The sequence below is a fragment of the Akkermansia sp. UNK.MGS-1 genome, from assembly GCF_000980515.1.
Lineage (GTDB): Bacteria > Verrucomicrobiota > Verrucomicrobiia > Verrucomicrobiales > Akkermansiaceae > Akkermansia > Akkermansia muciniphila.
This window is the reverse complement of record NZ_LBCB01000010.1, coordinates 76259-133929: the sequence shown is the minus strand read 5'-3', so window position 1 is coordinate 133929 and position 57671 is coordinate 76259. Positions and strand designations below refer to the sequence as shown.

42 protein-coding genes and 2 tRNA genes (1 of these 44 cut by a window edge) are annotated in these 57671 nt (G+C 57.1%); 17 read left to right on the top strand and 27 right to left on the bottom strand.

The features are described from left to right. Positions 1-601 carry the 3' portion of a pyrroline-5-carboxylate reductase gene (proC, locus tag WW58_RS06620; RefSeq protein WP_046436332.1) on the top strand. Its footprint begins 206 nt before the window's first position, so only the last 601 of its 807 coding nucleotides appear in the window; its start codon lies off the left edge, out of view; the stop codon is at positions 599-601. A gap of 65 nt (positions 602-666) precedes the next feature. Here proC and WW58_RS06615 read toward each other — a convergent pair whose 3' ends face one another. The 5 genes from WW58_RS06615 to WW58_RS06595 are packed head-to-tail and all read right to left on the bottom strand — an operon-like array spanning position 667 to position 7873. Continuing rightward, entirely contained in the window at positions 667-2094 is a 1428-nt protein-coding gene (locus WW58_RS06615) for a hypothetical protein (RefSeq protein WP_046436330.1), read from the bottom strand. A gap of 11 nt (positions 2095-2105) precedes the next feature. Beyond that, positions 2106-3548: a hypothetical protein gene (locus tag WW58_RS06610; protein WP_215833471.1), complete on the bottom strand. Its 1443-nt coding sequence runs from the start codon at positions 3546-3548 to the stop codon at positions 2106-2108. Next, on the bottom strand, positions 3538-4596 hold the full coding sequence (locus WW58_RS06605; protein WP_257227967.1) for a prenyltransferase/squalene oxidase repeat-containing protein: 1059 nt from the start codon (positions 4594-4596) through the stop codon (positions 3538-3540). The genes WW58_RS06610 and WW58_RS06605 overlap by 11 nt, the downstream gene beginning before the upstream one ends. After that, positions 4593-5246: a hypothetical protein gene (locus WW58_RS06600; protein ID WP_022197397.1), complete on the bottom strand. Its 654-nt coding sequence runs from the start codon at positions 5244-5246 to the stop codon at positions 4593-4595. The genes WW58_RS06605 and WW58_RS06600 overlap by 4 nt, the downstream gene beginning before the upstream one ends. Then, the gene (locus WW58_RS06595) at positions 5243-7873 is read right to left on the bottom strand and encodes a hypothetical protein (RefSeq protein ID WP_046436326.1); all 2631 of its coding nucleotides are present in this window, start codon (positions 7871-7873) and stop codon (positions 5243-5245) included. Before WW58_RS06595 ends, WW58_RS06600 begins: the two co-directional genes overlap by 4 nt. Positions 7874-8078: 205 nt before the next feature. Here WW58_RS06595 and WW58_RS06590 point away from each other — a divergent pair, with 205 nt between their 5' ends. From WW58_RS06590 to ppdK, 7 genes are all read left to right on the top strand, one after another. Beyond that, on the top strand, positions 8079-10133 hold the full coding sequence (locus WW58_RS06590; RefSeq protein ID WP_046436324.1) for a methylmalonyl-CoA mutase family protein: 2055 nt from the start codon (positions 8079-8081) through the stop codon (positions 10131-10133). Positions 10134-10156: 23 nt separating this feature from the next. Further along, entirely contained in the window at positions 10157-12301 is a 2145-nt protein-coding gene (scpA, locus tag WW58_RS06585; RefSeq protein ID WP_046436322.1) for a methylmalonyl-CoA mutase, read from the top strand. Between the two features lie 363 nt (positions 12302-12664). Further along, positions 12665-13363: a PEP-CTERM sorting domain-containing protein gene (locus WW58_RS13185; RefSeq protein WP_205572112.1), complete on the top strand. Its 699-nt coding sequence runs from the start codon at positions 12665-12667 to the stop codon at positions 13361-13363. A 201-nt stretch (positions 13364-13564) separates the two neighbouring features. After that, positions 13565-14452: a class I SAM-dependent rRNA methyltransferase gene (locus WW58_RS06575; protein ID WP_046436382.1), complete on the top strand. Its 888-nt coding sequence runs from the start codon at positions 13565-13567 to the stop codon at positions 14450-14452. A 102-nt stretch (positions 14453-14554) separates the two neighbouring features. Further along, positions 14555-15643, top strand: coding sequence for a tetratricopeptide repeat protein (locus tag WW58_RS06570; protein WP_022197391.1), 1089 nt, complete (start codon positions 14555-14557; stop codon positions 15641-15643). A 15-nt stretch (positions 15644-15658) separates the two neighbouring features. Further along, positions 15659-17206: a glucose-6-phosphate isomerase gene (locus WW58_RS06565; protein ID WP_046436317.1), complete on the top strand. Its 1548-nt coding sequence runs from the start codon at positions 15659-15661 to the stop codon at positions 17204-17206. A gap of 371 nt (positions 17207-17577) precedes the next feature. Then, positions 17578-20322 (top strand): pyruvate, phosphate dikinase, encoded by a 2745-nt coding sequence (ppdK, locus tag WW58_RS06555; protein WP_046436313.1) that lies wholly within the window; start codon positions 17578-17580, stop codon positions 20320-20322. Between the two features lie 454 nt (positions 20323-20776). Here the strand turns inward: ppdK and aat are convergent, their stop codons facing one another. The 4 genes from aat to WW58_RS06535 all read right to left on the bottom strand — a co-directional run bounded on the left by aat (position 20777) and on the right by WW58_RS06535 (position 27114). Beyond that, positions 20777-21358 (bottom strand): leucyl/phenylalanyl-tRNA--protein transferase, encoded by a 582-nt coding sequence (gene aat, locus WW58_RS06550; RefSeq protein ID WP_046436311.1) that lies wholly within the window; start codon positions 21356-21358, stop codon positions 20777-20779. After that, positions 21355-22248, bottom strand: coding sequence for an A/G-specific adenine glycosylase (locus WW58_RS06545; RefSeq protein ID WP_288143424.1), 894 nt, complete (start codon positions 22246-22248; stop codon positions 21355-21357). The genes aat and WW58_RS06545 overlap by 4 nt, the downstream gene beginning before the upstream one ends. 125 nt (positions 22249-22373) lie before the next feature. Next, positions 22374-23306 carry a shikimate dehydrogenase family protein gene (locus WW58_RS06540; protein WP_046436309.1) on the bottom strand — a complete coding sequence of 311 codons (933 nt, stop codon included), beginning with the start codon at positions 23304-23306 and terminating at the stop codon, positions 22374-22376. A 265-nt stretch (positions 23307-23571) separates the two neighbouring features. After that, entirely contained in the window at positions 23572-27114 is a 3543-nt protein-coding gene (locus WW58_RS06535) for an adenosylcobalamin-dependent ribonucleoside-diphosphate reductase (RefSeq protein ID WP_046436307.1), read from the bottom strand. A 694-nt stretch (positions 27115-27808) separates the two neighbouring features. Here WW58_RS06535 and WW58_RS06525 point away from each other — a divergent pair. Next, positions 27809-29182 (top strand): NADase-type glycan-binding domain-containing protein, encoded by a 1374-nt coding sequence (locus WW58_RS06525; RefSeq protein ID WP_102748578.1) that lies wholly within the window; start codon positions 27809-27811, stop codon positions 29180-29182. 92 nt (positions 29183-29274) lie between these two features. Here the strand turns inward: WW58_RS06525 and WW58_RS06520 are convergent, their stop codons facing one another. Next, positions 29275-29994: a YwaF family protein gene (locus WW58_RS06520; protein WP_012420995.1), complete on the bottom strand. Its 720-nt coding sequence runs from the start codon at positions 29992-29994 to the stop codon at positions 29275-29277. A gap of 113 nt (positions 29995-30107) precedes the next feature. Between WW58_RS06520 and WW58_RS06515 the strand changes: the two genes are divergently transcribed. Further along, positions 30108-30605, top strand: a complete 498-nt coding sequence (locus tag WW58_RS06515) for a thioredoxin family protein (protein WP_157738285.1) — start codon at positions 30108-30110, stop codon at positions 30603-30605. Between the two features lie 423 nt (positions 30606-31028). Here WW58_RS06515 and WW58_RS06505 read toward each other — a convergent pair whose 3' ends face one another. The 8 genes from WW58_RS06505 to WW58_RS06460 all read right to left on the bottom strand — a co-directional run bounded on the left by WW58_RS06505 (position 31029) and on the right by WW58_RS06460 (position 41010). After that, a complete protein-coding gene (locus WW58_RS06505) occupies positions 31029-32246 on the bottom strand; it encodes an aspartate kinase (RefSeq protein WP_012420992.1) in 1218 nt (405 codons plus the stop codon). 20 nt (positions 32247-32266) lie between these two features. Next, positions 32267-33676, bottom strand: coding sequence for a homoserine dehydrogenase (locus WW58_RS06500; protein ID WP_253822207.1), 1410 nt, complete (start codon positions 33674-33676; stop codon positions 32267-32269). 178 nt (positions 33677-33854) lie between these two features. Further along, positions 33855-33929: transfer RNA gene (locus tag WW58_RS06490), tRNA-Gln, on the bottom strand. A 94-nt stretch (positions 33930-34023) separates the two neighbouring features. Further along, positions 34024-34527 (bottom strand): threonine/serine exporter family protein, encoded by a 504-nt coding sequence (locus WW58_RS06485; protein WP_012420990.1) that lies wholly within the window; start codon positions 34525-34527, stop codon positions 34024-34026. Next, a complete protein-coding gene (locus WW58_RS06480; RefSeq protein ID WP_046436302.1) occupies positions 34524-35300 on the bottom strand; it encodes a threonine/serine ThrE exporter family protein in 777 nt (258 codons plus the stop codon). The genes WW58_RS06485 and WW58_RS06480 overlap by 4 nt, the downstream gene beginning before the upstream one ends. A 17-nt stretch (positions 35301-35317) precedes the next feature. Beyond that, positions 35318-39079 carry a methionine synthase gene (metH, locus tag WW58_RS06475; protein WP_046436300.1) on the bottom strand — a complete coding sequence of 1254 codons (3762 nt, stop codon included), beginning with the start codon at positions 39077-39079 and terminating at the stop codon, positions 35318-35320. A 992-nt stretch (positions 39080-40071) separates the two neighbouring features. Then, complete coding sequence (locus tag WW58_RS06465; RefSeq protein WP_012420987.1) at positions 40072-40686, bottom strand: PA14 domain-containing protein; 615 nt, start codon at positions 40684-40686, stop codon at positions 40072-40074. 63 nt (positions 40687-40749) lie between these two features. Further along, complete coding sequence (locus WW58_RS06460) at positions 40750-41010, bottom strand: hypothetical protein (protein ID WP_288143423.1); 261 nt, start codon at positions 41008-41010, stop codon at positions 40750-40752. A 216-nt stretch (positions 41011-41226) separates the two neighbouring features. Here WW58_RS06460 and WW58_RS06455 point away from each other — a divergent pair. Then, a tRNA-Ala gene (locus tag WW58_RS06455) sits at positions 41227-41302 on the top strand. A 150-nt stretch (positions 41303-41452) separates the two neighbouring features. Beyond that, entirely contained in the window at positions 41453-42457 is a 1005-nt protein-coding gene (locus WW58_RS06450) for a hypothetical protein (protein ID WP_046436294.1), read from the top strand. Here the strand turns inward: WW58_RS06450 and WW58_RS06445 are convergent. Together WW58_RS06445 and WW58_RS06440 are read right to left on the bottom strand one after the other, a co-directional pair. After that, positions 42454-42897: a pyrimidine dimer DNA glycosylase/endonuclease V gene (locus tag WW58_RS06445; protein WP_046436292.1), complete on the bottom strand. Its 444-nt coding sequence runs from the start codon at positions 42895-42897 to the stop codon at positions 42454-42456. The two genes, WW58_RS06450 and WW58_RS06445, sit on opposite strands and share 4 nt — an antisense overlap. A gap of 294 nt (positions 42898-43191) precedes the next feature. Beyond that, positions 43192-44613, bottom strand: a complete 1422-nt coding sequence (locus WW58_RS06440) for a cytidylate kinase family protein (protein WP_046436290.1) — start codon at positions 44611-44613, stop codon at positions 43192-43194. 267 nt (positions 44614-44880) lie between these two features. On the opposite strand from WW58_RS06440, the gene ybaK reads away from it, so the two are divergent. The 3 genes from ybaK to WW58_RS06425 all read left to right on the top strand — a co-directional run bounded on the left by ybaK (position 44881) and on the right by WW58_RS06425 (position 46879). Continuing rightward, positions 44881-45375: a Cys-tRNA(Pro) deacylase gene (gene ybaK / locus WW58_RS06435; protein ID WP_046436375.1), complete on the top strand. Its 495-nt coding sequence runs from the start codon at positions 44881-44883 to the stop codon at positions 45373-45375. Positions 45376-45683: 308 nt separating this feature from the next. Further along, a complete protein-coding gene (locus WW58_RS06430; RefSeq protein ID WP_046436288.1) occupies positions 45684-46175 on the top strand; it encodes a pyridoxamine 5'-phosphate oxidase family protein in 492 nt (163 codons plus the stop codon). Continuing rightward, positions 46175-46879, top strand: a complete 705-nt coding sequence (locus tag WW58_RS06425; protein ID WP_046436286.1) for a YwaF family protein — start codon at positions 46175-46177, stop codon at positions 46877-46879. The genes WW58_RS06430 and WW58_RS06425 overlap by 1 nt, the downstream gene beginning before the upstream one ends. Positions 46880-46938: 59 nt before the next feature. On the opposite strand, the gene WW58_RS06420 is transcribed toward WW58_RS06425, so the two are convergent. Together WW58_RS06420 and WW58_RS06415 are read right to left on the bottom strand one after the other, a co-directional pair. Next, complete coding sequence (locus WW58_RS06420) at positions 46939-48075, bottom strand: NADH:flavin oxidoreductase (RefSeq protein ID WP_042449258.1); 1137 nt, start codon at positions 48073-48075, stop codon at positions 46939-46941. Between the two features lie 115 nt (positions 48076-48190). Next, complete coding sequence (locus tag WW58_RS06415) at positions 48191-48808, bottom strand: anthranilate synthase component II (RefSeq protein WP_046436284.1); 618 nt, start codon at positions 48806-48808, stop codon at positions 48191-48193. A 30-nt stretch (positions 48809-48838) separates the two neighbouring features. On the opposite strand from WW58_RS06415, the gene WW58_RS06410 reads away from it, so the two are divergent. Beyond that, a complete protein-coding gene (locus tag WW58_RS06410) occupies positions 48839-49855 on the top strand; it encodes an aminodeoxychorismate synthase component I (RefSeq protein ID WP_012420976.1) in 1017 nt (338 codons plus the stop codon). After that, positions 49836-50450, top strand: a complete 615-nt coding sequence (locus WW58_RS06405; protein ID WP_012420975.1) for an aminotransferase class IV — start codon at positions 49836-49838, stop codon at positions 50448-50450. Before WW58_RS06410 ends, WW58_RS06405 begins: the two co-directional genes overlap by 20 nt. Before the next feature lie 107 nt (positions 50451-50557). Here the strand turns inward: WW58_RS06405 and WW58_RS06400 are convergent, their stop codons facing one another. The 5 genes from WW58_RS06400 to WW58_RS06380 all read right to left on the bottom strand — a co-directional run. Further along, positions 50558-51739: an AGE family epimerase/isomerase gene (locus WW58_RS06400; RefSeq protein ID WP_012420974.1), complete on the bottom strand. Its 1182-nt coding sequence runs from the start codon at positions 51737-51739 to the stop codon at positions 50558-50560. Positions 51740-51758: 19 nt separating this feature from the next. After that, on the bottom strand, positions 51759-52676 hold the full coding sequence (locus WW58_RS06395) for a dihydrodipicolinate synthase family protein (RefSeq protein WP_046436282.1): 918 nt from the start codon (positions 52674-52676) through the stop codon (positions 51759-51761). 404 nt (positions 52677-53080) lie between these two features. Then, the gene (locus tag WW58_RS06390; protein WP_012420972.1) at positions 53081-54637 is read right to left on the bottom strand and encodes a hypothetical protein; all 1557 of its coding nucleotides are present in this window, start codon (positions 54635-54637) and stop codon (positions 53081-53083) included. A gap of 12 nt (positions 54638-54649) precedes the next feature. Then, positions 54650-55483, bottom strand: coding sequence for an NAD(P)-dependent oxidoreductase (locus WW58_RS06385; protein WP_180975773.1), 834 nt, complete (start codon positions 55481-55483; stop codon positions 54650-54652). 32 nt (positions 55484-55515) lie between these two features. Then, the coding region (locus WW58_RS06380) for a tetratricopeptide repeat protein (RefSeq protein ID WP_046436278.1) at positions 55516-57671 on the bottom strand (2156 nt) is incomplete at its 5' end.

Genomic DNA, 57671 nt, shown 5'->3' with positions numbered 1-57671 from the left:
CGTGAAGCCGCATGGCATCCTTCCGCTCATTTCCTCTCTTTCTGAACGGGGGGCGGAGCTTCCCCTTCTGATTTCTATCGCTGCCGCCGTTTCCCTGGATGATATGGAAGCCTGCGCCAGCGACGGAACGCGCATTATACGCGCCATGCCCAACACCCCGTGCATGGTTTTGGCCGGCGTCATCGCCTACAGTACGGGAAACGGCGTAAAAGATGAAGATGAAGAGGCGGCCCGGATGCTGCTTTCCGGCTGCGGCTCCGTTTACAAGGTGGCGGAATCCGGGATGAATGCCGTTTCCGCCATTTCCGGTTGCGGCCCCGCCTACATGTTTACGGCTCTGGATGCGCTTGCAGACGCAGGGGTAGCCATGGGATTGTCCAGGAAAACCGCTTTGGGACTGGCTGCGGAAACCATGCGGGGGGCTTCCCTGATGCTGGAACGGACCGGGAAGCATCCCATGGCGCTCCGGGATGAGGTCACTTCCCCCGGAGGAACCACGATTGCCGCCCTGAATGCGCTGGATGAATGCGGCTTCCGCAATGCCTGGATTCAGGCGGTGAAAAGCGCCGTACGGCGCGCGGAGGAAATGGAGGAGCGGTAACGGATGCTTCTTCTGGCTTTCCCGGAGCCGGCTTTCTCCGGAAAGGACGGCCTGGTGGAGAGCCTTTATTTGTACCGGAACGGCGTTTCCCTCTGCTTCCTCAGCTCCGGGTTTTGCAGGTTGAACTGGACCTTTCTGACGGATTGGAGCGGAATCCGGACCTTGCCGACTGCGGAGGAGCGCCCTTCCATGAACCCGTTCCGGATAGTTTCCAGGACCAGGGAAAGGACGCTCTGGTCCGTCAGGAAAACGCGGGTGTCTGAGCTGTCTTCCGGAAGGTCTTTCTCTTCATGGCCTTTTTGGTTCAGTGCGCGTACCCTGACGGTGGGAACGGTGACGTCATAATGGTCGGACTTGATGCGGATGGAGCCTTCCTCCTGAAGGGAAATGGCTCCTCTGAGCACGTCTCCGTTTACCAGCAGAGCCTTGTCTCTGGGGGCGGCCGGGTCGTAACGGGAAATGATGTCCAGCTCCTCCTCCAGATGGGGAATGGCTCCATTCCAGTCAAATACATTCAAATGGAACACGGCCATGTTCAAGCTGTCATAACCTCCCAGGGCAAGAGTGTTTCCCGGTTTGAATTCGTGTTTCCCGGCGCTTTCTCCATCTTCCCCTTCATCGTCTCCGCTCTCGTTTTCAAAGATAGTGTCCATCTCTTTGACTTCCTCCCACCAGGCTACCTGTTCACCGTTGACGTACAGGTAATAATTGCCCTTTTCCGGATCGGCGTAAAAATGAACGTCGGAACGCTTGACGCTCTTGTCGGCATACCAGTTCCGCTCCGTGTTCCTTTTCACCCTGCCAAGCGTTCGGTACTGGCCGGAACTGTTCTTGGAAAGTTCCGCTTTTTCCAGGGAGAGATCCAGGTTGATGCTGTTTCCGGATTCGGAATCCTGCCAGAGGGCAAGATTAATCCGGAACGTATTGGTATGGTAAAGGGAGAACTGCACATGGAGGCGGGGTGGCATGGGGAAGGAAGTTTGCAGCTCCGTATTATTGGAGCCGCGCATGAGCCAGTATCCGTTGCGGCATTCGGGCAGCGTGCTTTTGGCGGAAGACTCCCAGCCCTGGAGGGATTCCGTAGCGTTGCGCAGGTAGGCTTTCTGTGAGTCGAACCCGATGTGGCGCACATATTTGCGGTCCACCTGAAGCAGGCCGCCCCAAGCGGTTTGGAGTTGAAGATTTTCCGCATCCAGCGCCTTCAGGGTGCCGTAAACCTCGTCCCCATTGGCCAGCCTGATGATGGAAAACTGTTCCGGTATTTCCAGCGGACGGGAAGAGGCCAGCTCGTCAAGCTCTCCCATATGGACATCCACGGGTTTGGAAAGAATGCTGGAACGGACCTTTAGGTAAGGGCGGTTCATCGTATCCATGCTGCCCGGCAGTTTTTCCCCGGATTTAAGCGTAATGACCCCTTCCGAACGAGCATGAGGCAGAAGGAGGGCGGTCGGCAGGGCGCAGGCGCACAGGAAAAGCGTAATTGCCTGTTTCATGGCGGGATCAATCAGGGAGTGGAACGGGATGGCTGGGCGGGATTCAGGAATTCCACGCGGGTGATGTTTTTCAGCGGCAGGGAAATCTGTCCGAGCTGCGGATGCCGCAGGATGATATTCAGGGAATCCATGCTCAGAATATCTCCGTGCAGGCGGGAACCGTCCTTCATCTGGAGGCTGTGGCGGGCTGGGGGGCGGGAGTCGTCTTTCCTGTTCTGTTCCGCAAAAAAGACGGTATCCAGGTACTTGGACGGGATGGAAAAATCACGGGGAATGCCCGGATAATCCTTGTCCGTGGAAAGCGTCAGCGTTCCGGTTTTGCTGTCGTAACCGCTGACGGAACCCGGAATGGCGTCTTCTTCCTTTGTCAGGACAAGGTCTGTCTCTGCATTCCCGTTTTTGGCCACGGATTTGGCGCTCAGGGTGATGGAGGAAAGGGTCAGTTTGCTGATGGTCAGGGACACGTGCCCTTCCATCTGGAGGCCGAAGGCGTCTCCCTGTAATGGCTGTTCCGGCGGGCTGGGGTCTGTTATCAGTCTGGGCGGCAGATCTCCTATCAACAGCTCGTAAACCTGCTTGTTTCCACCCTGGCGGGAGGCTGTCAATTGAATATCCACGCCCTCCGTCAGAATGGGGGCCGGAATGGCCGTTTCCCCCAGCACGAGGATGCCGGACTTCTGTTCCCGGAGCAGGGTGCATTTTCCGGGCGAGATGCTGAGCATGAGCCTGTTCAGGTTGCTGCCGGAATTGGACCGGAAAGGAATATTTTCATTCCCCCCGAAACAGAAGACAATGCCGGAGCGGTCATTATTGCCGTTCATGGTGATGGTGGTGCGAAAGGTAAAGGAGGAAGGATCCAGGCCGATATTCTTGTACAGGGGTATCCAGGTGGGGTAATCATTGTTGCCCAGCCGGTACTGGTACTTGTCTCCCTGGATTTTCGGCTTCAGGGCATTCATCAGTTTTCTCCCCGCCTGGGTGCGGTAGTCTTCCTCCCGGTTGCCGGAATAAACCCAGCTGTTGTCAAAAATCAGCGGTTCCTGCCAGAAGCCCTTTTCCTGCAGCGTATTCAGCCGGAACCCGGCCACCTGGCTGCGGGGAACGGAACGTTCATGGCCCAGTATGTCCCGGTACTGCACTTTGTCCTGTGTGATGGAAATGATATTGCACGGGATGATGTCCCTGTGCCCCGCAGCCATGAAAATTTTGTCCCGGGCGCGAAGATCCGGAGAGGCGGTTCCCGTAAAGTAGAGAGCGCGGATTCCCGACGGGAGAATGACGGCGTTCTGGCGCATGGCCGGGTGCTTGATGACGATGCCCTGTTTTCCGTAAGAAATGATTTCCCCGCGGAGGCGGTAATTGTTATCCGTAACCACGTCGATGACGGAATTGGCCCAGGCGGTCAGCAGGCAGGCCGGGGCCAGCATCAGGGAAAGGCGGATTCTATTGTTCATAGATGGGTAGAAATCTGTAATTAAGCGCGAGGGAGAGCAGGGCGGCGGAAGTGGAATATGCCGCGGAATGATCGGAAAGCCAGGACCCGTTGGGCGCCTGGGAGGCTCCCAGATAGCGCATATTTTTGTAATTCCATTCCTTCCACACTTCCTGGTCCGCATGGAACAGGGCCTGTGACATGTAATATTCAAAATAAAACGGATAAGTGGAATCCCGGTAGTTCAGGTGCTTTTTCAGGTAGGCCAGGGAATCCTTGAAGGTCGGGTCCGTTTTAAGGCGCGCCAGGGACAGCGTCAGGGAACCGATGGCCGTGAGGGTGACGCGGGGACCCGCCGGCCCGGTGTAGCCGTAGGCGCCTTTCTTGTCGCGGCAGGAAGCCATATACTTGAGGCCGCGTTCAAAGGCCTCATCCGGCACGGGAATGCCCGCATTGCGCGCCGCGAACAGGGAGACGATCTGGCAGCCGGTCACCGTGCTGTCCGCGTCCGTGGATTCCGGGGAATAGCGCCAGCCTCCCGTTTTGTTTTTTTTCTGGGCGGTCAGTGTCAGGGCCACGGCCTTGCGGAGAGCGGGGCCTATGCGATCGTCCCGCACCATGCCGTAGGCTTCCGCCAGGGCGAGAGTGGCGAAGCCGTGGTTGTACATGGAATCCCCAATGTAGCCGGATACCTTGTTCTGCCTGGACAGGATGTAATCTACGCAGCGGCGCACCATGGTGGCGTACGGCCCCGCGTTCGGATCGTCTCCGTGAGCCAGCACGGACATAAGGCAAAAACCGATGATGCCAGGCTCCCTCCCGTAAGTTCCATCATAGGTTCCATCCGTTTTCTGGGCATTCTGAAGATAGCGTAGCCCCTTCACATACATCAGTTCCACCTGGGGCGGCACGGAAGAAGACGTTCTCATGGGGGATTGGGCCGCTGCGTTTTGCGGTGCGGCCGTCATGCAGCAGGTCAAGAAAGCGGTAAGCAGGAGGCGGGGATTTTTCATGGAAACGGGAAGTTGCTGTTCATGCGTGAAAAGGCTGTCCGGAGAGATGCGTCTCACTTCTGCAAAGTCTTGTTGTAGGCGTCCAGCGCCTTGCGGAATTCGGAAGGCATGTCGTCTGCGGACATGCCGGTGGATTTGGGAACGGAACGCGTTTCCGCAGCCGTGTCCGGATTGGAAACGCCTTTATCCTGGGAGGAGGCCATATTGGATTTTCCATTCGCTCCGCGTCCGGGATTGTTGCCGCTGCCTCTCTGGGAACCTTCCTGCCCTTTCCCATTCCCTTCCTGCTGTTCCGCGGACTGGGAGTCGCTATCCATGCCGAGCAGCTGGCGCAGCATGTCCATAAGAGCTCTTCCTCCCGGCTTGGGCCGGCCGTCGGCCCCGGTCATCTTGGCCTTGGCTGCCTGGTAAATCAATTCAATCACATCCGACTGCGCGGCCAGCGTCTGGCCTCCGGTATTGTAAACTTCCAGCAGGTCCACGGCGTCATTCATGGCATGGCGGCATTTTTTCAGCAGGTCCACTACCTCCTCATTGGTTTCTCCCAGGATAAGGTCGGAAGTGTCCGCCTGGAGCTCGTCCTGTTGTACTGCCAGTTTGGATGCCGTTTCCCTGTGCTTGGCGGAATATTCCGGAGCGGGAGCCGGAGCGGCGGCGCAGGGCAGGGAAAGCGCCAGAATCATGGCTGGAAAATTGGCGGTATTCATGGGGCAGGGGGGGGAAGTTTTTTTCGGTGTTCCTGTTCGGCGGCGCGGGTGCGCATGCGGATATCCTGTTCCTGTTGGATCATGCGGATGAGTTTCAGCATGAATTCAAACTCGGCGTCGGAAATGGAGGACTGGCTGCCTCCCCCGCCGCCTCCTCCTCCCCCGCCGCCGCGGCGGCTCTTCTTATAGTCGTCTATCAATTTGGCCCAATGGCGCAGAGTGGAGGCATACAGGCGGGACTCGTCAATGGAGCGGGCTGTGATTGCGTTCAGGATATTGCCGTGCACCAGGTCCAGCTTCTCCCGGAGGGAGAAAGCGTTCATCTGGTTGTACAGGTCGCTGTAAATGCGCTCCCCGGTGCGTGACTTGTAATAGCTGAGGTCTTCCAGAATCCAGCCTATGTCCTGCGTGGAGGCATTTTGAAGGGTGGCGATGGTTTCCATTTCACGCCTGGTGGAAGGGTCAAGCTCCTCCATGGTCATGCCCGCAATGGTGTTGATCTGACCGGCCAGCGCATGGGCGATGGAATCCTCCTTGGATGCGGCCTGTCTGAGCCGTGCCACGAATGTGCTGGCCTCCATGTCCTGCGCGGACTTGGAGAGCTGGTTCATGGTGTCTTTCAGCGCCTGTGTGGCTTCGGAATGGGAATTCTCCCCGTCGTCCAGGTCCTTCCTGCTTTCCTGCTCGGAGCGGCTCTCGGAGGCGGAATCCCGGAAGAGCTTCTGGGCCATCTTCATGGACCCGTCGGGAATGGGTTTGAGCATGGAAATTCCTTTCATGAATTCCTTCATGCCGGCCGGGTCTATCTGGGAATTGCGGGAGGCTTCCTTAAACAGGCTTTCCGAGCGGTTGAGCAAGTCTCCCAACTCGCGCCTGTTGGCCTGCTCTTCATCGGCCAGGGCGTGCAGGCGTTCCTGGGACTCCGCATCTTTCAATTTGCCGTTTTCCATTCCTTTCAGCCGTTTTGCTTCGTCCGCCATGGCGTCCATGCGGCGGATCATGCCTTCCAGATCGCTGGTGATGCGTTCCAGTTCATTGCGAATCATCTGGGCGTGCTCGGACTTGGAAAGGACGAAAATAATCATGGGTTCCGAATAAACGCGTTTGCCTCCCGGTTTGTAATCCTGCGTAAACCCGCGGATGACGACGCGCTGGGGAGATAGCTTCAGCGCCCTGGCCTGGAACAGGAATGTTCCTTTCAGCCCGGTCTGCGTGGGCTGTCCGTCCGCCAGCACTTTCTCCCCGCGGAGGCCGGGCGCCGGTTTGTCCGCACCGGCCGGTTTTGGAGCTGAGGCTCCGTTTTCATCCTCATTGCCGTCGTAAAAGGATTTTTCACCCTGCCATTCCACCCCCATTTCCCGGAGGCCGAAATCGTCCGCCGCTTCTACCTCCAGCTCAATGCTGGTATCCTCCAGTACGTAGCGGTCGTTTTCGCCGCCTCTCAGGTAAATGGAAGGCTGTTTGTCTTCAATGGGTTCCAGTTGTATCTTCACGGGCCGGGAAGCAGCCAGCCCGTCGCTGTCCATCCAGTCAAGCTCTATTTCCCTGGGCTCTTTTTCCAAAAGGATGTTCGGAATGATGACGTTGCTTCCTTCCACCCGGAGCGGATGGCCCTGCGCGTCCTCCGCAGACTGCAGATGCTGGGAGGCGGACACCTTCAACGTCAGCGTAGAGCCTTCCGGGGCGGAAATAATTCCTGCTCTCATGGCTTCCCTGCCGTTGGCGCGCGCCATATAGGCAGGATAGGCTACGCCGGCTTCGGCTCCCAGCAGGGAAGGGCGCCCCTTCGGGATGATGTTCAGCCGTCGCACGGCATCCCCTGCAAAGAACTCCAGGCTGTCCGCCTGTTGCATGGGGGGGATGTGGATCTTGTATGCGCCGTCCGCAAGAGGCGCTTGCTGGCTCACCCTGTTGCGGAAAAAATACTCTGCCGTCTGCGGGCGGGTTTTGGTTCCCTCCGCCAGCCGGATTTCATACAGGCAGCTCTCTCCCATGGGAATGACCAGGGAATCCGGGGTGGGGGCCAGCTGGGTGAATGTATAGCGTTCCGGAGGATTGAACGGGCGGACCCAGCGTTTCAGGGCATTCCCTGCCGCTTCCGGGCTTACCGCACATACGGCCGCCGTGCATGCGGCGAGAACCGCCAGCAGGACGAACAGCTTCCTGTGGCTGGGCCGGGGGATGTTCACTGTCAGATCCCGGGCGGACACTTCGCGGGCCACCTGCTCCATGGCCGCCTCTTTCAGCTTTTCGGAACCGTATTGGCGGCCGTGCTTTTCTGAATCCAGTTCGATGACGCCCAGAAGACGATCCCCCAGGGCCGTGTCCGTCCGGGAAATCAGCCGCGCCAGCTGGGCTTCCGTGCGCCTCTGCCACACCCACCGGAAACTCCACCAGGGAATAAACACCGCCAGGCCGGACACGGCGATGAAAAACAGGAGCCAGCCGACGGCGGGAGGCGTCTCCCACAATCTGTCGGAAAGGTACAGGAGCGCGTAGGAAAGAATGACGGCAATGCCTGCAAGGCATACGGCTTCCAGCATCTTCACCGTTCTGAGGCGGCGCCGGAAAGTTCGGAGCTGCCTGACCAGCTGGGGAGGGAGTTTGACGGTAGTGGAAGGGGGCATGCTTATTCCCGTATTTACGCCATGGACATCGTTTTTGCAAGTTTGCCTCGCGTGATGAAGCAAATTCGCATTTGCAGGCGGACGGAAGGATTTTTCTCGCTGGACTTTACACTTTGATTTCCTAAAATAATGTTGCGCTTTAAACTTGGCCTGGTTTGCGCATAGTTAAAAACCAACATATTAGGCCTTACCCATTGACTTCGCCATGCAACAGGGAAATAAAACAACGGCTCCGGAAATTGATTTCGGAGAATTCGCACCAGCCACATACGCCGAATGGCGCGAGGCAGCAGTCGCTGCCCTGAAAGGGGCTGATTTTGACAAGAAGCTTTTTACCAAGCTTGTGGAGGGAATTACCCTGCATCCCATCTATAACAAATGGGATGAACATTCCCCGGTAATGCCTGCCGGGCAATTTCCGTACCGCCGCGGAACGCGCGCCTTGGGCTATATGGAAAAGCCCTGCGAAATCGCCCAGAGCATTCCCGCTTCCTCTCCTGAGGATTTCAACGCCAAGCTTCTGCATGACCTGGAACGCGGCCTGACCGCCGTAAACATCCAGCTCAACTGCAAATGCGGCCTGAAACTGCGCAAGCAGGCTGACTGGGATACGGCTCTCAAGGGCGTCCGGCTGGACGGGCTTCCCGTATATGTCACTCCCGGTTCCTGCGGCCTGGGAACCCTCTCCATGTTCCTGAACACCTGCAAGGCCGCCGGCGTCAAGACGGCGGATCTCAGGGGCGGCGTTCTGTATGACCCGGTGGGGAAAGCTGTGATGAAGGGTTCCCTTTGCGGGGGAAAAGGCATCTGCGCCTACTATGACCAGATGGCCGTAATGACCAAATGGGCCGTCGCCAACGCTCCCGGCTTCCAGACCATCGGCGTCAGCGGGCTGCCTTACGCGGATTCCGGCGCTTCCGCTTTTGAAGAAGTGGGCGCCATGCTGTCCACTGCCGTGGCCTATCTGCGCGCCATGGAGGAACGCGGCCTCTCCGTGGATGAAACTGCGGCGCACATGCGCTTTACGGTCTCCATCGGCGCCAACCTGTTCCTGGAAATCGCCAAAATCCGCGCCTTGCGCGAACTCTGGGCCATCATCGTCAAAGAATGCGGAGGAAGCGAGGAAGCTGCCAAAATCAGGCTCCATGCCCGCACCTCCTTCTGGACCCTCTCCAAGGTGGATCCCTGGGTCAACCTGCTGCGCGGCTCCGCCCAGGCATTCTCCGCCATCATGGGCGGCGTGGACAGTATTGACGTTCTGCCCTTTGACGCTGCCGTGCGCATGCCGGACGAATTCTCCCGCCGCATTGCCCGCAACTGCCCGCTGATTCTGCTGGGCGAATGCAATCTGGACAAGGTCGTTGACCCCGCCGGCGGTTCCTGGTACCTGGAAAACCTGACGGATGAAGCCTCCCGGAAGATATGGGAATTCTTCCAGGGCATCGAAAAGGAAGGCGGCATCGTCAAGGCTCTCAAAGCCGGCAGCATCCAGAAGAAGGTGAACGCCACCGCCGCCAAACGTTACGAACTGGCGGACCAGCGCCGGCAGTCCATCGTGGGCGTCAACCAGTATGTCAACCTGGCAGAGAAGAAACTGGAGGCGACGGAAGGCTCCTGCTGCTCCGCCCACAAGGGGCACGGCTGCTGCAAGAATGCGGATATCCAGCTCCCGGAAGTGGAAATGAGCGTGGACTCCGCCTGCAAGGCCGCCGGAGAAGGCTTTTCCACCTGTCTCATCAACAAGGCCCTGGTGGCCGGGGTTGACTGCAAGTGCGGCGAACCTCTGGAAATGGAAGCCCTGCCGAAGCGCCGCCTGGCGGAACGTTTTGAATCCCTGCTCGCCAAGGCTGACGCCTGGGTGGAGGAAAAGGGTTCCCGGCCGATGGTCTTCTTCGCCAACATGGGGCCGCTTCGCCAGCACAAGGCCCGCGCGGACTTCTCCCGCGACTTCCTGCGCGCCGGCGGTCTGGATGTGGTTTATCCGTCCGGCTTCCAAACTCCGGAAGACGCGGCCAGGGCGGCTGCGGAAAGCGGCTGCGCCGTATGCGTCATCTGCTCCACGGATGACACTTATCCGGAAATCGTCCCCGCCTTCTGCAAGGCTCTCAGGGAGACCAGACCGGACATGATGGTGGCCCTTGCCGGTTATCCGGCCGACTATGTGGAAGCATTCAAGGAAGCCGGCGTGGACATCTTCATCCACGTCAAGGCCAACTGCTACAACACCGTTGAAGCTATTCAAAACAAAATCGGCCTCTAACAACCACCAACCTATTCCACCCAATGAGCAATATTCCTGATTTTGCATCCGCCTCCTATCCTGAAATCAAGGCTGGTGCCCCGTCCCCGGCTTCCGAAACGGAAACCTGGATGACCAATGAACAAATTCCCGTGCCGCCCACCTACTCGGAAAGCGTGTACGACGACTGCCTGCACCTGGACTTTACAGCCGGTGTGGCTCCCAACCTCCGCGGACCGTATGCCACCATGTATGTGGCGCGCCCCTGGACGGTGCGCCAGTACGCCGGCTTTTCCACGGCTGAGGAATCCAATGCCTTCTACCGCCGCAACCTGGCGGCGGGCCAGAAGGGCCTTTCCATTGCCTTTGACCTGGCGACGCACCGCGGCTATGACTCCGACCACCCCCGCGTGGTGGGTGACGTGGGCAAGGCCGGCGTGGCCGTGGACTCCATCCTGGACATGGAAATCCTCTTCAAGGGCATTCCCTTGGACAAAATGTCCGTTTCCATGACCATGAACGGCGCCGTGCTGCCCGTGCTGGCCTTCTACATCGTCGCCGCCCAGGAACAGGGCTGCACGCTGGACCAGCTCTCCGGCACGATCCAGAATGACATTCTCAAGGAATACATGGTGCGCAACACCTACATTTACCCGCCTGATCCCTCCATGAGGATTATTGCGGACATCTTTGAGTTCACCTCCAAGTACATGCCCAAGTTTAACTCCATTTCCATCTCCGGCTACCACATGCAGGAGGCCGGCGCTACGGCGGACCTGGAAATGGCCTACACCCTTGCGGACGGCTTGGAATATGTCCGCACCGGGATCAAGGCGGGCATTGACATTGACGCCTTCGCGCCGCGTCTTTCCTTCTTCTGGGCCCAGGGCAAGAATTACTTCATGGAAGTGGCCAAAATGCGCGCCGCCCGCGTGCTGTGGGCCAAACTCATCAAGCAGTTCAACCCCAAGAACCCGAAGTCCCTGGCCTTGCGCACGCACTCCCAGACTTCCGGCTGGTCCCTCACGGAACAGGACCCGTTCAACAACGTCACCCGCACCTGCATTGAGGCCCTGGCCGCCGCCTGCGGCCATACGCAGTCCCTGCACACGAACTCTCTGGACGAAGCGATTGCCCTGCCGACGGACTTCTCCGCCCGCATCGCCCGCAACACCCAGCTTCATCTTCAGGATGAAACCACCATCTGCAAGGTAATCGACCCGTGGGGCGGTTCCTACTATGTGGAATACCTGACCAATGAGCTCATCCGCAAGGGCTGGGCCCACCTTCAGGAAGTGGAAAAACTCGGAGGCATGGCCAAGGCCATTGAAACCGGGCTGCCCAAGATGCGCATTGAAGAAGCCGCAGCGCGCCGCCAGGCCGCCATTGACTCCGGAAAGGAACCCATCATCGGCGTTAACAAATACCGCTTGGAACAGGAAGCCCAAATCGATATTCTGGAAGTGGACAACACCACCGTCCGGGAAGCCCAGATCGCCCGCCTGCAGAAACTGCGCGCGGAACGGGACTCCGCCGCGTGCGAAGCCGCGCTGGAAGCCCTGTCCGAATGCGCCCGCACGGGGGAAGGCAATCTCCTTGACCTTGCCATCAAGGCGGCCAAGGCCCGCGCCTCCCTGGGTGAAATCTCCTCCGCCCTGGAAAAACACTTCGGGCGTCATAAAGCACCAATCAAACTCATTACCGGCGTGTACGCCCAATCCTATGGTCAAGATCCGCTGGTGGAGGAAGTCCGCAAGATGACGGATGACTTCGCCGAACGCACGGGGCGTCGTCCCCGCATCCTCGTCGCCAAAATGGGCCAGGACGGCCATGACCGCGGCGCCAAGGTGGTCTCCTCCGCCTATGCCGACCTCGGTTTTGACGTGGACGTGGGCCCGCTCTTCCAGACGCCGGAGGAAACTGCCAAAATGGCGATTGAAAACGACGTGCACATGATCGGCATGAGCTCTCTGGCCGCCGGCCACAAGGTTCTCCTTCCTGCCCTGGTGGAGGAACTTGCCAGGCAGGGCCGTCCGGATATCCTGGTCTTCTGCGGCGGCGTTATTCCCGCCCAGGACTATGACTTCCTGAAGGAACACGGAGCTGTGGCCATCTTCGGCCCGGGCACCAACATTCCGGAAGCTTCCAGGGAAATCATGGAAGCTCTTAACGAACAGTACGCTGACTAAACGGAATTTCCTGTTTATCAGGTAAATACCTGTTGCGAGAGGCCGGATGAAAAATCCGGCCTCTTTTTTGCGGGCGGATTGACTATCCGCTGAAGCAGTTCAGCACTGCTGTAAAAATTCAGAAACAATAATGAGATAATTAAGTTGTTAAATGTCAATAACTTTCAAACAACATAAAATTCCTTTCTTCTCAATGAAATCACAAACATTTCTTGAATTCATGAATGAGTTGCGGAGCAAGATGCTTGCGGACATTTTTTGTTCTTCTGTATTTTTTATCAGGCTTTCCCTCCCTATTATCTGCATAAATTCTTTTAGAAAAAGTTGACAGCGGATAGTCAATCCGGCTATAAGCTGTCCGTGATGAAGAAATTATTTGTATCGTCTATTATGACGGCGGTTTTGCTGCCCGGGTGGGTCAACGCAGAAAGTCCTGATCTTGTTACGCTTCTGAGCCTTACTAAGCCTCAGAACGGTGTTCTTTCCTCTGGCAATTCGTCATTGACGTGGAGTGAAGGAACAACAGGAACGTCCTTGGACAATTTCGCCATTTCTTTTCAGCTTACGGAAACAAGAAATACTTCCTCTCCCCAAAATATTTTCTCGACCTCACGTACCAACGGGGGGGCGTCTGGTAATGCACTACAGCTGACTTCCTCCTCCGCAGACGGCGGGTATACCTGTTTATTCTCCTATGCAGGTCAGAGTTTTGATATGACGGCGACAACTGAAAGAGGCAGTCTTCTTCTCACGCTGATTATGCGGAAAAGCGAGGATGGAAGCTCTGCCTCAGCTACCCTGTACAGCGGAACTCAAACCTTGGGAACAGTTTCTTTTAATTTCACCTCCGGTACAAGCTCTCTGAAATGGGATCAATCCAGTATCTGGACGAACGCGGCGAAGGAGACATTCACTGACATTAAGCTGGCGACGTTTAATACCGAAGCCACGGATACAGACATTCTCAACGCTTTTGGCTTGCAGGTTCCGGAACCGGCTACGGCATCCCTGAGTCTGCTGGGGCTGGCGGCCCTGATGGTTCGCCGCCGCCGGAAAGCCTGAAAACCTTGTCCTGCCAGCAGTTAAAGGCGTTTTTGCCTGCAAGGTCCAGCCTTGCAGGCGATTTTTTTAATGTCTCTGTTGATGAAGGAGGGCCGTCCAGATGACCGTTTTTCCTGGCGGAACTCTTGCTCCGAAGGAAATGAGGCTCCTGCTTCTTTGACATTGCGGGAACGTTCTTCATCCGTTACTCTTTGCTCCGCCGTGGAGAGAAATTATCATTATTGCGTGGAACGCAACAGGGAATTGATTCCGCCGGATACGGATATGTTCCGGGTCATGGACGGGGCGGGGGATGGAATTCCCGGTGTCTTTGTGGATCAGATGGCGGATCGTATTCTCGTCTCCACGCGCGGATGTTCCATTCCTGCGGACCTGGAAAGCGAACTCCGGGATACGGGCCTGCCCGTATTCCACAAAAAACTGGAACAAAACCAGAAAGAAGCGCCCGTCCAGATCGCCGGGCCGCTCCTTCCCCTGCAATTTACGGCCCTAGAGCAGGGAGTGCGTTTCAAAATAGACATGTCCGCCGGTTATTCCCAGGGAATTTTTCTGGACCAGCGCGACCACCGCCGCCGGGTGAGGGAAAAAAGCGCTCCGGGCATGAGGGTGCTGAATACCTTTGCCTATACGGGGGCCTTTTCCGTTTACGCCGCCCTGGGGGGAGCGCAGACAACCACGCTGGATCTGGCGCAGCCGTGCCTGGACTGGGCCAGGGAAAATTTTGTTCTGAACGGCATTGACCCCTCCGGCCAGTACTTTTGCAAGGGGGACGCGCGCCGCTGGCTGGAACGGTTCTCCAGGCAGGGGCGAACCTTTCACGGCATTATTCTGGACCCTCCCACGTTTTCCCGGGATGACCGCGGAAAGGTGTTCCGGGTGGAATCCCACTACGGGGAGCTGGTGGCCCTGGCGCGCGAATGCCTGGAACCGGGCGGCTGGATGCTGTGCACCAGCAACTGCCGCAAGCTGGGCCACGAGGAATTCCGCAGGATGGTGGCCCGTGCCGTTCCCGGTTTCCGCCTGACCCGTGACCCCATGCCTCCGGATTTCTCCGGGGAGGATTATTTGAAAAGATTGTGGATAGATTGAAAATGAATATTTTATGAAAAATTTCCCTCTCTGTGGCTGACGCATTTTGTCCTTTTGAAAATGCTTCCGCTTTGATAGAAAGCCGCCCAATTACTTTTTTCTATGAAAAAACTAGCCTATGTTGCTGGACTCTTCGCTCTCACGTGTGCCCCTCTTCTTGCCGCTCTCTATGAGGGGCTGGAGGTGGGAATGGACAAGGACCAGGTGCTGAAAACCCTGAGGCGGAGCAAGCAGCTTGAAGGTCCGCCCACGGATGCCCTCCTCGCACGCACCGGACTCAACGGCGTGTTTAAAACCAGGCAGGCCATAGGCGGTCAGACCTTTGCCCTGAACTTTGACTATGACCCCTCCGGCGGCTTGAGGGCCGTTGTCTTCTATTCCCGGAGCAAGCACCGCGGTTCCGAATATGAAACCAAACTGAAATCCGCCTATAAGGCCCTTCTGGTGGGCCTGACGGAACAGTTCGGGGAACCGGTGAACATGCCGGAATGGGTGGCCAGGGAATCCCTCCAGGAAGGCCGCATCCAGTACATGCACATGTGGAAGGTATCTCCCGGCGTTTTCCTCATGTCCGGCCTGGGCAACATGGGAGCCATGGAGGGCTACTTCCCCCTTTTCCGTTTTTCCGGTCCCTCCGGCATGCCTCCCAAGTCCAAAAGGGACAGGGAGGAACTGAAAAGGGAATGGGCGGCCATCCCGGAATTTCCCGGTTTGAAGGAGGCGGAACTCCACATTTCCGACGCTGTGCTCGCCATGGGTTCCAAAAAGTATAAAGATGCCTTTGAATGTTTCCAGCAGGCGGCGGAACTGGGCTGCCCCCGTGGCTACTGGGGCATGGCGTTCCTGTATGACCAGGGCAAATACGGCGTGAAGAGGGATAAGAAAAAAGCGGAGGAAATGCACCGCAAGGCCGGAGCCGCCGGCTATGCCCCTTCCGCCTCCAGATTCGGAGCTGCGTGGCCGGATGCGGCGCGGGTTCTGGGACTAACCGCTGCGGAAGCCAGGGAGCAGGCCCGCACGCGTCGCCGGGCGGCTGTGGAAGGCTATGCCTCGGAACAATATAACCTGGGCGTGATGTATCAGACCGGTTTCGGCCTGCCCAAGGACATGGCCAAAGCCCGGGAATGGTTCCAGAAAGCGGCGGATCAGGGAGACGTGCAGGCTAAAAGCGTCCTGAAAAAACTCCGGTAATTCTTTTTCCAATCCATGACCATCATGAGCTTATACGCACAACAACTCGTTCGCTACCCAGAACTGGGCATCTCCCTTGATTTTTCCAAACTTCCGCTGGACGATGCGTTCCTGTCTTCCATGCAGGGGCGGATAGACAAGGCGTTTGCCGACATGAAGGCGCTGGAATCCGGCGCCATTGCTAATCCTGATGAAAAACGCATGGTGGGGCACTACTGGCTGCGCAATTCCTCCCTGGCTCCCACGCCGGAATTGAAGGCTGCCATTGATGGTCCCCTGGCGGACGTCAAAGCCTTCGGACGGGACGTTCTGGACGGCAAAATAACGCCTCCCCGCGCGGAACAATATTCCGCGGCCCTCGTCATTGGCATCGGCGGTTCCGCTCTTGGTCCGGAGCTGGTGGCGGACGCCATTCCTGCGGCGGGGCTGGACATGTTCTTTCTGGACAACACGGACCCGGACGGCATGTACCGGGTGCTGGAATCCCTCCCTCTGGAAGAAACGCTTGTCGTCGTTATTTCCAAATCCGGCGGCACGCCGGAAACCCGCAACGGCATGCTGGTGGCCCAGGATTTCTTCAGGAAGAACGGGCTGGAATTCGCTCCCCAGGCGGTCGCCGTCACGGGAGCGGGTTCCCGGCTGGACAAAACGGCTGAGGCGGAAGGCTGGCTCAAGCGCTTCCCGATGGAAGACTGGGTGGGCGGCCGCACCTCCGTCATGTCCGTGGTGGGGCTGGTTCCCGCCGTGCTTCAGGGCGTGAACGTGGATGACCTGCTGGAAGGCGCGCGCCTGATGGACGAAAAGACCCGCCGGGACTGTGTGGAATGCAACGCCTCCATGAAACTGGCGCTGGCCTGGTACAAGGCTACCGGCGGCAAGGGGGAAAAGGATATGGTGGTTCTCCCTTATAAGGATGCCTTGGTGCTCTTCTCCAAATACCTCCAGCAGCTCATTATGGAATCCCTCGGCAAACGGCTGGATCTGGAGGGCAACGAAGTCTGCCAGGGCATTTCCGTGTACGGCAACAAGGGGTCCACGGACCAGCATGCCTATGTGCAGCAGCTCCGTGACGGCGTGAACAACTTCTTCGCCACCTTCATTGAAGTGCGCGAATGTTCCGCGGATGCGGTGGAAGTGGAGGCGGGCGCCACGTGCGGAGACTTCCTCCAGGGCTTCCTGCGCGGCACCCGCCAGGCGCTGGCGGAATCCGGCCGTTCCTCCATCACCATTTCCATCCCGGAGGTGAACGCCAAAACGCTCGGCATGCTGATTGCCCTGTTTGAGCGCGCCGTCTCCTTCTATGCTTCTCTGGTCAACATCAACGCCTACCACCAGCCCGGCGTGGAAGCCGGCAAAAAAGCGGCGGGTTCCTTCCTGGCCCTGCTGGGCAGGGTAAGGGGGGCTCTGGGAACCGCCCCGGAAACCGCCGCCCAGATGGCTGCCCGGCTGGATGCGGACCAGGAAGCCGTGTACCATTGCCTTGTGCATATAGCTTCCGGTGATTCCTCCGTCAAGTGGGTTCAGGCTGACTGTGCGGATGAAGACACCTTCTGCAAGGCATAAAAAACAGGGCATATTATTTCCGGCGGACGCTTATCCGGTTGATAAGCGTCCGTTTTTCTTTTCCGGGCAGCCATGAAAAGAAACTCGCTGCGCTTTTCTTCCCAGGTAATTCCGGAGCCGCCGGAAAACAGGAAGCGGCGTTGCCCGGAGGAAGAGCGGCTCCGGACGGGACAGGCTGGAAAAGCAGGGTTTTGGCATGCATTCTTTTCCCCAAAAACTCTGAAAAATATTTTTGTTTTCCGTACAATTTCGGATTGACAAAGCAAGGAGCCGAAGGCATCCTTATTCGACCCTAACTCGCTATTGGGTCTTTTGTTGGCTCCTTTGGTCGATGTTTGGGCAGAATCATTAATTCGACTACAATAATCGATATGTCCACCAATTCCTGCGCGTGCAGCGCATCTACTGACAAATTCGTCTATTCTTTCGGCGGAGGGTCCGCCGACGGCAATGGCAGCATGAAAAATCTTTTGGGCGGCAAGGGCGCCAACCTTGCGGAAATGGCCCGCATCGGCCTTCCTGTCCCTCCCGGATTCACCATCACTACGGAAGTTTGCACTTACTACTACGATCACGGCTGCACTTATCCCGCCCAGCTTGACGCGCAGGTCAAGGAAGGCATTGCCAAAATGGAACAGATCCTGGGACGCAAGTTCGGCGATACGGAAGCTATGCCCCTGCTGGTGGCCGTGCGTTCCGGCGCCCGTGAATCCATGCCCGGCATGATGGACACGATTTTGAACCTCGGCCTGAATGAAAAATCCGTGGAAGCCATGGTGAAGGCTACGAACAACCCCCGCTTCGCCTGGGACTGCTACCGCCGCTTCGTGCAGATGTACGGCGACGTGGTGCTGGGTGTGCAGAAAACCCCGGATGAAGACCACGAACCCTTTGAAACCGCCATCGCCGCCATCAAGAAAGAACGCTTCGGCAGCGAGGACGTGGAAGACACCAAGCTCTCCGCCGATGACCTGAAGGAACTTGTCTCCCGCTTCAAGGCCCTGGTGCTGGAACGCACCGGCCATGAATTCCCGGAATGCCCCTGGGAACAGCTTCAGGGAGCCATTGGCGCCGTGTTCGGTTCCTGGAACAATGACCGCGCCATCGTGTACCGCCAGAAATACGGCATTCCGTCCGAATGGGGCACCGCCGTCAACGTGCAGGCCATGGTCTTCGGCAACACGGGTGAGGAATCCGGTTCCGGCGTGGCGTTCACCCGCAACCCCGCCTCCGGCGAAAACGAATTCTATGGCGAATTCCTGATGAACGCCCAGGGTGAAGACGTCGTGGCCGGCGTGCGTACGCCCGCCCCCGTTGCTGCCCTTCATGAAGTGATGCCCGCCGCCTTCAATGAACTGGTGCGCATTCGCGAAGTGCTGGAAAACCACTTCCATGACATGCAGGACTTTGAATTCACCATTCAGGACCGCACCGTCTACATGCTCCAGACCCGCAACGGAAAGCGCACCGGCGTGGCCGCTTTCCGCATTGCCTGTGAAATGGTGGAACAGGGCCTGATTGACTGGAAAACCGCCGTGCGCCGCATTCCTGCGGACCAGGTGGACCAGCTGCTGACCCCCATCTTTGACCGTGAAGCCATCAAGAGTGCCAAGGTTCTGACCCGCGGTCTTCCCGCCGGGCCCGGCGCCGCCACCGGACGCATCTACCTGAACGCGGAACGCTGTGTGGAAGCCGCGGACAGAGGTGAAAAGGTTCTGCTGGTCCGTCTGGAAACCTCTCCGGAAGACCTGCGCGGCATGATTGCCGCTGAAGGCATCCTGACCGCCCGCGGCGGCGTTTCCTCCCATGCCGCCCTCGTTGCCCGTCAGATGGGCAAAGTCTGCGTTTGCGGCGCGGATGAAATCATTGTGGATTACAACAACCGCACCGTTTCCGTTGGCGACGTAACCGTCAGCGAAGGTGACTACCTCTCCATTGACGGAACGAGCGGCCTGGTATACGCCGGCAAGGTGGAAACTTCCCCCTCTGAAATCATCCAGGTCCTGATTTCCAAGACCATGAAGCCGGAAGACAGCCGCACCTACCAGAACTTCGCCAAGCTCATGCAGTGGTGCGACGACTGCACCAAAATGAAAGTGCGCACCAATGCGGACTCTCCCAAGCAGACGGAAACCGCCATCGCCTTCGGCGCCACCGGCATCGGCCTCTGCCGCACGGAACACATGTTCTTTGAAGGGGACCGGATCGACTTCGTCCGTGAAATGATCCTCTCCACCAAGAAGAGCGACCGCGTAGCCGCCGTTTCCAAGCTCCTTCCCTACCAGAAGGGGGACTTCAAGGGCATCTTCAAGGCGCTCAAGGGTCTGCCGGGCACCATCCGCCTTCTGGACCCGCCCCTGCACGAATTCCTTCCCCAGACGAAGGAACAGCAGCTTGACCTGGCCCAGAAAATCGGCATGCCTGTGGAAGTCATCATGCGCCGCGTGTCCGAACTCCATGAGTTCAACCCGATGCTCGGCCACCGCGGCTGCCGCCTCGGCATCGCCTATCCGGAAATCACGGAAATGCAGGCCCGCGCCATCTTTGAAGCCGCTGTGGAAGTCTCCCAAGAAGAAGGATTTGCCGTGGTGCCTGAAATCATGGTTCCTCTGGTGGCCTTCAAGAAGGAACTGGACATCCAGAAAGCCATCATTGACAAGGTGGCCCAGCAGGTATTTGAGGAAAAAGGCGTCAAAGTGGACTACCTCGTCGGCACCATGATTGAAATCCCGCGCGCTGCCGTCACGGCTGACGAAATCGCGGAAACCGCCCAGTTCTTCTCCTTCGGCACCAATGACCTGACCCAGACGGGCCTGGGCATGAGCCGCGACGACTCCGGTTCCTTCCTGCCGCAGTATCAGGAACTGGAAATCATCAAGAAGAACGTCTTCGCTTCCATTGACCAGAACGGCGTCGGCAAGCTGATGAAGATTGCCGTGGAACTCGGCCGCTCCACCCGCCCGGACATCAAACTGGGCATCTGCGGCGAACACGGCGGCGACCCCGCTTCCGTCAAGTTCTGCAACACGCTGGGCCTGACTTATGTGAGCTGCTCGCCCTACCGCGTCCCGACCGCCCGTCTGGCCGCGGCCCAGGCTGCTCTGGAACAGGAATAAACCTTTTTGTTAAGGGTTAATAAACAGCCCGTGGTTCTTCGGAACCACGGGCTTTTTTAGCGGATGGATCGGTCTTGTCAGATATGGCTTGAACCTTGCGGGCCAAACTGCTCCATGCGTTTGGTTTGGGCATATTTGCTGGGCTTCCGCCTTGCTGCAAAAAATCATGTTAATGGCATCATGGGCCGAAGCTCTCCTGGCGGAAGAGGAAGTGCATCTTTCCCAAAATGCTCCGCAGTCTTTCCCGGAGTGCCGTTGATGTTGATTCCGGAGTTTTTTATGCCGGAGCCATGCTTCCTGAACGTTTGGGCGTAGGGGGCGGCTTGGGGGGCAAGTATTGATGGCAGAGCCCGAAGAAAAATCATCAACAAGTTATGAAATCCGGTGCGCTGCCGGATCTCCCATAATTGGGAATCAATCTCATGACCGTTTACACCGGACAGTAAAATATAGTTTATTGTTCCTCCAGCGCCCTCTTCAGAAGCTTCCGGTATTCCCTGGCCGGCACTTCATAGGTTCCGAATTTCAGCAGATGCGGCGTAGTCCACTGGGTATCCAGGAAAAGGAACCGATGCGCCCGCAGGTATTGCACCAGGGCCACCAGGGCAATCTTGCTGGCGTCCGTTTTCCGGTGGAACATGCTTTCCCCGAAAAAAGCCTTCCCCAAGGCTACTCCGTACAGGCCTCCCTGCAGCCCTTCCTCGTCCCAGCATTCCACACTGTGGGCGAAGCCCATCTCGTGAAGCTTGCCGTATGCTTCTTCAATCTGCCCGTCTATCCATTGTTCTTCCGGCTGCTCCGTCCGGGCGCAGGCATGCACCACCTCCGGAAAAGCGGTATCCATCCGGAGTTCAAAAGGTTTTTTATTCAAAGCCCGTTTGAGGCCGTGAGGGATGTGGAAGCGGTTGTCCAGCGGAATCAGGGCGCGCGGGTCCGGTTCGTAAAAGGAGATTTCTCCCGTTTCCGGGTCCGCCATGGGAAAACACCCCTGGCAGTAGGCGGAGAGGACAAGTTCCGGCGTTAATCTGTCATTCATCTGATATGGTCCAGCAGTTTGCCCAGGGCGGGGGAGTTCAGCGCCTTGCGGTCCGGAGATGCCATGGGCAGCCCGTGGATTTTGTCCAGCGGCACGAATTCCTCTCCTTCCCTGAGGAGAGGCGTATCCGTCACATGGTGGATGTAGCGGGTCACCCTGTAGCGGGTAATGCTGTAGGTCTGTTTCAGGACATGGGGCAGGGAAAGGGTGTGGTCGTCCTCCCTCTGGGGGAAGCGGTACATGCCGGCATGGCGCTTGCCTTCCGGGCATTTGGCCAGCAGGACGGATTTGCCGCGGATGTAAAGAATGTCGTGGTGCTCCACCCGGGTGACTTGCGGCTTGGGATTTTTGACGGGAAGCGTTTCCGGCCGTTCCGCGGAGCAGAAGGGGCGCACGGGGCACAGCAGGCAGTCCGGGGAACTGATGCTGCAGCAGGTTTGCCCCAGTTCCATGATGGCTGAATTGAATTCACGGGCATGTTCCGGATCCACCAGGCTTTCCGCGCGGCTCCACAGGTATTTTTGGCCTTCCGTAGAATCCACGGGAACGGAATAATTGTCAATGCGGGCCAGGACGCGCGCGACATTGGCGTCTACAATGGGAGCCGCCTTGTTGAAGGCGAAGGAGAGGAGCGCTCCCGATGTGTAGGGGCCGATGCCCGGCAGGCGTTTCAACCCTTCCGCGTTGTCCGGGAACCGTCCTCCGAACTTGTTGACGATTTCCCTGGCGATGGCCTGGAGGGAACGCACGCGGCGGTAATAGCCCAGTCCTTCCCAGGAGCGCAGGGCCGTCTGTTCGTCCACGGCGGCCAGATGCGCCGGAGTGGGGAACTGGCGCATCCATCTGTCATATCTTCCCAGAACGGTGGGAATGGTCGTCTGCTGCAGCATCAGCTCGGAAACCAGGATGTGCCACGGATCCGTTGTCCGCCTCCACGGGTAGTCTTTCCCTTCGCGCCTGAACCATTCTACCAGCGCGTTCCGGAAAGCATGGACGTTAAAATGGGGGGGGGGCGTCAGTCATGCTTTTGTTCAAGAGCCCGGCGCATGGCGGAAATATCCGGCTTGATGCCGAACCAGCGTTCAAAGGAGAGGGCCCCCTGGTGAACCAGCATGGAAAGGCCGTTGGAAACTCTGGCGCCCTGAAAGCGGGCTTCCATCTGGAAGGCATCGTCATGCGTCTGTAAATCGTAAACCAGATGGTGGGCGGAAAGCAGTGCGGGGGGCACGGGGGAAGGGTCCGTAGGCTTCAGGCCGAGGGAGGTGGCGTTGACGATCAGATCCGCATCCTCCACGGCGGCATTGAAACGGGGCGTATTGTTCTGGTGGGCCGCCAGGCGGTCGGAGGCTCCTTCCAGCCTGTGTTCGTCAATGAAAAAGGAACTCAGCCTGTTTTTAAGCTCCTGAAGCTTTTCTTCCGATCTTCCGGCCAGCGTCAGCCGTTCACAGCGCTGCATGGCGCAGGTGTAGGCCAGGGCAAGCCCGGCTCCGCCGCAGGAGCCCAGAAGGGCCACTTTCAAATCGCGCAAATCCACGGAAAATTCTTCCCGGATGGCGCGGGCGAACCCCGGGCCGTCCGTATTGAAGCCGGAGACGGAACCGTCCTTTTGAAAGACGAGCGTATTGACGGAGCCGGTGACGCGGGAAAGGGCGTCCGTGTCGTTGCACAGGGAACAGGCCGCCTGCTTGTGGGGCACCGTCACGTTGGCCCCCGTGAATCCCCTTTCCCTGAGAAGCCGCACCACTTCTCCGAATTCTTCCGGAGCGGCCTGGATGCGGATATACCGGGCGCGAATGCCCGCCGCGTCCAGCGCGGCCTGCTGCATGGCGGGGGATTTGGAATGGGCAATGGGGAAACCGATTACGGCCAGTCTGGCGGGAACGGTTTCCCCGGCGTCAAACGGATGTCCTTCATCCAGAAGGTCAGCCAGAGTATAGTAGGGTTTCATGGAAAATAAAGGTGCGGCTTCAGGCGCATGCGGCGGACTATGAATGAAATGCTGCCGGATTTCAAGGCAAACGCCTATCATTCCTTTTCCCCGCGCGGCAGTTTCCGTTCGCTTTTTCCGGAAAGTTCATGCTGGACGGGGGCCGGGAAGGCCGGAAAATCGTCTCTCCCGGAAAAAATACCTTTTCCGTAAATTCACCGGGCGGAACCCGGCAGCAGCCGGATTCCGCCCGGAAAGAGCGGGTCTGGAATGATCTGGTTACCGTTTATTCCCCGCAGCCGCCGTCCTTGTATCCGCAGGAGCGGCAGGATTTGCATTTGCCGTCCTGGACATAGGCCAGGGAGTGGCACTGCGGGCAGAGGGAGGCGCCGTTGAGCATCGTTCCTTCCGGAACCTTTCCGGCGGGAATTTCCGGCAGGGCCGGAGTAGCGGGATGCGCCGGAGCGGTGATGATGCGGGGGGGCAGCACGCTTACTGTCGTATCCGGAGCCTGGCCCGGAAGGCTGACGATGGGGATGGAGAATACGTCCCGCAGGCGGTAGCCGTTGCTTTCCGGGAAAAGCCACGCAAGAATCTTGGCAATCAAATCCACCACGGAAGCGCAGGAGCGGATTTCCGTGCAGGTGTCCGCCTCCGTATCGTCCCCCACGCGGCAGAACCCGGAGGGTTCGAAGGAGTAATTGCGGAAACCCTTGACCACTTCCTTGAGAGGCACGCCGAACTGAAGGGCGGTGGAGAGGAGCTTGCAGTAAGCTTCAAACATGCCGGAGGCGAAGGAGCCGACTTGTCCCAGGCGTCCGAAAACTTCCCCGCAGGTGCCGTCCGCATAGACGCCTACCGTCAGGTAGCCCGTCAGCTGGCCGCCTACGGAGAATTTGACGGTCTGGCCCAGACGGCGGCCGGGCAGCTTGCGCTGGCGCGGCTTGGATGCCTCCGCGATGATTTCGTCAATGGCGTCTGAGCCGGCATTCACCAGCTGTTCCCAGACGTGGTTGGCCTTGAACATGCGCGTTTCCGGGGTATCCACCACGTAAACGGCATTCGCCTTGGAGCCGGCGCGGAAGATGGCGATGCACTTCACGCCCAGCTCGTGGGACATGATGAGGGAATCGTAAATATCCTGCACGCTGGCGGAGACGGGCATGTTGACCGTCTTGGAGCACGCGCCGGAGATGAAGGGCTGGAGGGCGCCCAGCATCAGCACATGGCCGGCGGGGGAAATGGCACGGATGCCGTTGCCGTTGGTGGCGGCGCAGTCAAAGACCGGCAGGTCCTTTTTATTCAGCCACGGTATGGATTCAATATGGGCGGCTCCGTTGACTACGGCGAGTTCATCCGCCGTCAGCACGGCCATGTTGGCCGGGTTGCTGATATAAGCCACTTTTTCCTGAATTTCACTGCGGGATTCCGTGCCGGAGAGCAGGCGGCGCCACGCGAGGCGCACGGGGCCGGCCTGGTCATTGCAGGGGTCCACAATGAGCTGGTTCACGACGTAATCCATATTCCCCTGGAACGCGGAAATCAGGCCGTCCAGGCCCGCCACTTCCAGAGCGGCTTCATTGACGAAGTCTTCCGGATAACCCAGGGAGCGGAGGCCTTCCAGGGCCAGGCGGTTGAACATCTTCAGGGAGCCTCCGCCCGCCAGCTGCTTCCATTTCACCAGCGTGTAATCCGGCTCAATGGAAGTGGTGCCTTCATCATAGCAGCCCAGCGGGGCGGAAATGGTGCCCGTGGGTGCCATCACGGAAACAAACGCGTTGCGGTGCGCCGTGGCCTTGATCACCTTCGCCCACATGTCGGAAGCGGCTTCCGCCAGCTTGGCCGCAGGGGCGATGCGCTCCCTGTTCATCATGGTGGGGGCCTTGAAGCTCTTGAGGTAGGCATGCAGGGCATAGGAGGCGGTGAGCCCCTGCGCTTCCGGCAGGATCCCTCCGGCATTGGCGATGATGTTCTCAATCAGGTCGTCCAGCGTCTTGGAGTCCTTCTGGGAGGGCAGGGCGCTTGCCAGTTTCTGGGCTGCGTTGTGCAGGCGCAGCACGGCGAGCAGGTCTTTCTTGCTGGCGGGGTATTCCACGTAGGAACCCAGTTCCGCGCCCATTTCCGCGGAGGCCGTCCAGCAGGCCGCCGTCAGGGCGCTGCAAAGCTGGGAGGCAATCCAGCGGCCTTCGTCGGAATCGTAAGGCACGCCCAGGGCCATCAGGGAGCCGCCCACGTTGGCGAAGCCGATGCCCGTGGTGCGGTACTTGTAGGTGCCCTCCGCGATTTCTTCAATCGGGAAGCCGCCGCGTTCCACATTCAGGTCCGCGCAGACCATGGCCAGGCGGGCGGCGTGGGTCAGGGCGTCCGCATCAAAAACGGGCTTGCCGTCCTCTCCCTTGATCAGGAATCGATAGGCGTTGAAGGAGGAAAGGTTGCAGCTCGTATTGTTCAGGAAGACGTATTCCGAGCAGGGATTGGACGTAGTGATGGTGCCGATGGATTTGACGGGATTCCACAGGTTGATCACGTCGTTATTGTGCACGCCGGGTTCCCCGTTGTCCCAGATGGACTGGGCCATGGCTTCCAGAAGTTCCTGGGCGCGGAACGTCTGTTCGATGTGGGCCGGATTCGTGACCCAGCGCGTGTAGGTATTGCCGTTATTGGCGAGCGCCTGCCAGAAATCCCCCTTCAGGGAAACGGAATGGTTCGCGTTCTGGTGGGAAAGCGTTTCCCCGTACAGCAGGGCGTCCATGTGCGGGTCAAAACTGTTCCGGGTGGCCAGGGGAAGGGAAAGAATGACGCGGGCGGCGGCCTTTTCCGCCGGAGTGCCGGCAACCAGCTTGGTCTCCGCAATCTGCTTGAGCTCCACATGCACGTTGTGTTCGCGCAGGATAACCTTGGCGATGTCTTCCTGGCGGTTTTTCGTATTGATGAATTCGAAAATATCCGGGTGGTCGCTGAACATCAGGACCATGCGTGCGGCGCGGCGCGTCTTGCCCCCGGATTTGATGGCTCCGGCCATGCGGTCCCAGCCGCGGTCGAAAGAGATGGGGCCGGAGGAGCGGCCCTTGCCGCTGATGGGCTCCTTGGAGGACCGGAGGGTGGACAGGTTGATGCCCACGCCGGAACCGGACGCGAAAATACGGCCTTCCGTCGTCAGGTGGTCCAGAATATCCTCCATGCTGTCTCCCACTTCCGTCAGGAAGCAGGCGGAACACTGGGGGTATTCATACGTGGACTGGACCATGAAGGTTTTCAGATTGTTCTTGGTTCCCTTGGTATGGTAGGCCTTGTTGCCGTGGCCTGTGTAGTTTTCCCTCAGGTCCGGGCGTCCCCAGCGCCACTGCTCCCAGTGGCCGATGTTGAACCAGACGGGGGAGTTGGGCGCCCATATCTGCTGTACCAGCATGGCCTTGATTTCCTCATTGAAAATTTCCGCGTCCTCCAGCGTGGCGAAGTAGCCTTCCTCCCATCCCCATACGGTATAGGTATTGGAAATGCGGTCGTAGATATTGCGGAAGCTGTCTTCATATTCCAGGGAGCCGGGTTCGCTGCCGAAAAGGTACTTGTCCGCCGTGATTTTGACGGCGTTGTCATCCCAGTGGGCCGGAGCTTCCAGACCCAGGCGCTCGTAAATGGTCTTGCCGGTTTTCCAATCCATAATGCGGACGTCGCGGCGCGTCCAGTCCACTTCATCATAGGGGTGGACTTCATTGTGTGAAAATCTTCTGGTGAATTTCAAACCGCCCAGCAGGTCTTTCCTCTGGGGGAGGATGATTTCCTGGCCTGTGCGCAGTTTGAGTATGGTTTGCGAGTTGTCTGTGGTCATTGGATTGCGAAGTAGAAAGGTTTGGGAATAATCCCGTAGGCTTGCGCTTCGTCATGGGGCGGCGGCGCGTAGCGTGTGCATTATCTACTGAAAAATAATCCTGATGAAAAGGAAATATTGTACAGTATTTTTTTATATACACTATATATTGTATTGTTTGTCCTGTTTTCTAGAAAAAATTCTCCTGTCTTGCGTGATTTTTTCTGTCTTCCGCATGCTTCTTTTTTTGTTTGGCGAAGAGGGGGCGGCTGGGCGTTTTGCCTCTCCCACGGAAACGGGCTTTTCATAAAAAAACCTGGTAATAAGAGTACGTTAACGGCGCCCGGAAAGCGGAAGAACACGGTCTTTCTGCAAATACGCAACAATGGATACCGATTGTTGTTAATGAGTTAATTATGTTGGTTTGTGGCGGGAAAGGCCCTCCGATGCCCCTCAGTTGGTTTTTACCTGTCATGTGCCATCTTTCTGCCGGAGAAGCGGAAAGATGGCCCGGCGGAACCCCGGAACCCGCTTCCAAGGGCATGAAGCGACCAATTCCGGAGTTTGGAACGAATGTTTTCCTGCTGCGGGCGTCGCTGGTTCAAAGGAGGGCCGCCCTTGTTTGTTCAGGGAAAAGGGCGGGTACGGAAGGGGCCTTTTCCCCCTCCCCTAAATGGACTTGATGAACGGGCTGCCACGCGTTAATCTAACGGCCATGAGATTGGCTACCCTGATCTGGCTGGCCGGCATTGCATGCTGCGTGCCGGGCATGGCCGCCGAACCCCAGCAGAAGGAACAGACCGCCGCGGAAAAAGCGGACCGCCCCCGCCAGCAGGAGATATCCTTTCAATGCATCGCTCCGGTTCCCGGCTTGCCCGTTCCCATGGATTTGACGCAGGCGGACGGAATCCGGCTGAACGCGCTGGACGTTACTGTTTCCCTGAAGCAGCACCAGGCTTTCCTCATTTACACCTGCGCGCTGGATATTCCCAGGGGAATCAGGGGGAAAACCATTTCCGTAGGCGTGCCGTTCCAGTACGAACCGCCTGATGAACAGGCCAATGCCGCCAGGCAGGAACCCATACGCAGCCTCCCTTTTACGAAAGCGGTGCAGGACGTCGTCACATCCGTGGATGATCTGAAATGTGATTTTTCCCTGGTGGAGGGGCGGCATCTACAGGCGGACGCTCCCTCCATGTTTCCCATTGCCGGCATAACTCACTGGCTGGTGGCCCAGGTTCCCAACAAGGCGGGAATCCATGTTCTTACCTTCCAGTTCTCCGTTCCTTATACGCAGGACGTTGCCATTACGCCGGAACCGAAGGTCCACATGGGGGAACCGCGCCTGACGCTGCTTACCTCTCCGGTAATGACCTGGACAGGGGGCACCCCCAGGGCGGTGGTCAATGTGTACAGCTCGGAGATGACCAACCAGTCCGTCAAGCTGGATCCCTCTGCGGATGCCAAATCCATCGTGACGACGCCCAAAGGCGTTTATACCTGGTCTCTGCTGGGAGCGGACGGCAGGCCCTACGCTCCCTCCTTGGTGCTTACTCCGGGGCCCGGGTGGGTGCTGGACAAGGATGGGCGGATTACCGTCCGCGGAGAAAGGGGCGTCCTGACGGACCAGTATGACGTGACTGCCAGCTCCACCCTGGACAGGGACCCCTACGGGGTTCCATGTTCCCCGGACAATCTGAAAAAAAGTTCCGGTTATTGGGCGGAAAGCGTTTCCGGGGACGGCCAGGGGGAAACCCTGGAAATCAGGCTCAGGAAACCCGGCCGGCTGCTGGGAATCATGCTGGAAACCGGCATTTCCCCGGTGACCGACCCGGAAAAGGATTCGGAAGCCCGGAGGCACCCGAATATTGCCTACTCCATGTTCAGCCGCCCCAAAGGCATTCAGGTGACGCTGAACGGGACTTATACTTTTGACGCCACGCTGCGGGATGACTGGACTCCGCAGATCGTCGTGCCTCCGTATTACAGGCAGCCTGTGCATACCATCAAGATCAGGATTAATTCCATTTATCGCGGAACAGGGACATCGGACACCTACATCGGCATCCTCAAGCCGATTATACAATAAAGAACTTTCCGGGGCTCTTTTTTCCGGAAGCGGGCGGGCCGTTTTGCGGGGATTCCGTCGGAAGCGGCGGGGCTGGGAAGAAAGATTCCCTTTCAATGGCGGAACAGGGAACTGCCCGTGCGGCCCCTGGGATAACGGCGGAAGGGGAGTGTGAGCAGATACATCAGCGCCAGCGCCGGAACCTGCATCCACAGCAGATACCAGGGCCATGGCCCGAGAAAGTCCAGCACGGACCCTCCGGCGGGAGTGGCCACGGTAAACCCGTAATTGGTTCCCAGGAGCATGTTGACGGGATGAATGGCCACCAGGTACGCATTCGCCAGCAAAAAAGCCCACAGGAAGTCCCAGCGCGCCGGCTTCCATTCCAGAGCCAGAGGCAGGTAAAGCGCCGTGATGACTGTCACGCCGTGGGAAAGGAAAAAGGCAAAATACGTCCATGAGGGGAAATCATGGGCCACGGAAGGAGTCACCAGCCCCTGGAGGGTTGCGCACAGCACGCAGTAATAGGCCACGGAGCGCAGCCGCCGGGAGGGTATCCACAGGCTCAGGGCGCACACCACCTGCATGACGGAGCAGAAATGCAGGGGGAGCATCCATGTCCAGTTCTTTTCCGGTTCATCGGCCAGCATGGCGGCCAGGTCGGGAACCAGGCTGAACAGGCAGGCCGCCCCCAGCCAGAAGGTAGTGCGGTTTCTGACGGTTTTCTTGTAGGACTGCCCCAGCTCCAGGATGCAGGCTCCCGCCGCCAGGAGGACGGCCAGGGCCGCCCAGTGGGAAACCCCTGCGAATTCCAGTGGAGGGACGCCATTCATGCAACCTTCACCGTAACAGAAAGAAGGGGGAGGGGCAACGCGAAAAGCGGGACGGGTTTCAGGCTTGCAAATTCGCCTTCTCCGGGCATACTTGCCTGCGGATGAAACAGGGCTTGTTCATATTGGTCTGCGGTTTGCTGGCGGCCGGTCTGACCGGGTGCGACGATTCCAGTGAACGGCGCGCCCGTTATGCGGAAAAAAAGCCCGCTCCGCGCCCTCTGGAAAGGACGTTTGACCCTCCCAAAAAAGTCCTCCCTCCTTCAAAACCTAAGAAAAAGGCCCCCGTATGGATGGATTACAAGGGTGAGGACATGCGGCAGCTTACGGAACTATCCGGCCGCAAGGTGCTCCTTGTTTTTTACGCTTCGTGGAGCCGCCCGGCCATGGATTACGTCCAGGCGGTAAAATCTTATGCCGAATCGCAGGACGGCAAGGCATTTGCCGTGTTGATTGATGCGGATGCCTATCCGGACATAGCTCGCAAATATGGCCTGGAAGCCGTCCCGCTGACGGTTCTGTATCTGGAAGGGATGAAGCTGAAGGATATGGTTGGCGGCATTACTGCGCCGCGCCTGAACGAACTGATTGAGCAGACGATACGGGTGCAATAGAAGGGATGGGCTGCGGCAGCCTCTGTGCGGTGCGGGGGGCGGTTGATTCCCTGTAAATGAACCTTTTGTTTGTTGTGCCTTTTTTGCTCCGTACCTGTAAGGACTTCCCTTTCCTGCGTGGAGAACCGGAGAATTTCCGTTTCTGGAGGTATGGATTTTATGTGAACGCTGAAAAAACGCAGGCGGCAAGCCGGTAAAACCGGAACAGGGAAAGGGCGGCATCATTCTCCTGTATTCCTGTGACGGCCATTCCGCCCGCAACAGCATGCGGAGAGAGACGCTCTTCCTTCATTCGGGAATTGGCAGGAAACGGGGGGATGGCATTCCTCTTCCGGGAAGGGGCTGCTTTTTTTGCCGCATGAAAAAGCCGGTTCACGGGGACGTGAACCGGCGCGGAAAAACGAGTTGATAAATACTGAAAAATCAGGCTCCCAGGTTGAACGCCTTATGTACTACCCGGGCCGCTTCCTCAATATCGGATTCGTCCACCATCACGGCAATCTTGATTTCCGAGGTGGAAATCATGCCGGTCTTGATGTTGGCATCCGCCAGGGCCTTGAAAGCGGTGGCTCCCACGCCTGAGTGGGAACGCATGCCGATGCCGACCAGGGAGAGCTTGGCCAGCCCCGCTTCCGTTTCCACCTTGACGGTGGAGCCGAGGGCGGCCATGACCGGTTTAAGGGCGGCCTGGGCACGGCCCAGTTCGTTGGAGGGCATCGTAAAGGACTGGCGGACATAGCCGTCGTGGGCAGTATTGGCCAGAATCATATCCAGGTTGATTTCCGCTTCTGCCAGGGCGCCCAGTATCTGGGCCGTGTAGCCGATTTGGTCCGGAATGCCGGTAATGGTGACGCGGGCCTGGTTGCGGTCAATGGAAATGCCTCGGATGACGACGGCTTCCATGGAGGGGGTTTCTTCTTGCACGATTGTACCGGGGTTGTTGTTCATGGAGTTGCGAACTTCAAAGACGACACCGAATTTTTTGGCGAATTCCACGGAACGCGACTGCATCACCTTGGACCCGTTGGAAGCCATTTCCAGCATCTCGTCATATGAAAGGGTTTGTATCTTCTTGGCGTCTTTGACCACGCGGGGGTCACAGGTATAGACGCCGTCCACATCTGTAAAAATCTGGCACACGTCCGCTTTCAGAGCGGCCGCGATGGCGATGGCGGAGAGGTCGGAACCTCCGCGGCCCAGCGTCTGGACCATTCCTTCTTCCGTAACCCCCTGAAAGCCGGCGCAGATAAGGATGTTGCCTTCCTGCAGGTACTTGTTCATCAGCGTCGGGTCAATGCTGTGGATGCGCCCCCGCGTGTGGCTGCCGAAGGTGGTGATTCCGGCCTGCGCCCCCGTAAAGGACATGGCTTTTTCACCCAGTTCATGCAGGGCCATGCAGAGCAGGGCGATGGACTGCTGTTCGCCGGTGGCCATCAGCACGTCAAGTTCACGTTCGCAAGGCGTTTCAGACAATTCCCTGGCAAGCCCGATCAGCTTGTCCGTCACGCCGCTCATGGCGGAAACGACGGCGACCACCTGGTTGCCTTCCCTGGCGGTTTCATGGATGCGGCGCGCTACATTGCGGATGCGGTCAATGGTGCCGACGGAGCTGCCCCCGAATTTTTGAACGATAAGAGCCATGTAACAGGATGATATGTAGGTTAGGATTGAGGAAGAAGATGTTCTATGCGCAGGACGCGGGGTTCCGCCGCCACGCAGGAAATGCGGGTTATTTCCTCCAGAGCCTTCTGGAGCTGGCCCCACGGGCAGGAATGGAGGATGAAAACGAGGTCGTTCCAGGGGGCTCCGCCTTCATCAATATGGCTGGGGGCGGAAGAGGTGGCGGAAATGCCGATGCCGAAGGTGGCCAGAACGCGGGCTATTTCCGCAATGACTCCCGGCTGGTCCGCCACCTGGAAGCGGACGTAATACGGAGTGACCGTATCATTGATATGCATGATCCCGCAGGCCTTGGCATAGGGATTGAAGCCCGTATGGTATTCCGGATAGCGGCTTTCACGCATGGCGGTGATGATATCGCTGATGACGGCGGAAGCTGTGGGGTTCTTGCCCGCTCCGCGGCCGTAAAACAGCGTTTCCCCCACAATGTCCCCGTTGACGGAAATGGCGTTGAACACGCCGTTCACGGAAGCCAGGATATGCCAGTCATGGACAAAACAGGGCTGGACGCGCAGTTCCAGGGCGTCATCCTGCCCCTCATGGTACCGGATGACGACAAGGAGCTTGATGGTATAGCCCAGTTTTTTGGCGAACTCGAAATCCCGGCTGGTGATATTCTCAATGCCTCTGACGTAAATTTTATCCGGAGAAATGGTCGTTCCGTAGGCCAGCATCGCCAGGATGAGCGCCTTATGGGCGGCGTCCCAGCCGTTGACGTCCAGGGAGGGGTCTTCTTCCGCGAAGCCTAGCTTCTGTGCCTGGGCCAGGGCGTCCGCGTAATCGGCCCCGTGTTCCCCCATGGCGGAGAGAATATAGTTGGACGTTCCGTTGATAATGCCCACAATGGAATTGATGTGGTTGCAAATCAGGGAATTCTGCAAGCTCTGGATAATGGGGATGCCGCCGCCGGCGGACGCTTCGAAATAAATGGGGGTGCCCATTTCCGCGGAAAGCTTGAAAATCTCCGCTCCGTACTCGGCCAGAAGAGCCTTGTTCCCCGTAACGACGGGCTTGCCGGCACGGAGGGCCAGCGTCACCAGGTCGTAAGCCTGGCGCGTTCCGCCAATCAGCTCAATAATGATGTCTATCTCCGGGTCGTTTACCAAATCCTGCCAATCGTCCGTCAGCAGTTCCCGGGGAACGACGGTTTCCCTGGGCTTTTCCAGGTTGCGCACGGCGATGCGCTTAAGCCTGAAAGGAATCTTGCTCCGGGCTTCCAGAAGGGCATGATTGCGGCACAGCGTTTCGTAAACGCCGGAACCGACCGTTCCCAGCCCGGCAAGCCCAAGTTGTATAGGTTTTTCCGTCATTCCTGCCGGGGGATTATGCAAAAAAATCCCTGTAACGCAAGAGCTTTTACCGTCCCGGAATGCCGTGTGTGCGATGCTCATGGAATACCCTTCTTTCCGGCATTTCCCTCCACCCCCGCATGTTCCATGCGCGGCAGGACGATTGCTGGATTTTCAAGAATCTGTGCGGATGATGGGGGAATGGCGTTCAAGCTTGCTCCGGGAGAGGATGAATCCTGAAAAAAGGCAACAAAAAACCCTCCTTGAAGGAGGGTTGGATTGGCAGCCCCACCAGGACTCGAACCTAGAAATACTGAACCAAAATCAGGTGTGTTACCAATTACACTATGGGGCTGTCTGCTCAGGCGTTTCTGCCGTTGCGGGGCGTAGTAAACCACACGGGACGCAGTCTGGCAAGAGAAAAATGCCCTGTCTCCCTTGTTTGAAGGTCAATGCCCCGGCTTGATGATGCGTGTATAGCTCAACCGTTTGAACATCAGCATGGGTATGGCTACTCCGATAACCAGGGAAAAGATGATGAAGAAGGCGGTGATGCCGTTTTTGCAGATGTCCACAATCAGACGGTTCATGACGGCCGCGTCCTGGTTCTCCTGCATGAACTGCATCAGGGCCAGGATGGTCTTATAGGCGTACACGCCGGGAATCATGGGCAGGAGGGAAGGGAAAGCGAATATTTCCGCCGGGCACTTCACCAGCTTGGCCGTCATGACGCCCAGCATGCCTATGGTGAAGGCGGCAATGAAGGTGGCGCTGGAAATGTCAATGGTCCAGGAGTGCAGCATGTAAAAGCGGAAAGCGTGGCCGACGGCCGCCAGAACGGCGGAAACGGCAATGGCGCGCCTGGGCGGATTGGAGATGACGGCAAATCCCGTGGCGGCAATGGCGGCCATCAGCCCGTCCAGAAGGATGGAGGAAATAAGATCCGGATTCATAAGCTGTTTACCCCTACGATGAGCATGGTTGCGGAGAGGCCGATGGCGATGCAGGCAATCATCATGATGGAATGGATGCCGCGGGAGATGCCCATCAGGATGTGGCCGTGCATCAGGTCCATGATGGAGTTGATCATCTGGACGCCGGGCACCAGGAACAGGACGCTGGTCGCCAGGGCGATCTGCGGTGTGGAGCCTATCTGGAAAAGGACGGCGCACGCGGCCGCCATGGAGGCGGTGAAGGCGGAAAGGATGATGACCCCCAGCGGATTGTATTTCAACCGGGTAAGCTGCTGCTTGGCCAGAAAGCCCAGCATGGTGGCGGCGAACACGGTCAGCATGGCCCACAGGTCTCCGTTAAACAGGCGGCAGAAGGCGGCGTTGCCTACGCTGACCAGGAGCAGGTCCGTCCAGCGGGAAAATCTTTTGGTGCGCACCATAGAGCGGAATGCCTGTTCCATTTCCGCAATGCTGACGTTGTTGTCCACCGGGAGCCAGCTCAATTCACTGAGCTGCTGGATCAGGTTCAGGTTGAACGCCAGGGGTTTCAGTTTCCGGACGGAGGTGCGGCGCAGCGTCTCGTCATCCTTGCAGATCAGGCTCATGGTGATATTGCGCTGGAAAATGGTCATGTCCGCGCTGTATCCATACGCGGCGGCAATGCGGGAAATATTGCGCACGGCGCGGTTGGTATGCACTCCCGCGCCCATGAGGGTGGTGGCGTATTCCAGCAGGAATTCCGAAAGGGCCTGTATCTGGTCGGTATGCTGCATAAAAGGGAAAGGGGAGGTCAGGGCCGGGAGGCCCGCTTTCTGGAGGCGTAATCCTCCTGCTGGTCTTCCCCAGTGACGCCCACGGAGAAATAAGTGCTTTCCGGATGGGAGAAGACGAGGGCGCAGACGGAAGAAACGGGCTGCATCATCCATGTTTCCGTCAGGCTCATGCCCGCTTCCTCCCGGGCGTGGAGCAGGGTGAAGACGGTTTCCTTTTCCTGGTGGTCCGGCTGGCTGGGGTACCCGCAGGCAGGACGCACGCCGGACCCTTCCGGAATATTCCACAAAAGGCGCAGCTTGTCATGGGCGATGGCCGCGAAAGCCTCCACCAGGCGGTCCGCCAGAGAGCTGACCAGCAGGGCGCGGTAGGAGTCGTTTCTGGCTTCCCATTCCTTTGCCCAGCGGCGGGAGCCGTGGATGCTGACCGCCATGGCCCCCACGTAATCCCTGACGCCTTCGGGAGCAATGAAATCCGCCAGCGCCAGCCGGGGTTTCCCCTGTTTGTCCAGTTGCTGGCGCTGCGTCAGCAGCGTAGCCAGGGGAATGGTTCTGGATTCATCAGCCCAGACGGTGATGTCGTCATGGCTGGCTGTTGAATTGGCCGGGAAAATGCCTATGACGCCGCGCGCCTGGTAGCGGTTTTCCTTCACGGCCTGTTCCAGCAGGCGGAGGGCGTCCTGGTACAGCGCTGCGGCCGCCTCAGCCTTGGACGGGTCTTTGGTGCGGAACTCCCGGCGGGCGCGGTCCCATGTGCCGTGCAGCTCCCAGGCGTGGAAAAAAGGCGTCCAGTCCATGCGCTCGATAAGCTCCTGAACAGTTACGTAATAACGTGGGTCGTCACTGCAGCAGCCGCAGCTTACGGAGCTGTGCAGGCTGCCGATGGAAACCGGGCCAAGACGGGCGGGAACGGGGGGGAGATAGCCGCCTTCCGCTCCCTTCCAGCGCAATTCCCTGGCTTTCTCTAGGGGCAGGAGGTCCCGGGCGGGTTTGTTTTCATGATTGTTGCGCAATTCCTCCTGCCGGGCCTTCAGGGCGGCAATGTAGGAATCCTTTTTTTCTCCCACCAGGGAGGCGGCTGCGGGAACCACCTGGGAGGCATCCTCCGTATGCACCACGGCTCCTTGATAATGGGGGGCTATTTTCAGGGCCGTATGCAGGGCTGACGTCGTAGCTCCCCCCACCATCAGGGGAATGGTCATCCCCCGGCGTTCCATCTCCGCGGCTACATGGGACATCTCTTCCAGGGAAGGGGTGATCAGCCCGGAAAGCATCACCAGGTCCGCCTGTTCCGCTTCCGCCCGGTCCAGAATGGTATCGCAATGGACCATGACGCCCAGGTCAATCATTTCAAAACCATTGCAGCCCAACACCACGCCGACGATATTTTTGCCGATGTCATGCACGTCCCCCTTCACGGTGGCGATTACGGCTTTTCCCGCTTTGGCGGCTCCTTTGCTGTCCGCTTCTATATAGGGGGTGAGCCAGGCTACAGCCTGTTTCATGACGCGGGCGCTTTTCACCACCTGCGGCAGGAACATTTTGCCGTCCCCGAACAGTTGCCCGACGACCTTCATGCCGGCCATCAGAGGGCCTTCAATCACGTTCAGCGGAGACCCCAGCTCCTGAAAAGCCTCCTCCGTATCCGCGTCAACAAATTCGGTAATGCCCTTGATAAGAGAATATTCCAGACGTTTGGCAACGTCCTGCTCCCTCCAGGCCTGTACGGTTTTTTTCTCCTTTCCGTCTCCGGTTTTTTCCGCAGCCAGTTTTTCCGCGTAATCCGTCAGGCGTTCCGTGGCGTCCGTCCTCCGGTTCAGCAGAACGTCTTCAATCAGCTCCAGCCTGTCCTTGGGAATATTGTCGTACACCTCCAGCATCCCGGCATTCACGATGCACATGTCCAGACCCTGCTGCGTAGCGTGGTACAGGAAAGCGGAATGCATGGCTTCCCGCACCGGGTTGTTGCCGCGGAAAGCAAAGGAGACATTGGAAATGCCGCCGGAAATGTGGGCATGCGGCAGGTTCCGGGAGATCCAGCCTGCGGCCTTGAAGAAATCAAGAGCGTAATCGGCGTGTTCCGCAATGCCGGTGCCTACGGTCAGGACGTTCGGGTCAAAAATGATGTCTTCCGGAGGAAACTGCACCCGGTTTACCAGCAAGTCATAGGCCCGTCTGGAGATGCGGACGCGGTCCTCGTAATTGGCGGCCTGCCCCTGTTCGTCAAACGCCATGACCACGACCGCTGCGCCGTACTTTTTAATCAGCGCCGCTTTCTTCAGGAATTCTTCTTCCCCCTCCTTCAGAGAAATGGAATTCACGATTCCCTTGCCCTGCATGCATTGGAGCCCCGCTTCCAGCACCTCCCACTTGGAGGAATCCACCATGAAAGGAACGCGGGCGATATCCGGCTCTGCGGAAACAAGGTTCAGGAAGCGGACCATGGCCTGCGGCCCGTCGATCAGGCCGTCGTCAAAACAGAAATCCAATACCAGCGCGCCGTTTTCCACCTGCTGCCGGGCAATGGATACCGCTTCCTCGTAATTTCCTTCACGAATCAGGCGGGCGAATTTGGGGGAACCCGCCACATTGCAGCGTTCCCCGACAAAGAGGGTGTTTTTTTCCCGCGTATGGTTGTACGCTTCATATCCGGACAGGCGAAGCGCGGGCGTTTGGGGAGCCGGAACGCGCGGAGGCATTCCTTCCACGGCAGCCGCAATGGCGCCGATATGCTCCGGAGTGGTTCCGCAGCAGCCGCCCACGATGTTCAGCAGGCCCTGTTCCGCGTATTCCTTCATGAACCGGGCCATATCCGCCGGCAGAAGGTCGTAGCCGGTAGGGCTGAGCGGGTTGGGAAGCCCGGCATTCGCGTAAATGGACATGTGGCAATCTGCCAGTCCGGACAGTTCTTCCGCAAAGGGGCGCATCAGGTCCGGCCCCAGGGCGCAATTGATGCCTACGGAGAAGGGGCGAACGTGGCGGATGGAGTTCCAGAATGCTTCAATCGTCTGGCCGGACAGCGTGCGTCCGGCTTTGTCCGTCAGCGTTACGGATACCATGACCGGAACAGAGCTTTCCGGTTGTTCCTCAAAAATTTCTTCAATGGCGAACAGGGCTGCCTTGGCGTTCAGCGTGTCGAAAATCGTCTCCACCAGCAGCATGTCCACCCCCCCTTCCAGCAGGGCCAGCGCCTGATCCCGGTACGCCTGCCTGAGCTGGCGGAAATTCACGGCGCGGAAACCGGGATCATTCACGTCGGGGGACAGGGAACAGGTGACGGGCATGGGGCCGATGGACCCGGCCACCAGGCGGGGCTTGCCGTCTGCAGCTTCCGCTTCGTCGCATGCCTGCCGGGCCAGTGCGGCTGCCGCCAAATTCAATTCCCGGACAAGGGCCTTCAATTCGGGGGCGTCCACCACCTCTTGGAAATACTGCTGGTCCTTGTGGCTGCCTTCCTCCGGACGGTGCCAGAAATAATCATGCTGGCCGATGCTGGTAGCTCCGAAGGTGCAGGTTTCCAGAATATCCGTCCGTCCCGTGTCAAGAAAGCGGCGGTGAATATCAAGAATGATATCCGGCCTGGTCAGAACCAGAAGGTCGTTATTATTCTTTAAATCGTTGGGATAGCATTCCGCATCCGCAAAACGTTCTCCGCGGTAATCTCCCTCTCCCAGCCTGAATTTTTGGATATTGGTGCCCATGGCGCCATCCAGGATGACAACCCTTTTACGTAACTGGTCTTTCAGGTAATCAAGGCGTTCTGTTCTGGATGCTCTGCTCATATGGCGCGGAAAATCTACCGCCCGTCCGTCATTGGAACAAGGACAATTGTCGTCACGTTTTTCCCGTATTGCTCCGGGGAAATGGAAGGAACCTGTTTTCAAGGGAATGGAAAAGGTATGGGGATGATTTACGGAAAGTAAAAACGCCTGTGAAAATTTTATGTTTCATTCCGGATTTTCTGGAAGGATGGGAAATTTCCATTTTTTTATTCCGTTTCCGTATGTCCCTTTCCTGTTTCACGCTGTTCCCGGGAAAAAGAATGCGGGGACTGGAGAAAAAGGAAGAAAAATTATGAATAAAATGATAATAACATGTGTATAACTGGAATGACTATTTATGTTTCAATAGCGGAAAATTCATTCATGCCGAACATAGGGAAGGGATGAAAGCGTACTTTTTCAGTAACATTATTTGCTGGCAGGCATTCTGAATATTACCCGATAAAGAAACATTTTCTTTTCCAGAAATGAAGAGCGGATTTCTAATCCGCAACCTTCATCATGATAAAAAATTTTCAGGGAGAGAAGCTTTTCTCCTCTGAGAAGCAATGCTGGTCATTATGAATTCAAAGAGAAGGGAATCTTTGAAAACAAATGATTCCCGGATTTTGAAACGACATGAATAGCAAAAATTCCTTTTTCCTTCTTATACTTCACTTGAAAAAGAGAGAGGTTTTTTACTCCAAGATGGATAGCCCCGTGAAACATCGGGACTTTTTCTCAAAGCCTTTCCTTTCAAACTGGGAACTTGACCTCGGATTAGAAATCCGCTAGATTTGGATTCAGAAGGTGTTTTGGCATTTTTCTGTGTCAGGCCGCTTCAATTAACTACATGATATACGACGAGAAAAAACCGGGCTTCCCCGATGGAGGGAGGTCCGGTTTTTTTTCGTATTGGAAATGATTGATTGATGGAGTTTTATGGAAAATATCTATTTTCTCGTCGGCAAATTGATGATGTCTCCTCGGCGGGAAGGTAATCAAAAAACCTTTCAGTCCGCTTTGGCTGGGGATTGTTTTTTTTCTTCCGGCAAGATACCGGGCGGTATGAACAGCGCCGTGGCAGGAATGATGACAGGGGCGGGGATGCCCGGCCCGGACCAGGCGACGGACATATGGTCCGGGCCTCCATCCTCCTTGTGAATCACCTGAAGAAAATAAAACCGGTCAGCTTCCAGCTGGACAGGTTCGGAAGCCTGGTTGGGCTGGTTGCCCCAATTATGGATGTCGGAATATCCTTTGACGGTGGCGATGCAGGCCATGTCCTTCTGGGTGGCATCCTTGCCCAGCCATAACTCTGCGGAATCGTCGGAAGACAGGTAAAGGCGGTACTTCCCGCTTGCCGGGACTTTCAGCAGGGCGGAGTAACGGGCTCCGTACCTGTCTCCTTGGTTTTCCACATCCAGATGGCTGATCGTGCGGACATCCGGGGCCGCCGTTTCAAAAATCTTCCTGTGGGTCAGGTCCTTTACGGATGCCCCCGGAATGCCGAACCACAATTCCTGCACTACGCCGGGAGAAGGCTTTCCCTCCTCAGAAGAGCCGGAAGCTGTTTCCGTCAGCATGACACCGCACAGAAAGCTCAGGATGGGTAGAATAATGTTCATGGCCGGAGACTCCTTTCCTGCAACGACTACGGCAGGAACCAGGGCAACCTTTCAAAAACGGCGTCATTCCCGGGGTGCCTCCTGGTCATGGCCTCCGTCCTTCTGGCGGCTGGAACTGCTCCTCCAAATCATCCAGCCGATCAGGAATGCCAGAACGCCCAGTCCGGCGACTCTGCGGGGAGTGGAAATGCCGCTGTCCTCCGTCTGGGCCGGCGGTCCTTCCGCAACAGGAGTCTCCTGGGCGTGAACGAAACAGGACAGGGACAAAATTGCCAGAGCGCAGGCGAATATCATACGATGAATAAAAAGAGGACGTTTCATCATTTATGCAAAGGTAAAACAGGAATGAATCTCATTCAAACATATTTGTTCAGACTGTCCCTGTTTTCGTCTGTATGGGATTTGCAGTCCTTTCCGGATTCAGTATTTTCCGGAAAAAACATCCCGGGGCAATTTTTTTGTAGAAAAAGCTTGCATGCCCGCTTTGGAAATGATAATTTCTCCCCGTCCTCAACAGGACGCACCAAGACGAAAGTCAAAGGGGTATTAGCTCAGTTGGTAGAGCGCTTCAATGGCATTGAAGAGGTCAGCGGTTCGAACCCGCTATGCTCCACCAAATAAAGGCCTTAAAGCACAAACGCTTTAAGGCCTTTTCCATTTTGCCAGGCATGGATTAAAGAGCATGCTCATGAGGAATTGATCTATACCGGAAAGATTATCTTTATAGTCTTTACAAATTAGGTAAAACAGTTCCTGTTTTAAGAATATGGCAACTATCAGCAGACTTTTAAGAGAACTCGAAGCAGCGAGCAGAAGAGCGGCCCGTGAGGCCGCAAGGCAGGAAAAACTGGCCCTAAGGGAATTGGCTCTTCAGCAAAAACATGATGAATTAGTGAGAGCGCAAATGGAAGTCGAAAAATTTGAGGAGCGTATCAGCCAATTAACTACAATTCATCATGAAGTAGGCGATTCGTTTGACTGGGGGGAAATAGTTAATCAGCCCCCTCCGGCGTATCCGGTAAAAAACGATAAGGAAGAACGTATTGCTATGCAAAAACTTAGGATGTACAGGCCTAAGTTTTTCCACCGCATGTGCGGAAAAGTTGAAAAAATCAGATCCGATCTTGAACAAAAAGTCGTTCATGCGAAGCAAATGGATGAGTATAATTATCAAAAATCCATTGAGTGTTATGAGCTTAAATTCAGTCAGTGGTCGGCGCTTCATGAACTGGCGTTATCTATTAATCGGGGAGATACTTTAGCCTATCAGCAGGCTATTTTGGAAATTAACCCTTTGAATGAAATTCAGGAAATAGGATGCGAGATTCATTTTGCAATTCCTGATTCTGATACTGCTGTTATTTATTTGACGATAGATGGAGAGGTTGTTGTTCCCAAACAGATTAAGACCCTTACTGCCAGGGGCAAGTTAAGCGTGAAAAATATGCCCCGGACCAGGTTTTGTGAGCTGTATCAAGACTACGTATGTGGATGTGCTTTAAGAATTGCCCGTGAATTATTTTCATTCTTGCCGCTTTCAAGGGTGGCAGTGCATGTTCAAACGGATGTATTGGATCAGGCCACTGGGCATATGGTGCAACAGACCATTTTGTCAGTGTGTATGCCTCGTGCTATTCTTTCTCAAATTAATTTTAAGGCTGCCGATCCTTCAGAGGCCATGAGCCTTTTCCCTCACCGCATGGGCTTTAAAAAAACAAAGGGCTTTATTGGAATAAAACCGTTGTCGGAGTGGGAAATGCGGTCGTTTTAATTATAAAAAAGCCTTTTCTCCCAGCAGCAAATATCTCCGGGTTCTACTTGGAAAATGGGGTGGGGAAGAATGGAGGCCGTTTGCTGCAGCAGGGAATATTGCCGGGGGGACCTTTCCTTGAGCTTGTCCAGAAGATGAAGGAATTCGTATTCGAGCTGTTTATCCGGCAGGAGAAGGGCAGGGGGACGGTTTTCGCAGGGAGAAATTTTGCTTAAATCAAAATTGTAGCCTCTGCGGATGGATTCGTCATGGACGGTTTTCAGGTAGAAATCCAGGACATGAATGGGGTTTCCCGTCTCCCGGAAGCGGAAAAGCTGAGGATGATGGATATATCCTTTTGTCTGCCCCTGCAAAACTTTGCGTGCCAGGAGGCCTTCCCTCCACAGGGCAACCAGGCCGACAGCATCCAGGTAAGAGGGGTGGAGTGACCAGAGTCTCATGTTTTTTGGACTCAGAAAGGCTGCCTTTTGTTGTTTTGAATTATGCAGCCGGCAAAAAACGGGGAGTTGGGAGGGGCAGCCTTTTGTGTGGAAGGGGCCATTCGTTTTCCAGCCGGTTTTTCATCTGAAGGAGATACGGAATCTTTCCCTTTGCGGGGATTATGGAAAGGGGGAGAGAGTTTCCTATTTATCGGCCAGGCAGTTTTTTCAGACAACGGATTCTGTTACCGGTGAACAAGGTGCCGGGAGGGCAGTTGTTACATAAGTATTGGCTGTTGGAGACATTTGCCCCTGTCAGGCCAGGGATATTTCTCCGGGAATGCGGTCCTCCTCCGGTTCGGGAAAAGATGCGGAGCGGACGGGAACCGTTTCTACAGCGGAAGATTGTTCGGTTCTGGTATTGATGGCTTCCAGAATCAGTTCCACCGTGCGTTCCAGGCCGTAATCGGACGTGTTGACGCACAAGTCGTAGAGGCGTGCATTGCCCAGTTCCTGCCCGGTGTAGTGCAGGCAGTGGGTGCGGCGGCGGGAGTCCATGATGTCCATGGCCCGGGCTGCCCCGCCAGGTTCTACCCCATAGTTTTCAATAACGCGCTGCATGCGCGTGGTCCGGTCCGCATGAAGGAAAACACTGAACAGGTTGGGTCTCCCTTTCAGGATGAAGTTGGCGCAGCGGCCCACGATGACGCATGCCTGACTGGCCGTAATGTCCCGGATGACTTTGCTCTGTGCCAGGAAGGTGGCGTCTTCAGGGGGCATTTCCTCCGCCGTGTAGGCATAGTTCTGGGCGTAAAGTTCGTGCAGGAAGCGGCTGGAAAGCTGTTGTTCGTGCTTGCGGATGTAGTCCGGAGTGAGGCCGCTCCGGGAGGCTGTGAGGTACACCAGTTCCGAGTCGTAGAATCGGATGCCCAGCTTTTCCGCCAGCATTTTCCCGATGGCATGGCCGCCGGAACCGTATTCCCGGTCAATGGAAATGACCAGAGGGGCGTCCGGAGCATAAGCGGCCGTTTGTGCCAGCGGAGGAAGCTCGCTTGCTGCTCCGGGGCGCGCCAGCCGTTCCAGGAGCCTGTCCGGCCAGAAGACGTGCCTGTTGAAAAAACGGACGATCATTCCCACCAGGACGGCGGCCACCACGGTTCCTTCCCGTATGCCTGTCAGTCCGGGCAGGAAGATGAGGGAACAGGACAGTCCGATGCAGACGAGCGTGCAGTCCATCCCGGTTTTTACGGCTCCGAATTCCCATTTGAAGAGTTTGACGAAGGCCAGGCTCATGCCTTCCCCTGCCAGAAGAACGGAATCCGCCTTAACCTGAAGAAAGACGCCGAACCCGATGACCACGCAGCTGAACAGGCAGAGAATAACGGACCACAGGTATCCGTCCGGTTCCAGAGGCGCCATGATCCACATGGAAAAGTCCGTCAGAAAGCCGAAGATAAAAGCTATGGGAATCTGGAGCAGATGCGCCGGACGGAATTGCCTTTTCAGCAGGGCCGCCTGCACGGCCACAAAGCTCAGGTGCATGAGGATGGTGACGGTCCCCATGGTTAGAGGGAATGCCAGGCTGAGCACATAGGGCGTGCAGGAGATGGGGGAGACTCCCAGGTCAGCCTTGGTGGACAAAGCGATGCCCAGAGACATGATGAAGAGCGCAGCAATCAGGACGGAGCAGCGCAGGACATGTTCTCCAAGGCTTCTCCGGACACGATAATCTTCCATGATACCGGATGTTATCTTTTCTGCCAGCGGCAAGTCAAGGGTTCTGAGGAAATGAGGCGTTTTTTCCTTTTTCTTTTTCGCCGTCCTCCGTTTCTGAAATTCTCCGCTGTGAACGGGCTGCACTGGGGGAACGGCGTTGCTGTCCTTACCGCTCTTTCAGAGAAATTCCCGTTTCCGTTCCAATTTTTCATGGGTCCGTTGGGGGGCTCGGCCTTGTCAAAGGAAGGCTTTTTTTCTATGTTACCGGGACGTTCCCTTTTCAAGTTTATGTCCAAAAAGAAGGAGGCAAAGACAAATGCCATGCGCCTGCTGGATGCGCTGCATATCCCGTACAGGCATTATTCCTATGAATGCCGCGAGTTTGTGGATGCGCGGCATACGGCGGAAGCACTGAACCTGGAGGAGGAGAAAATGTACAAGACGCTGGTAACGGAGGGAGCTCCTCGGCAGTATTACGTGTTCGTGATACCCATAGGCGCGGAGCTTTCCTTGAAAAAGGCTGCCCGCACCGTGGGAGAAAAGGCTCTTTCCATGCTTCCGGTGAAGGATATTACCGCCGTGACGGGGTATGTGCGCGGCGGCTGCACGGCTTTGGGGATGAAAAGGAAATACCCTGCTGTAATTGATGCCAGCGCGGAGGCCCTGCCGGAAATGGTGGTGAGCGGCGGACGCCTGGGGAGCCAGATTGAGTTGAATCCTGTGGATTTATGCCGCGCGGCAGAGGGTATTTTTGCGGATGTGGCGGATATTCCCGTTTCATGATGAACATCCCGGTTCCGGAAATGCGTAGAGAAGAGGGCAAAAAGCTTTTCCCGGAGGTCTTTTCCCTGTATTTTTTGTTGCGTTTCATCTTCCGTCGCCATGAGTAGCCGTTCTACATTCCGTCCCTGTCTGGTTCCGCTCCATGCTATTTCGGAAGATTCTGGCACGCCGGCGTCTCTTTTCAGGGGCAGAGGCTTTCGAATGTTGTACATTCAGGCGAGTTCTCCCTGTTCTTCCGTGCGGAATGGTTTTCTGCCGGACGAACATGCCGTTTTTTGGATGAATGAACGGATGGAGGACGCCGGCTTATGAGAAGAAAAGACAGGGAAGTAACCCGGCATGGGGATTTGCTGGGAATGATCGCCCGGTTTAAGGTGTGCCGCCTGGGGCTGTGGGACGGCAGGGAGGTGTATGTAGTTCCTCTCAACTTCGGTTATGAAGAAAAAAATGGTTCCCTGAGCCTGTTTTTCCACTGCGCCAGGGAAGGAAGAAAGCTGGATATCCTGCAAAACCGTCCGGAGGTTTCTTTTGAAATGGATGGGGATCATGTGTTGCTGGAGGGGGATATGCCGTGCCGGTACAGTTACGCCTACGGCTGCGTCATGGGGCGTGGCGTCGTCGAATTTCTCCGGGAGGATGAGGAAAAGATGCATGCCTTGCGCCGCATCATGCTGCACCAGACGGGCAGGGATGCGGATTTTACCCCCGGCATGGTCCGTTCCGTATGTGTTCTGCGTCTTAAGGTGGAGGCCATCAGCGCCAAACTTCATGCGTGCCCGGAACCTCCTCCCTCCCGTTGATGGATCTTTTTATGACCGGAGAAATGGCGCCCCTGTTTGTCCGTTGGAGCCTGCCGCACTGGGCTGCCCTGGGCATCGTGGCCCTGGCCGCAGGGGGGCTCCTGTGGGGATGCCGGCGGCTCCGGATGGAGAGCCGTTTGCTTGTGGGAAAGATTCTGGGAGGGGTTTTCCTGTTGACGTTTCTGATGGAAACATTCGGCCGCATCGTCAGAGAACATTGGGAACCCTGGCAGGACAGGCTTCCGCTGCATTTTTGCAGTCTGATGACGCTGGTCTGTTTTATTGCCCTGTGGTTCCGCACGCCCTGGGCATGCGCCGTGGCGTATTTCGGCGTGCTGACGGCGAGCGTCCAGGGACTGATTACACCCATGCTTCACGACGGTTTTCCCTCCGCCGCCTTTTTCGCCTTTTTCGTTGGGCACGGGCTTTTATTGATTTCCGCCCTTTACCTTCCCGCCGTCCTGCAATGGCGCGCGCGGCCGTGGGACGACATGCGGGCTCTGGGTTTGTGCGACGCCTACCTGGTTTTGATTATTCCGGTGAATATCTGGCTGGATACGAATTACGGTTTTACCCGGTATGCCCCGGCTGGAACTGTTCTGGAATATTTCGGTTCCGCTCCGTGGTATTTGCTGACGCTTCAGATTCCGGCCCTGGTTCTTTTGCGGCTGTTGTACCTGACTGTCCGCGTCAGGAAGAAATAAAAGGGTCTCTTCTGCGGGAATGATGATTACTGCGGAAATGGGGGAAGAGGCCTGATCCGTTATTTCAGCGTTTTCAGGTCTTCCTTCGTAAACAGGTGGATATCTTTTTCCCGCGCATGGCGTATTTTTTCCGCCCATTCCGCATCCGCCAGCAGGGCGCGGCCTACGGCAATCAGGTCAAATTCCCCTGCTTTCAGCCGTTCCACCAGAGGTTCCACACTGGCGGCCTCCGCTTCCGGCCCCCCGTCAAAGGCATTCGTAAAATCTCCCTTAAGCCCCACGGAGCCGACGGAGATCGTGGGCTTTCCGGTAAGCTTCCTGGTCCAGCCGGCCAGATTGAGGCGGGTACCTTCAAACTCCGGTTCCCAAAACCGGCGCGTGGAACAGTCAAAGATATCCACGCCCGCATCCGTCAGCGGAGCCAGAAAAGCTTCCAGTTCCATGGGGGTATACGCCAGCTTGGCGTTATAATGGACTGTTTTCCATTGGGAGAAGCGGAAGATGATGGGGAACTGGCTGCCCACTGCCTTGCGGACGGCATGGATGATGCGGCTGGCAAAACGGGTCCGGCCTACCAGGTCGCCTCCGTATTCGTCCGTGCGCCTGTTGGTCTCCTTCCAGAAAAACTGGTCAATCAGGTAGCCGTGCGCTCCATGCAGTTCCACACCGTCAAAACCCAGCCGCTTGGCGTCCGCAGCCGCCCTCGCAAAAGCATTGATAACCTCCTCAATTTTAGCGATGCTCATCGGTTCCGCCGTCTGTTCCAGCGTGTTTACGTCAATTCCGGAAGGGCCGATGGGCGGCAACTCCGGATTGGGCAGGTTTTCTCCCTTGAAGGGCCGGGCCATGCCCACATGCCAGAGTTGCGGGGCTATTTTACAATCCGTGGTGTGGACGGCTTCCAGCACCTTTTTCCATCCCCGCAGGGAAGCGCCCCCGAAGAAATTGGGATAGTTGGAGGAAGGCGAGGCGCTGGGCTCGTCAATGAAAGTGCCCTCCGTGATGATGAGCCCTACTTCATGTCTGGCCCGCCTTTTGTAATAAGCGGCTACCTGGTCCGTGGGAACCCCGTTGGGAGAAAATCCCCGGGTCATGGCCGGAAGGACGATGCGGGTGGGAGTGCTGAGCTTGCGTGAGTGGAAGGGCTGGAACAGGATTTCCATGTCCCTGATCTTGAGTTCGTCCTGTGCATTCATAAAGGTGAAAAACGTTATCTCTGAAGCGGCCGGGCATGGGAACCGGAACCGCACGGGAGTGAGACACCTTCCAGTCTTGTCCCGTTCATCCCTGATGCCGGGGGCTGGGGTGGAATCATTGGATGCGCCGTTTTTCCCTGCTGCCTGCCGGAAGGGACAGGAAGTTCCGGAGCAGCGCTTCTCCGTCCGGCGTCAGGATGGATTCCGGATGGAACTGAATGCCGTAAAGGGGGAGGTGCCTGTGGCGGATGGCCTGCACGTTTTTCCCGGAATCCCTCGCCGTGACAATCAGCTCCGCCGGCCAGGGAAAAGCGGCAAGGCGCCAGGAATGGTAAAGCGCGGCAGGAAATTGCTCCGGCAATCCTTCCAGGAGGGGACACTGCTCCGTCCTGCATATGACTTCCCGCGCTCCGTGAAGGGGGCGGGAAAGGTGTTCCAGACGGGCTCCGAAGCGCACGCCCAGGATCTGATGCCCCAGGCATACGCCCAGCACCGGGGTAAAGCGGGGCAGGCGGTCCAGAAGACGGAAGGTGGCCCGGTGGCAGGCATCCTCCACCGTTCCCGGACCGGGAGACAGGATAAGCTTTTCCCCCGCCTGAACCGCCTGTTCCAGTTCCGGGGATTCATTGGAAACCACGCGCGGAACGGCCATTCCCGTCATTCTGACGAGTTCCGCAAGATTCCAGGTGAAGGAATCCCGGTGGTCGATGATCCAGACGTTCGGTTGACTCATGGCGCGCACATGATAGAGTAATTCCCGACAATGTACACACGGGAACAGACCATCAGCCGCATGAATGCCCTGGGCCGTGCGGAGTGTCCGTTCTTTTTTGTCATCTCCCATGATATGGGCCATAACCTGCTGTTTGAACCTTCGGAAACGGAGGGGGAGCGCATGGCTGCTTTTTCCCTGCCGCTGGGCACGATGGGAAATCAGGACGGCGGCCCTCCGCTTCCGGAACGGCTGCGGTTCATTCCATCCCCCCATCCCGTGTCCCGGTATGCGGCATCCTTCGCCTCCGTCCGGAACCATCTGATGAGGGGGGATTCCTACCTGCTGAATTTATGCGTGTCCACCCCCGTGGAAACCAACCTGACGCTGCGCCATCTGTTCCGGTTTGCCCGCGCGCCTTACCGGATGCTGCTGGGGCCGGACGCGCGGATTTCCGGAGTGCACGGCCGCGGCTGCGTCTGCTTTTCTCCGGAACCGTTTGTCACGGTGCGCGGCCGCTCCATTTCCACGTTTCCCATGAAGGGAACGGTTCCGTCCGCTACGCAGGAAGCGCGCCGCTGGCTGGAAACGGATGAAAAGGAGAATAGGGAATCCGCCACCATTGTGGATCTGATGCGCAATGATCTTTCCATGGTGGCAACCGGCGTGAGGGTGAAGCGTTACCGCTATATCAGCCCTGTAGAAACGTCCAAAGGGCCTATTCTTCAATGCAGTTCCGAGATTTCCGGGCTGTTGCCGGAAAACTGGCGTTCCCGCCTGGGGGAAATCCTTCTGAAGCTGCTTCCTGCCGGGAGCGTGACCGGAGCGCCCAAGGAAGCCACCTGCCGGGCCATCGCGGAAGCGGAGGATATGGAGAGGGGGTTTTATACCGGAATTTTCGGCTTTTTCAACGGGCGGGATTTGGATTCCGCCGTCTCCATCCGCTTCATGGAGGAGGATGAACGGGGAATGGTATACAAGAGCGGTGGAGGAATTACCGTCATGAGCCGGATGGAAGAGGAATACCAGGAAGCTGTTGCCAAAGTTTATGTGCCGTTTGATTTTTGAAACCGTTAAATGGGAGAATGGCGCTCCCTGTCTGCTTCCCTGGCACCAGCGGAGGATGGAGGCCGCCATCGGCGTTCATGGTTCGGACGGAGCTTCCGTCCCCGATCTGGCTTCCGTTCTTTCGGACTGTCCCGGCCCGGAGGGCCGTGGTGTTTACAAATGCCATATCACGTATGATACGCGGGGAAGGGTGCGCCGCACCTCCTTTGAGCCCTACCGTCCCCGGCAGGTGAAGACGCTGACGTGTGTGGAAATGCCCGGGCTGGATTACTCATGCAAGTGGGAGGATCGGACAGGGCTTCTGGCGGCAGGGGCGGCGTTGGGCTGTGACGAAGAAGCGCTGATTCTCCGGAACGGGATGGTGACGGATACGCGGTACAGCAACGTGGTGTTCGGGGACGGGTCTTTCTGGGTTACTCCGGAAACTTTCCTGCTCCCGGGAACCAAGCGCGCCTTCCTGCTGTCCCGCGGAGACATTCAGGAATGTTCCGTAAGAGCGGAAGATATAGGCAAATTCCGCTTCTGTTCCCTGATTAATTCCATGCTGGATCCCGGCGATGTGGTGGTGCGGACGGAGGATATTATCCTGTGTTGAGGGTGGAAAACGGATAGATTGTTTTATCCGGAACCCTCTGAATTTTGGTATTGAGGGCATAAAAAAGCGGCCGTTCCATGGATATGGAATGACCGCCTGACGCCTTCTTAAATGGCGCCGCAGTAGTGGGCGCAGCACCACATGGCGCGGGGATGGTGGAAGAAGGATTTCCAGAGGCTCCCCTTGAGGGTGTTAGCCCTGGAACCGTCCTTGTTCAGATAGCCGAACCAGTCGCCATGCTGAACGTCCTGGAAGTGGGAGAAAGCCCAGTTGCGCACCATGTCGTGACGGATGGCATAGCGTTCTTCCCCTGTGAGCTTGTAGGCGAGCGTCATGGCGATGAGCGCTTCATCATGCGGCCACCAGAACTTCATGTTGTGCCAGTATTCCTGAACGGGTTTGTTGTACACGTCCGTGTAGTACAGCATGCCGCCGTTTTCCTTGTCCCAGCCGCGGGCGAATGCCCAGTCGATCATGTCGCAGCCCACCTTGATGAGTTCGGGGTCATTGCCGCGATGGCGGGCTTCTTCCAGCACGAACCACCCACCCTCCGTAGTGTGGCCGGGGTTCAGGGTGCGTTCGTCGAAGTGGTCGATGATGGAACCGTCCGTTCCCACCACTTCCATGACTGCCTGGATGTCAGGTTTCATGAACAGGGTGCGGAGGTCGTTGATGCAGCGGTCTGTCCAGCCGGTATAGAAGCCGTCGTCATCTTCCAGGTACTTGCGCATTTCCTGAGCTGTGTTCAGGGTAATCATGCGGGTGCCCAGACCGGTCGTAGGGCGTTCCCCGGTGAATTTGGGAACCATTTTGCCGGGAGTGAAGCAGTTGTCCGTGAAGATGTCGAACCAGTGGCGGGCTTCACGGGCGGAATCCCGGCTGCCGGTCGCCCTGGCGTGCGCTGCAAAGGCGATGGCGGCGAAAGATTCGCTGTAGGCGTAGCGGCGTTTGCGGATGGGGGTGCCGTCGGCAGCCACATGAAAGAACATGCGGCCGTCCGCCGGGTCAACGCACTTGGTTTTCAGGAATTCCAAGGCGCTTTCCGCCCATTTGAGCCAGTCCGTATTCTTTTCGATGCTGTTGTACATTGTCAGCAGCATCCATGCCATGCGGCCCTGGGCCCAGACGGATTTGTCGGAGTCCACCAGCGTGCCGTCTGCGTCAAAGCAGTGGTAAAGACCACCGTTTTTTTCGTCGTAGGCGCGGGGGAACCAGAACGGCAGAACGTCTTCCAGAAGCTGGCGGCGGTAGAACTTGCCCAAAGAGGGCATATCAAGAGTTGCAGCCATGTCAGTCAGGTTCCGGGGTTCAGTTTAAAGCCCACTGGAAGAAGCCGATGCCTTCCAGTTCGGAACGGAGTTCCTTCAGCTGATCTGCGGTCGGGTTGCCCTGCGGAAGTCGGGCGGGGCCAAGATCGACGCCCAGCCAGCCCATCAGAGCCTTGGCGCAGCCCATATAGCCCTTGGAGGCCAGGATATTGATCATCTGAACGGATTTCCACTGGCAGTCGCGCGCCGTTTCCACATCGCCTTCCGCAAAGGCTTTCATGAGTTTCTGGTACAGGGCCGGAGCAAAGTTGAAGGAGCTCCCCACAGCGCCCTTGGCCCCCACGGAAAGGGCGCTCGTAAACCATTCGTCCACACCCCAGGGAATATCCACGGTCTCGTCGTAATTCAGCGTGGTCTGGTACAGGGCCAGATCCGGATTGGTGAATTTGATGCCTGCGAAATTTGGAATCTGTTCCTTGGCCAGCCTGATGAAATCCACCGGATTGAAGCGTACGCCCGTCAGCACGGGGATATCGTAGTAATAATAGGGCAGGTCGGGAGCGCCGGAGGCGGCGAAGGCGCAGCATTCCACCAGGCGCTGAACAGTGCCGGGCTTGTAGTAGGACGGGGCCAGGGAACTGGTGGCCACGAATCCGCATTCCTGGGCAAAAGAGGCCAGTTCCCGGGCGTCCCAGACGCTGTTGGAACCGGTATGGGCGATAACTTCCACGCCATGCTTGGCGGAGGCTTCCTTCCAGGCAGAATAGATTTCCTTGCGTTCTTCAAGCTGCATGGAGGAGGATTCCCCGGTGCTGCCGGTAATGAAAGCAAGCTTGATGCCCTGGGAGGCAAGCAACTTGGCCTGGGCGTCAACGCTGGAAGGGTTCAGGGAACCGTCCGCCTTGAACGGAGTGTGTACGGCGGCCACCAGGCCGTGGAGTTTCAATGACGTGTCCATATTATGTAGTGATATGAAAATAATTCGGGGTGATGATTGCAAATCATCTTGGGAAAGACAATCCCTGAATCTTTCTGAATAAAAAAAGACCACATAAAAAAATGCGCGTTTCTGCGGCGGGGATGAGCGCTGATGCAGAGAATGATTCAAAACGCTGACGGACAGTCTATTGGTTCATGACGTGATGCATGGTTTCTGCCGGTGATTTGGCATGTTCCGGCAAGCAATTCTCTTCATAGCACCAGATTTCCGCACCATCCGGCTTCCGGGGAGAACTCATCGGCATTTTGTGATGCCGTGAAGATAGAACATTGCACGGCACAGGAAGCCGTTTTTTTAGAAGTGCGGCGCTCTTGATGGGGACGGCAGGATGGTTCCGCCGCAGAACGCCTTTCCTTAATTCCTTAATCCTTCCCATGCAGGGAGGGCACGGGAGCCCTGGCCGGGAGGGTGTACAGTTTTTCAATGTCGTCCAAGTAGCGGGAAACAGGGGTATTGGCCGGCTGTTCCTGTTCCCGGAGGATTTTCACGGCTGCCGCGTAGGAAGCGAATGTCTTGCCGGTTCCGGACCGCGTGTTGATTTCATACCAGTCCATATAGTCCCGGACGCGGCGGGCGGTTTTCATGGAAAGGTTTCTTATTTCCCGAAGCTGGCTGATTTTGGGGACGGCTTCCCGGCTGTTGACTTTCCCTGTTTGCATCAGGGCCACCAGCTTGGCATATTCTACAATGACGGGCCGGTATGAAGGAAAGGAACGCCTGCTGAGGTTGAGCAGGCTGCCAGCCACGTTGGAAAGCTGCCTGTTCAGATCCGGCAGGGAACGGGCCTGTTCCAGGTCATCCAGGGGAAATGTGACGGTGGTGCGGGTATCCGGATCATACTTGACCAGGGTAAGGGCTTCCTGGAGATGACGTTCCGTTTCCGTAATCGTGAGAGTTTCCGTCAGGGGAGGCGTCGCCATGCGGGAAAGCTGAAGCGTCCACCATTTATGGAGGGAAGTGGGGGTCAGGCTGAGCTGCGGAAAATGGCGTTTGATGAGGTTTCTGGGATCGTCATTGCCCAGAATAGCCTGGTCCAGAAGCTGTTTCATTCCTTCCGGACCGTTTTCCTGGTTCAGCAGGCAAAGCACCAGGGCTCCACAGGAAGTTTGATAGGCCGCGTAAGAGGTCGCATCCAGTTCCTTTTCCGGTTCCCGGCAATTCAGGATTTCTTCCGGAGTCATAATTCCGGACTGCTGGAACAGGGTGGAATACATGGCACGGTCAGCTTCATTATTGTGCCACAGAACAGCCTGTTCCAACCCGGCAATCAGCCAGGGGGGCAGCGTGACGTTGTCCGGCAGGCCTTCCGGGTCCACTGTGCGCAGCATCATTTCATAAAGCAGGGTGGAGACGATGGCGCGGCGCAGGCTGTCCTGGTTGATGCCGTGGCCCAGATGAATGAAAATGCTATAGGAGAGGGTATTGCCTACAATGACGGTTTGCATGCGGACGGGGTTGGCCGGAACGGGGCTTCCCGGCTCTCCTACCAGGCGGATGTTGATGCCGTTTTTCCATTCGTCAGGCTGCTTGAGGACTTTTAGCAGCGCGGTGCGTATGGCATCCGCCCGGGTGGCGATGGCCCCGGCCAGCAGGGAGTCCATCCCGGTGACGTGGAATTGCTTGGAGGTGGAAACGCTGGTGAACGGCTGCCTTTTGGCGGGCTGTTCCTCCGCTCCGGCGGCGGTCCTTGCCGAAGGTGAAGGGGGAACGACGGGGTTTACATTGGAACTGCCCTGCAATACTGGACGGTCCGAGGCGTCATCAATAAAATCCGCATCCTGGACGGATGCTGATTCTTCTTCCGTCTGCCGCACTTCCGCGGAAGAATCATTGCCAGGCTCCTTTCGTTCCTGTCCCCGGCCGGCAGGGAGCAGAAGAAGAGCCGTCAACAGAAAGACGCATGTTCCCCTGAATTTCATCAACGGAAAAAGTTAGTCGAATTGTTCCGCCAGACAGCTGAAATCCTCTTCCGCGCGACCTTCCCGGCACAGCCTCCCCATGATGGAGGAAACCAGGGCGGCAACAGGCGGGTGGATTCCTTTTTCTGCGGCAAGTTCCTGAGCGTAAATACTGTCTTTCCTCATGTTGTCCAGGGAGAAATGGGTGGAAAAGTCACGCTTTGCCATCAGGGGCAGCTTAAATGCAGCCAGAGGGGAGGCGATGACGTTCCGGGAAATGGCCTGGCCCAGCATTTCCGGGGAAATGCCGTACGCCTGGGAGATGGCCAGGGCTTCGCTCAAACTCTGCACCATGGTGGCGGAGACCATGTTGGTAACCAGTTTGACGACGGTGCCGGCTCCGATGCCGCCCAGGTGCAGGATGTCCCGGGAACTGTGCTCCAGCACGGGGCGTATGCGGTCCAGTGTGGTGGAATCCGTGCCAACGTAGTAAACCAGTTCCCCTTTTTCCGCGGGCAAACGGGAGCCGGTGAACGGGCAATCCACATACGTGCAGCCGATGGCGGAACTCATCAGGGAGAGTTTGCCGACGGTCGCCAGGTCAATGGTTGAATGGTTCAGAATGATATGCTCCGGTGTCAGAGCCCCTCTCATTTGTTCAAACACTTCCAGACAGGCATTCCTGTCTTTCAGGTAGAGCTGGATAACTTTGGAAGCGCGTGCCGCATCCGCCGGGGTAGGAACCGCTTCCGGAAAATCTTCCCGCGGAGTTCTGTTCCAGACGGTGACCTTGTCGCCCATTCCGGCCATATGGCGTGCAATCCGTGAGCCAATGAGGCCCAGTCCTAAAATGGAAACGTGATACATGGCTTTATTTAGTGGGAAAGGGAAGAATTCCATCAGGAACCGATTCGGAAACGGCTTTTCCTGCGCGGAGGTTCCTGCTTTTCCGGCTTGGGCGTTTCCGTTGCGGCAGTTGCGGCTTCTGCCGGAGGTTGTGCGGATGCCGCCGCAGGGGCAGTTTCCCTCATTTGGGCTGCCAGAGAGATGGGGTCGGTTTCCGGACGGTGGCTGACGACGACCTGTTTGGGACCGGCGGACGGCTTTTCCTGCGCATTCGGATCCTCCGCCACATGAGCAGGCACTTCATTGGCGTCGTGGGGAATGGCAGACGGATCGCTTATTGCCGCGGCCAGCTGGGGGCCGTCCTCTTTTGCGGCGGAGGCGGGATTCTGGTCCGCAGCCTGTTTTTTGCGGGGAAGGGTGGTGGTTCCGGTAATGGCAAGCTCCAGGTCGGAATCCGGCAAGCCTCCGCAGCGGATGGCTGCATCATAGCTTTTGCGTGCCTGCGCCGTGCGGCCCAGCCGGGAATAGGTCCAGGCCAGGTTGAAGTGCGCGTCCGGTGATTCCGGCTGGATTTTCAGGGCGTTTTCAAAGTGGGCCACCGCTTTTTCATAGTTCCCGGCGCTGGTTTCCAGGTTGCCCAGGTAAAGCAGGGCGGGAGCGTTGGCCGGATCCAGCCTGACCGTTTCCGTCAGGGAGGCGATGGCGTGGTGGTCTTCCCCGGCGCGGTATTGGGCCACCCCCATCATGAACCATGCGGGGGAGGAGGAGGCGTCCAGTTCCGTGGCTTTTTTCAGAAATTTGATGGCTTCCTCCGCCTTGTTGCGCTGAAGCAGAATGGTCCCCAGATTGACCAGGGCCGGAACGTGAGCCGGCTGGAAGTCCAGCAAAGTCCGGTACAGCTGTTCTGCGGCGGCATAGCGTTTTTTGGCGAAGGCTTCTGCGGCGCCTTGCCCCAGGGCTTCCGCCTCCAGCTTCCGGCGTACCGTGGCTTCCATGCTCCGGTTCAGCGCTTTTTCCTGGTCCGGAGTAATGGTTCCGGCGGAGATGGCGGCCAGGCGGGCCTGTTCGGCGGAACGGCTTTTCAGTTCTTCCATCTGCCGGGTGAGTTCCTCCACCTGAATGTTTTTCTGTTCCAGGGCCTTCTGGGCCCGCGCCAGGGCTTCCGCCTGTTTCTTGTCGTTTCTGGCGGATTTGTCCGCTTTGGTCTTCATCTGACTGCGCGCCAGTTCCAAATCCCGAGCAAGCTGGGCGGCCTTGCCGCGTTCCGCAGAGAGGGCCTGTGCCAGCTTGTTGATTTTTTCCTTCTGCTGATCCGTCAGGGGAACATTGATATTGTTATCCCTGGCAATGGCGTTGACAATTTGTTTTTCCGCAGGAGTGAGCTTGATGGCTTCTTCATTGTCCATCAGGGAGGCTATTTCCGCCGTGTCCGGATTTTCCTGATGCAGCCGCTTATAAGTGCTGATGAGCAGGGAGCGGCTCTGGTCCTGCACGGAAAGTATGCGGAGCTGCTTGGCGATGGTGGAGCGCAGCAGCTGGTTTTCTTCCAGAAGAAGCGGGCTTTTTTCCGGATTGGCCTCCAGCTTGGACAGTTCCACATCCGCATTGATGAGCTTGGTATTCAACTCTGTGATGCGTTTGCGGTAGCCGATGTTTTCATCCCGGATGGCAATCAGTTTCTGTTTCAGGTCTGCGGATTCCTCACGCGCCTCTTCCAACGCTTTCAGGTTGGCTTTCCGCTGTTCTTCGGAATCGGATTTGGCTGTTTCCAGAGCGGCGATTTTGTCCTGGGCATCCTTGAGCTGGGCCGCCAGCGTCAGGTTGCGGTCCAACAGGTTTTTTGTTTTGTCCGGGCTGTTGAGCTCCACCAGGGCCGCCAATTGGTCCCGGTCTTTCTGAAGGGCGTTTTTCTCATCCGTCACTTTGTCCAGCTTGTCCTGGTACTCCTTGAGCTGCAGCTGAAGATCGGCGATCTGCGCCAGATAACGGGCTTTGTCCTGGCTGAGGGAGGTGACATTTTGTTCCAGTTCCTCCACTCTCCTGGTGAGAGTCTGAATAAGCTTGTTGCTGGTCTTTCTTTCATCCTCCATCTGCTTTTTGACCTTGAGCAATTCATCTCGGTAAACGGATTCTCCGGCGGATGCCACGGCCAGTTTTGCCAGAATCTCCTCCTGCTCCCGGCGGGTGCGCTTGAGAGCCTGGATCAGAG

Excerpts from the sequence above, each read along its gene's own strand:
- WW58_RS06440 (WP_046436290.1), bottom strand. The coding sequence starts at position 44,613 with ATGGAAGATTATCGTGTCCGGAGAAGCCTTGGAGAACATGTCCTGCGC.
- WW58_RS06450 (WP_046436294.1), top strand. The coding sequence starts at position 41,453 with ATGGCAACTATCAGCAGACTTTTAAGAGAACTCGAAGCAGCGAGCAGA.
- WW58_RS06445 (WP_046436292.1), bottom strand. The coding sequence starts at position 42,897 with ATGAGACTCTGGTCACTCCACCCCTCTTACCTGGATGCTGTCGGCCTG.
- WW58_RS06395 (WP_046436282.1), bottom strand. The coding sequence starts at position 52,676 with ATGGACACGTCATTGAAACTCCACGGCCTGGTGGCCGCCGTACACACT.
- WW58_RS06615 (WP_046436330.1), bottom strand. The coding sequence starts at position 2,094 with ATGAAACAGGCAATTACGCTTTTCCTGTGCGCCTGCGCCCTGCCGACC.
- WW58_RS06480 (WP_046436302.1), bottom strand. The coding sequence starts at position 35,300 with ATGCAGCATACCGACCAGATACAGGCCCTTTCGGAATTCCTGCTGGAA.
- scpA (WP_046436322.1), top strand. The coding sequence starts at position 10,157 with ATGAGCAATATTCCTGATTTTGCATCCGCCTCCTATCCTGAAATCAAG.
- WW58_RS06505 (WP_012420992.1), bottom strand. The coding sequence starts at position 32,246 with ATGGCTCTTATCGTTCAAAAATTCGGGGGCAGCTCCGTCGGCACCATT.
- WW58_RS06595 (WP_046436326.1), bottom strand. The coding sequence starts at position 7,873 with ATGCCCCCTTCCACTACCGTCAAACTCCCTCCCCAGCTGGTCAGGCAG.
- WW58_RS06465 (WP_012420987.1), bottom strand. The coding sequence starts at position 40,686 with ATGAACATTATTCTACCCATCCTGAGCTTTCTGTGCGGTGTCATGCTG.
- WW58_RS06545 (WP_288143424.1), bottom strand. The coding sequence starts at position 22,248 with ATGCTGCAGCAGACGACCATTCCCACCGTTCTGGGAAGATATGACAGA.
- WW58_RS06420 (WP_042449258.1), bottom strand. The coding sequence starts at position 48,075 with ATGAATGCACAGGACGAACTCAAGATCAGGGACATGGAAATCCTGTTC.
- WW58_RS06400 (WP_012420974.1), bottom strand. The coding sequence starts at position 51,739 with ATGGCTGCAACTCTTGATATGCCCTCTTTGGGCAAGTTCTACCGCCGC.
- WW58_RS06390 (WP_012420972.1), bottom strand. The coding sequence starts at position 54,637 with ATGAAATTCAGGGGAACATGCGTCTTTCTGTTGACGGCTCTTCTTCTG.
- WW58_RS06460 (WP_288143423.1), bottom strand. The coding sequence starts at position 41,010 with ATGATGAAACGTCCTCTTTTTATTCATCGTATGATATTCGCCTGCGCT.
- WW58_RS06520 (WP_012420995.1), bottom strand. The coding sequence starts at position 29,994 with ATGAATGGCGTCCCTCCACTGGAATTCGCAGGGGTTTCCCACTGGGCG.
- aat (WP_046436311.1), bottom strand. The coding sequence starts at position 21,358 with ATGAATGACAGATTAACGCCGGAACTTGTCCTCTCCGCCTACTGCCAG.
- WW58_RS06405 (WP_012420975.1), top strand. The coding sequence starts at position 49,836 with ATGTGCCGTTTGATTTTTGAAACCGTTAAATGGGAGAATGGCGCTCCC.
- WW58_RS06415 (WP_046436284.1), bottom strand. The coding sequence starts at position 48,808 with ATGAGTCAACCGAACGTCTGGATCATCGACCACCGGGATTCCTTCACC.
- WW58_RS06485 (WP_012420990.1), bottom strand. The coding sequence starts at position 34,527 with ATGAATCCGGATCTTATTTCCTCCATCCTTCTGGACGGGCTGATGGCC.
- ppdK (WP_046436313.1), top strand. The coding sequence starts at position 17,578 with ATGTCCACCAATTCCTGCGCGTGCAGCGCATCTACTGACAAATTCGTC.
- WW58_RS06600 (WP_022197397.1), bottom strand. The coding sequence starts at position 5,246 with ATGAATACCGCCAATTTTCCAGCCATGATTCTGGCGCTTTCCCTGCCC.
- WW58_RS13185 (WP_205572112.1), top strand. The coding sequence starts at position 12,665 with ATGAAGAAATTATTTGTATCGTCTATTATGACGGCGGTTTTGCTGCCC.
- WW58_RS06425 (WP_046436286.1), top strand. The coding sequence starts at position 46,175 with ATGGATCTTTTTATGACCGGAGAAATGGCGCCCCTGTTTGTCCGTTGG.
- WW58_RS06500 (WP_253822207.1), bottom strand. The coding sequence starts at position 33,676 with ATGAGCATCGCACACACGGCATTCCGGGACGGTAAAAGCTCTTGCGTT.
- WW58_RS06565 (WP_046436317.1), top strand. The coding sequence starts at position 15,659 with ATGACCATCATGAGCTTATACGCACAACAACTCGTTCGCTACCCAGAA.
- WW58_RS06570 (WP_022197391.1), top strand. The coding sequence starts at position 14,555 with ATGAAAAAACTAGCCTATGTTGCTGGACTCTTCGCTCTCACGTGTGCC.
- WW58_RS06590 (WP_046436324.1), top strand. The coding sequence starts at position 8,079 with ATGCAACAGGGAAATAAAACAACGGCTCCGGAAATTGATTTCGGAGAA.
- WW58_RS06610 (WP_215833471.1), bottom strand. The coding sequence starts at position 3,548 with ATGAACAATAGAATCCGCCTTTCCCTGATGCTGGCCCCGGCCTGCCTG.
- WW58_RS06525 (WP_102748578.1), top strand. The coding sequence starts at position 27,809 with ATGAGATTGGCTACCCTGATCTGGCTGGCCGGCATTGCATGCTGCGTG.
- WW58_RS06430 (WP_046436288.1), top strand. The coding sequence starts at position 45,684 with ATGAGAAGAAAAGACAGGGAAGTAACCCGGCATGGGGATTTGCTGGGA.
- WW58_RS06385 (WP_180975773.1), bottom strand. The coding sequence starts at position 55,483 with ATGTATCACGTTTCCATTTTAGGACTGGGCCTCATTGGCTCACGGATT.
- metH (WP_046436300.1), bottom strand. The coding sequence starts at position 39,079 with ATGAGCAGAGCATCCAGAACAGAACGCCTTGATTACCTGAAAGACCAG.
- WW58_RS06535 (WP_046436307.1), bottom strand. The coding sequence starts at position 27,114 with ATGACCACAGACAACTCGCAAACCATACTCAAACTGCGCACAGGCCAG.
- ybaK (WP_046436375.1), top strand. The coding sequence starts at position 44,881 with ATGTCCAAAAAGAAGGAGGCAAAGACAAATGCCATGCGCCTGCTGGAT.
- WW58_RS06540 (WP_046436309.1), bottom strand. The coding sequence starts at position 23,306 with ATGAAACCCTACTATACTCTGGCTGACCTTCTGGATGAAGGACATCCG.
- WW58_RS06410 (WP_012420976.1), top strand. The coding sequence starts at position 48,839 with ATGTACACACGGGAACAGACCATCAGCCGCATGAATGCCCTGGGCCGT.